The following is a 57,671-nucleotide window of genomic DNA, read 5'->3' as shown; positions in this document are numbered from 1 at the left end:
CTTACCATATTATTTAATCTCCTTAATTTAGAGTATAATAGAAAAAATAGATGATAGTCCTGCGTTATCAGCTTTAGATCTAATAATAGATTTTATATCTATTCCAATACGTGATAATTTTTCTTCAAGAAAATCTCCAAATGGATCATTACCAAGCTTAGTAATTATTTGAGATTTTCCGCCTAACTTTTTAACACAAGAAGCAACATTAAATAGTAAATTTTTGCGATAGTCCACTTAGATTTTGTGCTGTTTCTGCTTGACTTTGGGACGATTTTGCCACTTCATCAACAGCTAAAGTAATTTCATTTATGCTAACTAATATCTCTTCTGAACTAGCCGCAGATTCTGCTGCTGTATCTGATAAACTTCCTAACGCGGAATTTATTTGATTTATTACTTCCTTCATTTGTTCTGATGAATTATATATATCACTTGCTATATTATTAACAAACTCAGCATCTTCTTCATACTGAACTCCAGTATTTTTAAGTAATTCATAGCTTGGCTTAACACTATTTTCGAGATAGGATAGAACCTCTTGTCCACTATTAGATAGATTATTAAATGCATCTTGTATTTTATATACCATTCCTTGAATACTAGCCACTGCTCCTGATGACTGTTCTGCAAGAGTTCTTACCTCTTCAGCAACTACTGCAAATCCTTTTCCCATTTCCCCTGCTCTTGCAGCTTCTATTGCTGCATTTAATGCAAGTAAATTTGTTTGTTCTGCTATATCACCTATAGAATCCGCCATAATTTTAACCTCTTGAACAACTTTGCTATCCTCTATAGCTTTTAAAATGTTCATCCGATTTTCTTCATAGATTTTATTACCTTGTTCAATATTTTGTATTGCTTTTTCTTTTATTTCTACGGCTCTTTTTTTAATTTCTGTTGCAGATTTAAAACTTTTATTTGCTTTGTTACTTAACCCATTTGTTGCACTTACTATTCCCTCTGCTGATGCACTTACTTCTTCAGTTGCAGCACTTAAGTCCTGCATACCTTTAGCTATTTGCTCAGTAGAATCGCTAACATTTTTCATTGTAGAAAAGACTTCCTCTATTGTTGCTGATAGGCCTCTGCTAGTAGTATTAACTTCACTAGAACTATTAACAATTTCAGATATCAGTACTTTAATGTTTTCTTTTGCTTTATTTAATGCTATTGCAACGTCTCCTATTTCATCCTTAAATCTAATATCTACTTTTTGAGTTAAATCTCCATTACCTATTGCTTTAGAAAAAATTACAATCTTTTTCAATTGTCTCGAAATTGCTAATGACATTAAAATTCCGAACACTATAGCAACAATAAATACAAAAATAGTAATTAATATAACTGTGGTTCTGGAGTCAATGTATCTTATAGTATTATTTTCAGATGTCCAAGCTGCCTCATCCGTATTCATATTAATTATTAAATCAAGCGAATTAAAAAGAGTCTGTCTTGTTTTAGAACTTATAATGATTCCTCCTATTGCAGATTTATAGTCTCCTTTTGCAACAAAATTACATATTATATTTCCAACATCAGAATATTCTTTTGCATATGTTTCAATTGACTCAAATGTGCCTTTCTGACTTTCTTTAAGTAACTCGTCTTTATAAATGTCTAAAAGTTCTGTGTTCTTTTTAAATAAGTCCTGTACCTCATTAGATGTATCCTTAATTTCACCTATTCCTATTCCGTCCTTATAACATAGTGTAATTAAATCTGCACTAATCACTGAATAATTTTGCTTTAGCTCACTCAATATTTCTATAGATTTAAAGTTATATTCGTACATTAACTTAGCATTAGTATTTAATTTATCCATATTGTATATTCCTATATACCCAATAACTCCTGTAAATGCTGCAATGCAAATAAATGAAAAAATTAATTTGGATGCAATTTTAAAATTATTAAGTAATTTAATCATAAGTTTCACCTACATTCCATGATATTTAACAAATTTTATCACCTTATTAAACTCTACATTGAAACCGAATTTCAACTTTCGTGTTTCAAAATATTAATGTTTTTTATCAGAAACTCTTCATTCATTTAAAAGTGCCTAAATTACGAAATCTAATTTAGTCACTTTATTAATACATCTGAATATAATTTTTAATGTAGAACAATACTATGTTTTTCAATATTTATTTCAGCTTCTCCCTTGGCATAAAACGAAATATCTGTTGCATCTAGAGCAGTGTAAAAAGTTGATGTCATTACTTGTTCACCATCATTCACAAAAATTTCTGCAGAATACTTATCAATAATTAGTCTTAACTTAACCTTTCCATTTTGATTCCTTACATTCATTTCTCTCTTATGCAGCGCATCACTAAGTCTTGCTGAATAACTTCTATCAAATGAAACTAGATTTTTTATTGGATCAAAGGTAATTAATGTTTCATATTCCTTATTTTTAGCAATCTTAATTATAAATTCTTCGCAAGCTGCACCATTAATTTCAACGGACATATCTAATTCTCTTCCTGATATACCTTCCAATTGCACCTCATCCTTAACTGATACATTTTCATATTTCACAGTATTCTTATAGTAATTCTTAATTTCTCTAATTGGATTTTGAATTAATTGTCCATCCTTTATTGTCAGTTCTCTAGGAATGCTCATCATTCCACACCATTTAATGTCCTTTGGAACAATATTATTTTCCCAAGATTGCATCCATCCAATCATAATTCTTCTTCCATCTTCTGTTTCAAGGGTTTGAGGCGCATAGAAATCTAAGCCAAAATCTATAGTTCCATAATCTTCCCTATTAAATTTATGATTTTCCTTATTATATTTACCAATTAAATACACTGTATTGTGTCCATTATGAAATTTTAGCTCTTGTGCCTTTACTTCCATTGGTGAAATTATCATAATATCAGTTCCATCAACATTAAAGAAATCTGGACATTCCCACATGCGGCCTATTTTATTTTCACATCTATCAAGAATAGTAACAAATGTCCATCCTCTTAAATCCTTTGATTTATATAAAAGAATTTGTCCACTTCCATCAGCATGTCTGCTGCCGACTACAACATAAAAGTCATCTCCTTCTTTCCATATCTTAGGATCTCTGAAATCTTCTAGGTTGCTGCCTTCTGGTAAAGAAAAACTAGTAATAACAGGATTACTATCTAATTTTTCATAATTTATGCCATCTCCTATAGCAATACATTGAGTTTGTCTAATTAAATGAGAGCCATCTTCTTGAACTTCATCTAATACTCCAGTATACATAAGTATGTGCTTTCCATCTGACTCTACGGCACTTCCTGAAAAACATCCTCCCATATCATATACTTGATCTGGTGCAAGAGCTGCCGGCAGTTGCTCCCACTTTATAAAATCTTTTGTTTTACTATGGCCCCAATGCATTGGACCCCATTTAGTATCATATGGATGATATTGATAGAAAAGATGGTATTCCCCTGCAAATTTTGAAAATCCATTTGGATCATTAATCCAACCTATTGGTGAAGATAAATGAAATGAAGGTTTCTGTCCTTCTGGAATAGTTTTTATAGATTCTTCTTCAAAAACTCTTGCTTTGTCTAAAACTTCACTATTATTTCTCACTATATTATTCATAATCATTTCCTTTCAATTATCATAGATATTACATAAGCGACCCTAAAGTCGCTTATATAAGTATTATTTTGCAAAGTATGCATCTAAATATTTTTGTTTAATATCTAATATTTTTTGTAGTCCAAGTTTGTCCATTTCTTGTAAATAAGAATCCCATTCAGCATCAATACCACCATTTAAAATCCATTCAGCTTTTTTACGTTCTGTATATGCTTTTACTGCTGTTTCATATTGTGTAAGTGTATCAATATCTTCTTGTGACATAAATACAACTGGGTAGATATTTTCTGCCTTCATATCTTTTACATAAGTATTACGAATTATATCTAATCTTTCTTGTGCATCATCTGGAGATGTTGTATATTTTCCATAATAACTATTAAGAATTGCTAATGGTCCTCCAACAAATTGGTTTGCACGAACTTCCCATGGAGATGCTTTGCCTAAAGGTAAATGTTTTAAAGTTTTATCTGCTGTTAATTCAAATATATTGGCATTTTTCTCATCACCATATGTTCCCCAGTTATCTTGTACTGATTGAACAGGATCGTATAACTTATCAATCCATTTTGCTGTTAATTCTAAGTTCTTATTTCCTGATGTTATAACACATCTTCCCACATCAACACCCATTGCATTTTGTCTAGTAGCATTAACAATTCCAGTAGGACCTGCAAGTGCTGGAAGTGGAATAAAATCATTTTTATTTACTGATACATTCGAACTATCCCATGTAAAAATCATACCATAACGACCACTCTTACCTTTTGCTACAAAAGTGTCCCATTTTTGAGTAAATGCTTCTGGATCTATGAGACCTTCTGCTTGAAGCTTATTAAGGTATTTAATACCTTCTTTATATCCATCTTGAACAGTTGAATAAACTACTTTCTTATCACTATTTACTAGATAATGATCTCCATTATCCCCCAATCCAAATGCCCCAAGTATAAATCCCGGATCTTCATTTACACCATTAATTATAAATGACATTGGAATTACATCTGTTTTTCCTTCAGGGTGTTTATCCCTAAATGCTTTTAAAACTGTAACTAATTCATCAGTTGTTTTTGGTACTTGAAGACCTAATTCATCAAGCCATTTTTTATTGATCCATGGAATATCTCCAATTGCTTGAATAGCTTCTTTTCCGCTTCCTAATTCTTCTATCCATGGGAATGAGTAAATGTGCCCATCTGGTGCAGTAATCATTTTCTTATACTCTGGTTTTTCTGCTAGAACTTTTTTAAAATTCGGCATATATTTGTCTATTAAATCTTCAACAGGAACTATAACACCTTGTTTTGAATAACGAAGTAAATCATTATTATTCATCCCAGCGTTAAATACTACATCTGGAAGTGTATCTTTTTTTGATAATGCTAAATTCTTCTTATCAGCAAATTGTTCATCTGGATAACATGTCCAATCAATGTGAACATTTGTTTCTTTCTCTAATCTTTGAAAAATAACTCTTTCATTTGGATCTTGAGTAGAAATTGATGGTGCACTTGTAAGCATTTTTAAAGATGCTGTTTCTTTTAATGGAAATGAAACATCTTTTATTGCACTTGTTTCCCCTTTGTTACTTGTTCCACCGCTACATGCTGTAAATGATAATACTGTTAACATAGCTAATGAAATGCTAACTAATTTTTTGATTTTACTTGTTCTCATATTATTTTCCCCTTCCTTAACATATATTTATTATTTAACCTTTTACTGACCCTGCCATTATTCCTTTATCAAAATACTTTTGGAAAAATGGATACATGATAAGTAAAGGTAAACTGGAAACAACAATAGTAGAGTATTTTAATAATTGTGCAATTTTAGCCATTGCTGCAGAACTTTGAATATCTGCAATCATACCTGCCTTTGGTGTATTTTGAATTAAAATTGATCTAATTACTAATTGTAAAGGCTGTAATTGAGCATCATCCAAATAAATCATGGCATCAAAGTAACTATTCCACTGTGCTACAAATTGATATAAAAGTAACACTGCAATAATTGGTTTACATATTGGAAGCATAATTTTAAAGAAATGTGTAATATCACTTGCACCATCTATAGCAGATGCTTCCCTTAACTCTTTCGGTAAACTTTGGAAGTAAGTTCTTGCGAGTATAATATTCCATACGTTAATTGCACCTGGAAGTAGAATTGCCCACACTGTATTAATCATTTTTAAATTATCTATTAAAAGATATGTTGGCATTAACCCTCCACCAAAAAACATAGTAATAACATATAAAGTAGTAATAAACTTTTTTCCCACAAAATCTGGTCTAGATAATGGGTATGCAGCTAAAATTGTAGCCCCAACTGAAATTAATGCAAATCCAGTAGAATAGAATATAGAATTTAAGAAACCTCTTAAAATCATATCGTCTTTAAATACCCTTGTATATCCTTCTGTTGACCACTTACTAAAATCAAATGTTATACCTTGATTACTTAATGTAGTTGGATCCATAAAAGAAGCAATAACTACATATATAAGCGGTATAATAATCGCTAATACGAAAAGAACCATTCCTAAGTAACCACTTATTGTAATAAATTTATCAGAAAATGATAATCGTTTGAATTTCTTCATTTTCGTATCCATCTTATATTCCTTCCCCTTCATTTAATTTTTTAACAATTGAATTCACAACTATTAATAAAACTATATTAATAACTGAATTAAACAAACCTACAGCTGTTGAAAAACTATAATCTCCATTAAGAAGACCCATTTTATAAACATAAGTTGGTAAAATTTCTGATGCTGGTAAGTTCAAATCCGTTTGTAGCGCTAATGCTTTTTCAAAACCTACGCTCATAATATTTCCTGCTGATAAAATAAATTGAATAACCATAATTGGTTTAATAGCAGGCAAATCAACATTCAAAATCTGTTGAAAAATATTTGCTCCATCTATAACAGCTGCTTCTGTTAATTCTTGACTTGCATTTGAAAGTGCTGCTGTATAAATAATTGAAGCCCAACCTGCTCCCTGCCAAACTCCACTAGCTACATATATAGTACGAAATGCACCAGGCATAGTCATGAAGTTTGTTGCAGTACCAAAAATATGATTAACTGGCCCAATTGGTGACAAGAAAATAATAATCATACCAGAAATTACAATTACAGAAATAAAATTTGGAGCATACATAATTAATTGAATCTTTTTCCTTATCCCCTCACTCTTTATTCTTGCTAAAAGTAAAGCAAGAATAATTGGAACAGGGAACCCCCACAATAATCCATATAAACTTACCTTTAAAGTATTCATTAATAAATTCATGAAATCTGGCGAAGCTAAAAATCTTTCAAAATGTTTTAATCCTACCCACTGACTATTAAAAACTCCTAAAATAGCACTATAATCTTCAAAGGCAATTAGCACTCCTCCCATAGGAATATACTTGAAAATAATTAATAATAAGAGCGGCGGCAACGTGAAGAAAAGATATAATTGATAGTTCTTTTTAATATACTTTAAATTACTATGCATTTTTGACTTTTTTTTATTGGTTTCTGACTCATTTGCATTCGGCAAAATACTTTTTGTCATATTCAAATTTATCTTCTCCTTTCATTTAATTCTAGAAATAGGATAATTATTGTTTCACGTTACATTTTCACGTTACATTTGCATCTTACTTTTACATTCCCCATCTTTTTTACATTTGCACACTTTTTAATGACTTTCAGATTTTTGTAAACCTTATCTCTTATTTCTAAGTACATAATATCAAACCTTTTATTCTTTTGTCAACATATACTATTACATTTTTTTATTTTTTATTTTATAAATGCACATTTTAATTTTACATTTGCACACTTTGATATTTATTATACTTCTTTGCTTAGTCATCTTCCATTTCATCTTTTTCAATTTTATTTTACATTTGTCACTTTATTTGTTATACTACTGTCAATATATTATTTAAATATTAGTATGGAATTTTATATAATAGAGAAGGGAGCATTCAATAATGCTAAATAAGAAAATAACAGTTCAAGATATAGCCGATGAATTAGGCATTTCAAGAAATACTGTTTCTAAAGCCTTAAATAATACGGGTACCCTTGCAGATGCTACAAAATCTAAAATTATTAAAAAAGCAATGGAAATGGGTTATAAACAATTTGCTTATGTAAACAATGCATCATCCATTTCTTCTAATATATCTGTAAATAAAGAAATAGCACTATTCACGCGTAGTATGCCAAATAGTTCTCATTTTGGATCTCATCTTTTATCAGGTTTTGAAGAAAAAATTAGTACTCTAGGTTATAGATTGTCTATGTATATGGTTCGTGATAATGAAGTGAATTCTTCTAGCTTACCGTTCAACTTCAATCCCGAATCAGTTGACGGCATAATATGCATAGAAATGTTTGATAAAAAGTACAGTAAACTCATATGTGAATTAGAAATCCCAACACTTTTCATTGATTCGCCTAGTAATCATGATAATATGCCAGTAAATGCTGATATTCTTTTAATGGAGAATTATTACAGCATTTATAATATTACTAAAACATTAATTAACAATAATAAGACTAATATTGGTTTTATCGGGGATATATACCATTGTGAAAGCTTTTATGAGCGTTGGAAGGGGTATTGCTCTGCTTTATTGGATTCTAACATTCCTGTTGATATTAATAATTCTATTCTTGAAAATGACAAAGAACCTTATGGTGATTCTGAATGGCTTGGAAACAGGATAATGCAAATTCAAATTCTGCCCCAAGCTTTCATATGCGCAAATGATTTTATTGCTATTAATGTCATTAAAGCCTTAAAATATAAAAATATATCGGTACCTGATGACATTCTAATATGTGGTTTTGACAATTCTATTGAATCAAAAATAATCGAACCTCATCTCACCACAGTCAGCATTCCAAGTTACGAGATGGGTGATATTGCTGCAAATTTGTTACTTTCTAGAATAGATAATCCATCTACTCCATATAGAACTATGCATGTACGAACTTCAGTTAAATTTCGAGAATCTACTGGAAATATATTAACTTAAAAAAAGCAATCTTCAAATATATTGATTATTTGAAGATCGCTCTTTGATTAATATATATTATGAATTAATAAATTATGGACTGTTATTCTTGTACTGGTTTCTTTAATATACCTAGTATTATAGCACCAACTACAGATCCAGCAATTATAGCTGCAAGATATGCTAATGGATTAGATACAATTGCGATAACAAATATTCCACCATGAGGTGCTCTTAATGCACATCCAAATGCCATTGATAATGCTCCTGCTACTGCTGAACCAATTATGCAAGAAGGTAATACTCTTATTGGATCTGCTGCTGCAAAAGGTATTGCACCTTCTGATATGAATGAAAGTCCCATTACGTAGTTTACAATTCCCGCTTGTCTGTCCTTTTCAGTAAATTTATTTCTGAAGAATGTTGTACATAATGCAATTACAAGTGGTGGAACCATACCACCAGCCATAACAGCTGCCATTATATCAAAGTTTCCACTAGCAAGTGATGCTGTACCAAAAAGATACGCTGCCTTATTAACAGGACCACCCATATCAACTGACATCATTCCACCTACAATAATTCCCAAAAGAATTTTACTTGTTCCACCCATTGAACTAAGCGCACTACTAATACCTGTATTTATAGCTCCCATAGCTGGGTTTATGAATAGAATTATAACACCTATTAAGAATATTCCCAGTAAAGGATATAATAATACTGGTTTTATACCTTCTAAGCTGTTAGGTAAATTTGCAAATAATTTCTTAAGTCCAAGAACTAGATATCCTGCAACGAAACCTGCAAGTAATGCACCTAAGAAACCTGAACTTACTGCCGGAAGTTTTGAATCAAACGCATTAGCAAAAGTAACACCTGAACTAGCTAGCGCTCCACCAACGAAACCTACAGCAAGACCTGGTCTATCTGCAATACTCATTGCAATAAATCCAGCAAGTACTGGTAACATAAACCCAAATGCACTACCACCAATTTTCATTAAAACTGCTGCAAGTGGTGTACCAGAACCGAAACCACTAGGATTAGCAGGATTAAATGTATCAAAAAGGAATGCTAAAGCTATAAGGATTCCTCCACCAATAACAAATGGTAACATATGTGATACACCATTCATAAGGTGTTTATAAATTTTGCGACCTACTGATTCGTCTGCAACATTTGAATCGCCGTCACCTGTATTTCCAGTATGATGATAAATAGGTGCATTTCCACTAGTAGCTTCTTCTATTAATTTTGATGCTTTATGAATTCCGTCTGCAACCTTAGTTTTAATTAGTCTCTTTCCATCAAATCTAGCCATATCAACATTTTTATCAGCTGCTATGATTATACATTCAGCATTAGCAATTTCTTCTTTAGTTAAAACGTTTCTAGCTCCTCCAGAACCATTTGTTTCAACCTTTATTGAAATTCCCATATCTTTACCTTTATTTTCAAGGCTTTCTGCAGCCATGTATGTGTGTGCAATTCCAGTTGGGCAAGCAGTAACTGCTAAAACTTTATAACCATTAGAATTAGTTTTAACTTCTTCCTTTACCTCATCCGGGAATTTTTCCATTTCTTTTTTATTTATTAATTTTAAAAATTCATCTTTATCAGAACAGTTGATTAAGCTTGTTCTAAAGCTTTCATCCATTAATATAGTAGATAATCTTGCTAATACTTCTAAATGTAAATTATCATTATTATCTGGTACAGCGATCATGAAGAAAAGATGTGCAGGTTGACCATCTAACGAATCATAGTCAACACCAGTTTTGCTGATTGCTGCTGCAAGAGATGCTTTTTTTACTGCACTTGTTTTTCCATGTGGAATTGCTATTCCATCTCCAATTCCTGTTGTGCTTAATTCTTCTCTAGCCAATATTGCCTTTTTATATTCTTCTTTATTATTTAAGTTCCCTGTCTTATCCATTAAGTCAACTAATTCATTAATACATTGTTCTTTTGTGCTCGGATTAAAATTTAAGTTAATACCTTGTTTGTGTAATAAATCTACAATCTTCATTTTTGATCCTCCCTAAAACTTAGAATATATTATGACCTCGTATAATTTAATTAAATTGTTTTAATAATTCATATACTTCTTTTTCTGTTGCAAGTTCTTCTGAGAAAGCACTTGCACTACCAGTAGCAATTCCCATTTTAAATGCTTCATCTATGTCGTTACTTTTTAGATATCCACATAAGAAACCTGCTACCATTGAGTCTCCAGCTCCAACTGAATTTTTTAGAACTCCTTTTGGAACTTCTCTCTTTATTGCTTCACCATTTTCAGGCAATAAAATAGCTCCATCCCCTGCCATTGAAATAAGAACATTTTTCGCTCCCATCTCTTGAAGTTTTTTACCATATTTAATTATTTCTTCATCGCTTTTCAACTCAACATTAAACATTTCCGCAAGTTCATGATGATTTGGTTTTATTAAAAATGGCTTATATTTTAATACTTTTAATAGTAAATCTTTTGTTGCATCAACAATGAATTCTACACCTTTATCTAATAAACTAATTATAATGTTTTCATAGATATCATCTGGCACACTGTTTGGTATGCTTCCTGATAATATCAAGTAATCACCTTTAGTTAAACCAGAAAGCTTTTCATATAGTATTTTTAAATCTTCGCTTGTAATTTCAGGACCAGAACCATTAATTTCTGTTTCCCCATCACTTTTAAGCTTTACATTGATTCTAGAAAAACCATTATTTAATTTTATAAAATCGCAACTTACTCCATAACCTCTAATTTGTCTTAATATTTCATCTCCAGTAAACCCTGCAACATATCCAAGCGCTGTATTTTCAACTCCTAAGTTTTTAAGAACTATAGATACATTTATTCCTTTACCGCCAGCATAAATTTGTTCTTCTTGATTTCTATTTAAAGAATCAACTTTAAAAGAATCAACTTTGACGATATAATCCAACGAAGGATTAAGCGTTATTGTATTAATCATTTTTTAACACCTCTACTACATTGTTTTCATAATTAACATTATTTTAAATCAGTAACTGATACCTATATCTTTTGTTTCTTTAAGAATGATATTAAGCCTCTCTCTTGAAACATTATCGCTATTCCTGTGATTTAATAATAACTTATATTTCAACAAATTTCAATCATTTTCTTTCATAAAAAATCAAAAAAAATCATCTTTTTTTGCAATTACCGTTATTAACGGATTATTTATGCTCCATTTTATTGTTTTTTGATTTATTTTGATTGTTTTTTTGATTCATTTAGTTTTTGTAATAATGCTCCTAATATTCCTCATTTCTTTATCGAATACTCGTAAATACAAATTTTTTAATAATTCACTTCAGTGGTTACAACGACTCATATTAAAAAATGAATAAAAAAGCTATACTAGTTACCACACCAGTACAGCTCTTAATTATCCACATATTTATATTTTCCATTGAAATTCCTCTAAACTATAGTTATTCTTTATAAAAAGGAAAAAATTCTTCTGTTAAATCCTGTGGAGAAAACGACATGAATACAAAATCTAGATCCTTAATTCCATTCACATAACTAGGAATATCATCTTTATAATATCTAGGATCAACTAAATAAACATCTGAGCAAACAGTTGATAAAAATGCCGCGAGTGGTACAGCCAATGAATCTTTAATAAACAGTACTTTAGGACCATTAGGATTATCTTTGTTTTGTACATGTACTATTCCTCTATTTCCAAAAAGATACGCCGAATATTTATCAGCTTCTAACGAGTAAACTCCTTTTTCTGTCCTAAATGGCGATACAGTTAATAATGCTTCCTCAAATCTTCCTTCTAATTTAGCTTCTTGATCTCCTGTTTTTGAATAGTATGAAAAAGCTGTTTTGAATTTAGGGTATATTAGTGTAAAATCATCTGCTCCATCATAATAAACTCCCGTTTTTCTTCCCATAGATCCAATATATGAATCCTTATATTGAATAAAATTATAATTTTCTTTATTAGTATAAAATCCATTAGAATCTAAATTCATATTATAATCTTTGTTCAGTATATTAACCAATTGGCCAAATTCCCAAAATACAGTTTCTATTTTCCAATGATGATCTGTCTTAAAAAATAAATCATCTAGTGGAATTCCACTTTCAGTTAAATTTTGTCGTAAATCAATGTTGTCTACATCTTTTTTGCTAAGCAAGTCCAAAAAGTTATCTGCAGTTTCATTAGCATAATTATATGGGATTCCTGTAGATAATTCCGAATAACCTCTAATATATTTATCCGGTGTCATCAAATATATAAATTTTGTATTTTTATTAACTAACCCTTCTTTAAAAGCTTGTGTTCTTGTCACAATTTCATACACTGGATTAGGTTGATATGCTATAAATGTGTAATGCATAAATCCATTTTTATCTTTTATAACTTCAAAATTATTTTCTTCATTTTTATCCATTACTTTTTGTAAGTATCCATATCCATCTATAAATCTATATCTCCCATAAACATTTTCATTTGCTGTACTTTCAACTAACTTAGATACTTGATCTAAGTTTGATAAGTTTATATCTTTATCTTTAAATACTTCTTTAAATTTAGTGTACATGGAGTATCCATTGAAAATAGAAAATAGAAATAGAAATCCTATGAATATTATTGAAGTAATTATTTTTTTCCTAAATATGTTCTCCATTGATTCATATTCCTCCTTTCTTCTAAAAATTAAAATATATAAAAGGATTATATGTTCCTTTTATGATATAAGTAATGCATATAAAAAATAATAAAATCATAACAAATGGATATATAACTTCAAGTACTTTATGTCCTGGTGCACTATCTACAATAAACTTATTTGTTTTCTTTGCAATCGGAGTACTAAATATAATAGCTGCTATAAAGAAAATTAAGTTTTCTTTGATAAACATGAACGTGTAATCACTCCAAAAACCATTACTCTTAGCTCCAAACATGCACCCTATGTAATTTCCAGCTTCTATTAAATCTTTTGATCTAAATAAAACCCATCCCAAATTAATAATAAACAATGCATAAATATGTCTTACTTTATTATTGATTTCCAATTTTTCAAACGAAAAAACTTTTTCAATCGTAATAAATACAAAATTTAATAATCCCCATATAATAAAAGTCCACTCAGCTCCATGCCAAATACCAGTTAAAAGCCATACAACTAGTAAATTCCTTATAACCTTATCTTTATTTGATACTCTTGATCCACCAAGAGGAAAGTAAACATAGTCTCTGAACCATGAACTTAAAGATATATGCCACCGTCTCCAAAACTCTGTAATAGATTTAGATATATATGGATAATTAAAATTCTCATTAGTCTTAAATCCAAACATTAGACCCAAACCAATCGCCATATCTGAATATCCAGAAAAATCGAAAAATATTTGAAGTGTATATGCTATTGATCCAAGCCAAGCAAGACTTATAGGTATGGCAATATTAGAATTCATTTGAAATATCCTATCTACAATTACAGCCATACTACTCGATATTAAAACTTTTTTACTTAAACCAATTATAAATCTGCAACATCCTACTGAAAATTTTCTTAAAGTCTCTTTTCTATTTAATATTTGCTCGCTAATTTCTGTGTAACGTGATATTGGTCCAGAAAGAACTTGAGGAAAAAATGCTATATAAAGTCCTACATAGCAAGGATTTTTTTCAGCAACACATTTTCCTCTATAAACATCAATAACATAAGAAATAGCTTTAAAAGTAAAAAATGAAATACCTATTGGAAGTGCTAACTTAGGAACTACTAATTGATAACTTTGCATTTCGTTAATATTTCGAATTACAAACCCTAAGTACTTAAACACAAAAAGCAGCGATAAGTTAATTGTACACATAATTATTATAATTATTTTAGAAACTTTCTCATTTCTTCTGTATCTTTCAATTCCCAACGCAAAAATATAGTTTATTAATATAGAACTAATTAGTAAAAGTACAACTTTTGATTCTCCCCATGCATAGAAAAACAAACTGAAGATAAGTAATATTATATTTTGTAATTTCCTAGAAAAAATTGTTCCATAGTACATTAATAAAACTATAGGTAGAAAATAGAATAAAAATATTACGCTTGAAAAAAGCAATATCTTCCCCCCTTACTATTGTTCTTATTTTTATATAATTTTAAATCTTTAATAACATATAAATTTTAATTTCATACATATAATCTTTATTTGTTTGGCAGAAGTGCATCTAGCATTTCCTTATCCCACTTACCGGTATTTGAATCATATATTCCAAACCATGAACACAATTCCCAATATCCAAAACTAAAACCGTAATTTTGAGCTTCTTTTCTAACGGCCTCTGTCCAACGCTTTCGATCTTCAGCAGGTGCATTTTGATTAGCTCCAAATTCACCTAAAAATATATTAACATCGTTTTTCTCAGACCATTTTTTTGCAATATCAAAACGTGATTTTAAATAATCTATTTCCTCTTTAGACCCATTCCACTTAATATCCTTTAGATTCTCAAATCCTGGATGATATTGATTCCCTTGAAAAGTAAAGTTATTTGGTTCATAATAATGAAACGATACTGCTATATTTTCATCCTTTGGAATCGAAAGTGCCTCTAACCTATATACAGAATAATAATTATCTGGTCCGACAATAATCATTCTATTTTTATCATTCTTACGAATTTCTGCTACCCCATCTTTTATGAATCCATTCCAAATATCGCCTTTTAAATTATCTTTAGGTTCATTCAATAATTCAAAAACAAGTTCTGGGGGATAATCTTTATACCTTTCGCTTAGTTGCCTCCAAATACTAATAAAACAGTCTTTATATTTTTCTGGATCCTGCATTACCTCCTCAAAATGATGAAAATCTAATATCACAATTAAATTATCTTTAAGTGCATAATTCACATATGAATCTAACTGTTTCATAAAATCCTCTTCAAGGACATAATTAGGTGAATTCTTTGCATAATCTGAAAATCTTACGGGTACTCTTACACTATCAAATCCAGCTTTTTTTATATCATCAAAATATTCTAGCTTCATTTGAACACCCCATGAAATACCTTTAGGTGCTTCAAGCGTATTTCCAATATTCATACAAGACTTAAATTCCAAATTTTTTCGACTTTTAGAATCACATTCAAATAAAATCCCTGATGTAATTATGATACACACCATAAATAAACATATTATTATATATCTAGCCTTTATAATTGATTCCTCCTTTTTTCACTAATTAAAGAAAAATCTTCACACCAGTCAATTTATTATTCTATTCTAAGAAGTTTTATTATTCTTCTCTCTTTTCCACCACCAATATAATGTGGCAAATGCTGCGCATATAATGCAAGCTATAATTCTTACTGAATTCAAAAATTTCTCACTTAATATAAATTTATCATTGTTTGATAAAATGTTTGATATCTCCTCCGGTCTAGGGATACTCTTACTAGTACCATCTACTTCCCTAGCACTTAATGTCCAGGATTTAATTAATTGAACATCCATTATTTCTATTAATCTATTATCTAAAACAGCACTTATTCTTATATTTTGAGCCTCTACATCTGGCTTCACTGATAAACGTCCATTCTCATTTATTGATACCCCATCTATACTATCTAATAGTTGAAACTTTACATTTTTATTAGTTTCGTTAGTTCTATATTCTGAGATCGATTCTCCTACAACTGGTATCTCTACAATATTGTCACCTTTAATCGATATATCCGAATTTAAATAATATTCAATACTTGATTCTTTATTTATTAGTTGAAAGTTACTTAGACTAAATCTACCTTTATCATTCTCCGGCATTGTAGCAATAATTCCCCACGAAGTGATTTGAGTTATTCCGTTAAAAGCGCTTTCACTATTCGCTCCTTTCTCTTTAAAGCTATTAAACGGCATATATATTCTTCCCTTAAAACCTTGTGGTAATTCTATTGTCCCAAAAGAAGGTTGCATTTTCTCCAACATTTCTGAAGTTTCCCTCTTAACTACAATGTTACTATTATCTGATGGGGATAAAACTTTTCCATCATATCTTTTTACATCCATATTTATCCTTATTGTATTATCACTTTCATTTGATATATAAAAACTCATCGCCTCATAATTAGACCAGTCTCTATATTGGTTTTCATATAAATATGCGGTATAATACCCCTTACCTAATCCCATGGTATTCATATCAACATTTAACTGATATTCACTAGCTTTACCTATTTCTATTTCTATATGTCCTGCATCCATTATTTTTTGAATATTCACTGGATTAAAATTCTCATAATCTGAATCTGATATTCCATATACACTCATAGAATTCATAAAACATACTAATGTAATACAAATAGTTGTTATTATTTTTCTTCGTAACTTTTCAAATATCATTATATCCCCCTATTGACGCAAACATAACCTTTAAATATATTCATAACTTACTATTTACTATATATATAACATTTCATCAAATTCATCTAAATATTTCAATTTGATCTGTTCCACGCTTTCTTGTTTCTGCCTTAGCAAATCATGTTTACACTCAACTTGCCAACTTGACAACTTACTTTTAAAAACCTCATCTTCTGCTATAGTTTCATATTCTTGTATTTTATATAATTGTAATGACGTATCTATTTTTTGTTTTTTCTTTTTAAATGATTCATTATAATTTATTTGTTTATCTAATATAAATCTAATAGTTATTTCATCTTCAATTTTTACAGTTATTACTTTATTATTTTTTAATTTTAGATCTGTTTTTATAACCGCATATTCATAGTTAAAGTCATTAATTATAATTTCTCCGCATTCCTCAGATTTTAACTTCTTGTTTAATTTTATACGTGGAAGTTTTCTGTTTAGTAAATTCGATTTCTTTCCCCTACTCAATATATTAATTCTAATGTCATCAAAAATACTGTTATTTTTTTCAATATATTTAGGTAATGTAGGCTCTCTATCATAAATTAATGATAATAATTTTTTAAGGTTAGAATCATCTATTTCACTAATTTTAAGTGCATATTTCCAACTCTCTCTAATTTCACTTACTTGAACAATTTGTCCTTTAAATTTAGACACATACCTTTCTGTAGATAGCGCTATATCTAAACTTCTATCGTAAGGTATATATATTGGTTCATCTAAAACAATTCCGATACCACCTTCGGAAATATCAATAGTTTTACAATTAATTGTCTTATTACCATAAGAAATATTACAATCAATTTCTACAGAAACTCTCTCTGATTTCCTATAAGCGTTTCTCCCTAACATGAAAAATATTGACATTATAATATTGTATAGATTTACTATAAGCCAAAACAATAAAACACTATATGCAGGAGAACCCGTCTCAAATGTCATTTTAATACAATTTATAATCCCAATTACAGAAAGCACCGCAAAAAAAGAATGAGGTATAATCTTTTTTATCTGATAATTTCTATCATCTTCAGCCTTTCCATCTTTTCTTGTCACCGCAAACTTTCTTTGAGATATTCCCAAAGTCTCAAGAATAACAACAGGAAGAAGTGATGGAAATAAAATAGTTTCATATATATTAGTCCATTTAGTACTTCTTATGTTATTTGATAATTTCTTAAGAGTTGCATCACTAAATAAATACATTGGCAACCAAAAAATAAGAACCTGTATCAGATTACATTTTAGGACAACTACTCCAAATACAGAAAACATAATTGGGGCCATTATATATGCCAATCTTTTTAAGCAAGAGTACCAATAAGAAATAGCGGAGATATAACTAAGTTTTTGCTCTATATTAAGGCCTTTTCTAAAAAGAATGTTTAGTTTTCTACCTGTCTGTATACACCCTCTGCTCCATCTTTCCCTTTGCTTGATTAAACTTTTTAAATCTGATGGTGAAAGCCCTGAGGCATGGATCTCATTAATTGCATAACACTTATATCCTTTGCTTTGAATTAGTAATCCTGTAGCGAAATCTTCAGTTATTACTTTCGTGTAAAATCCACCGATTTCTTCTAATGCTTTTCTCAAAATCATTGTATTAGAACCACCATATATAACTGAATTAGTCTTATTTCTTGAAACTTGTACATCACGGTAAAAATAATCTTGTTCATTAGGAATTCTCCCTTCGGAGAACAAACGGTATTGAAATAAATCTGGATTATAAAAACTCTGCGGAGTTTGAACAAATCCTATTTTTTCTTCAGTTAAGAAATAAGGAACACATGTTGTTAAAAAATCATGCATTGGAATCATATCTGCATCAAAAGTTACAATTAATGGCGAATTTGTTTTTGCTAATGCATTATTTAAGTTTCCTGCTTTAGCATCTATATGTTCAGTTCTAGTTATATAGTCAATCCCCATTGAATCTGCAAGTTCTTTCATTTCTGCCCTATTAGAATCGTCACAGATAAATATATGTACTTTACTTTTGTCTGGATAATCCATGTTAATACATCCATTAACTGTTTTATATAATAATTCTACTGGTTCATTATATGTTGCTATAAATATATCCACATCTGGAAATAAGATATCATCTACATTGGGCTTAACAGGATATTCTATATTTGACATACTATAATAATGTATAGCTGCCTCTATCATACCTACTATTTCAACCAGTAGTAAGTAAATCCCACATGTAATCGCCACAATTCCGTACCCAAAAGGTATTGTAAAGAATATTCTCCATACAAGATAAATAACAGAGGATACTATTGTTCCTATAATTAAAAATTTATTTCTTAAAACTTTCAAATTCATAACAATCACCTCTTTCGACTTTTTTCTCCAATTAATACTGTTGTTATTCTAATTTTATTGTTCTAATATAATGATATCAGTTTATTTGTATTAAAAATATATTGAGTATTTGGGTTTAATTCTTGAATAAGGAAATAAAATAGAGGAGCATATTATAAATTCAATTGGATTTTTAGCCTTTGACGAGGGCTTTGTCTTTTCAGAAATAGTGTCATCATTTATTTTTTTAACCTTACCAGATGAGGATCCTCAATGTAAGTAACATTTTCTATGCGTGGTGAATATGCTAATATATGGTGCTCCGGCATATAATTAGTATGTAATTGAGAGGTAATTGCAATGATAAAGCTTGCTTTGATAGGCTGTGGAAAATGGGGAAAAAATTATCTGAAAACTGTAAATGCTATAGATGGTTGTGAATTGAAGTGGGCCTGCGACCTAGACTATGAAAAGCTAAATCAGGCAGCTGCTGTTTACCCTCAGACTAGGTTCACCGAAAATAAAGCAGATATATTAAATGACAGTGAGGTACAGGGAGTTATCATAGCCACAACACCTGAAAGTCATTACATGCTGGCGAAGGAAGCAATAAGCAAAGGCAAAGCTGTTCTCGTAGAAAAGCCTGTGACAATTAACAGGAAAGATAGTCATGATCTAATTGAATTGGCTACTGCTCAAAATACCGTATTGATGGCCGGCCATACATTGATTTACCACCCTGCTGTCAAAAGGATAAAGGGGCTTCTAGAAGAAAAACATATTATCGATGATCTCTGTTACTTGAACATGTCCAGAACCAGTTCCACCTCTCAGGCCCCCAATGTAGATGTTCTTTATGATCTGGCAGTTCATGATATTTATCTTTCCCGCCACCTCATAGGGATGGACCCTATCTGGGTAATTGCCCATGGTGAAAGATATATTCAAAGTACTTATAACAATGTTATCAATATACTGTTGGGGTTCCCCAATGGTAAAATAGCTTCTATATTTGCTAGCTTCATTAATACTGAAAAAACCAGAAAGATAACACTGGTTGCATCGAAAACAAAATTGGTATTTGACGATACACAAACTGCTGATAGAAAAATCAAAATCTTCAATAAGGTCGAGCAGGAACATTTTTTGGCAATGGAAGATAATTCGGAACCTCTGACACAGGAGTGTATTCATTTTATGGAATGCATTAGAGAACATAATGAGCCTCTTAGCGGCAAAGAAAATATAGAATTTGTAGCAAAAATAATCGATTGCATTTCAAAATCTCTCGCAAAAGGCGGAGAGAAAATCAACATCTTTTGATGGAGATGGTAAGCACTATAATCAGAAAGGTGTGGTGAAATTATATTGTATGTAAAGATCTATTCAAAAGAATTTGAGAATGAATGGGAGGAATTTGTGAGTTCCTCAGTTAACGGCACTTTTATGCAGGAGAGAAGATTCCTAAGTTATCATCCTTCAGACAGGTTTTCAGATCATTCCCTGATATTTATGGAGGATAAGAGAATCATTGCTGTTCTTCCTGCTGCCGTTATAGAGCAAGAGGATAAACGCATCCTAGTTTCCCATCCTGGCGCTTCCCATGGAGGGCTCATAGTAAAGTCCAGTCTAGGCACTAAAAAATGTCTGGAGCTTGTAAGTGCCCTTATTGAATATTGTGCCACTGCTGGTTTTGACTATATACGGCTAAAACCTGTTCCGAAGGTTTACCATAAGGAGCTTTCAGACCAACTTGACTTTTCTTTAAGGTTTTCTGGGTTTAGGCTTGAGTATACAGAGCTGGCCACAGTCCTTGAGCTAAAAAAAGATGAGGGATCTTTTACAAAGAAGGTAATGAGTGACACAGCTTTTCGAAACTATCAGAAGGCATTGAAAAGTGGGTTGTCAGTGGTGGAGGATGCCGATATAAATGATTTTTGGCCTATTTTGGAACATAAACTTAAACTTAATCATAATGCAAAGCCTGCACATACATTAGATGAAATCAAACATCTAAAAACCCTTTATCCAGACATGATAAAACTCTTTGCAGCATATGAAGGAGTAACTCCTGTCGCAGGTGTTTTGGCATTTTTACTGAACGATAGAGTTATAAACTGTTTTTATATTGCCCACCACGATGGTTTTCAGCATAAGCGGCCCTTAAACCTTATTTTCGGTCATATGATGGAATGGGGACTAAAAAACGGCTTTTCTTATTTAGATTTTGGTATTTCCACTGAGGCAAAAGGAAGTATAGTTAATACAGGGTTGTTCCATTTCAAAGAAGGCTATGGAGGGCATGGACTACTTCGGGAATGCTATTTGTATGAAATAAACAATAGGCAATAATTTAAAGGAGTGAAGTAATGAAATTAGCAGGTCATCAACCAAATTATATTCCCTGGCCAGGATATTTTGTTAAGATGGCACAGTGTGATATTTTTTTTATTTTAGATACTGCTCAGTTTCAAACAGGCAGTTCATTGGATAATAGGAATCTTATCAAAACTTCCCAAGGGACTCAGATACTAACAGTGCCGGTAAAACGCAAAGGCATGGGCTTGCAGCGGTTTAATGAAGTTACTGTCATACCGGGCTTTAAAAGGAATCATCTTATGGCACTCAAAGTAAACTACGCAAAGGCACCTCATTTCAAAGAAGTTTTCCCAATGATGGAGCAGGTATTGCAAGATACTGGATATCTTATAGATACCAACATAGCTTTTATCAAACTGGTACATGACCTGCTTGGACTTAAAACAAAGCTTGTGTTTTTATCAGATTTACCTCAATTTTCTGACCTTCGAAAAAATGAGCTGATAGTTGCAATCTGCCGCCACTTTTCTGCTGATAGCTACCTGTCCGGTATTGGAGGAAAAGCATATAATAAGCCAGATATTTTTGAAAAACAAGGATTTAAATTGGAGTATTTGGATTATGAGCCTATAGCATATCCCCAGCTTTGGGGCAATTTTATACCCAACTTGTCAATAGTTGATATGTTATTTAATTGTGGGACAGCAGGCACACGCAAGCTTTTATTGAAAGAGGTGTAAGTATGAAAAAAATACTGTTTTTTGCACATAGTTCTAAATATACTCTTGGTCTACCCCAGGGCTTTAGAGAATTAAACTGCCCTGTTTTTATCCTGAGGGATTTAAGTAGAAGCTCTATAACAGACGCAGTTGACAACTTTAGGCCTGATATTATGATAACAACGGGATGGGCTTACCGCAGATATAGCCGTAAGCATATAGACGAGCTTACGAAAAGAGCTTCTAAATATAAGGTGAAACATGTCTATTGGGCAACTGAAGATCCAAGATGGACAGAAAAGTGTTCCTTCAGGTGTATTGAAACCTTTAAACCTAATGCAGTTATGACCATACATCCTGGTAGTGTAAATAAATACAGGGAGCTTGGACTTCCTGCCGGGCTTCTGGATTTTGGCTGCAATCCCGAATTCAATAAAAGTGAACCTCCAAGCAGTAAATATGATTATGATGTAGTTTTAATCGGAAATGGTGGAAGAGAGTGGAAGTCATATCGGAAGGATAGCGTTCAGATATTACTTAAGCCTTTGGTAGAAAGAGGATATAACATTGCTATTTGGGGTAAGCGCTGGGACAGTTTTAATGAGGAGCTAATGGGTTTTAAGATCCCAAAGCACATGCTTAAAGGTGAACTACCTTATGAGGAAACAAATAAAGTATATAATTCAGCTAGAATTATATTAGGTTTGCAAAATGACCATGACATGTTAACATCTCGAACTTTTGAAGTACTAGGTTCGGGAGGTTTTTTGCTTACGGTACCAACACCATATGTCACCAAGTTGTTTATAAATAATGTTCATCTATCATGTGCCTCTTCCCCAGAAGACACAGTTGACCTGGTAAATTATTTTCTTAAAAATACCGCAGCACGGCAAGAAATAGCGCGCAACGGTCAGCTGGAGGTTTATTTAAAGCATAGTTATAAGGAACGGGCCAGACAAATTCTTGATTTCTGCAGTTTAGTTGAAAGGAATTGAAATTGAAATGGATAATCAGACAACTATTAAACAAAGGGTTTCTTTAATGGGTACTAGCATTGCTGGCGAAACTGATGCAAAGGTAACTTTTTATCCAGCCCCGCCAAGTACTGGTATAATATTTATCCGTAATGACCTGCCAGGCTGCCCTAAAGTAAAATGCTCATTAGAAAAAGCAAAGGTTGAATACAGATGGACTTCTCTTGTTGATGGAGATGTTCGCATCGAACACACGGAGCATGCCTTGGCAGCCTTATCAGGATTAGGCTTAGACAACGTATTTATTGAGCTAGAACAGGCCAGCCTGCCCGTAACGGAGGATTACAGCAGTAAAATGTTCAAAGCGGCACTCCTAGGCGCTGGGATAATGGAACAAACTGCCAAGAAGGAAACTATAAAAATACTTAAGCCAATTATTGTATATAAACATGAAAGCTTAGAGGATATTCAATATGAAAAGTTCCTGCTAGCTCTTCCCTACGATGGATTTAAACTAACCTATATGCTTGACTATCCCAATCTGCCGCAATTTTCTCAAGTAGCTGAAATGGACATAACTCCAGAAACCTTTGCTAAAGAGCTGGCAGATGCCCGTTCTTATATAATTGAGTCAGAGCTTGAAGATGTTGTAAACCTAACTGGGAAAGTCAGCTCAAATGTATTGGTAGTCAAATCCGTGGATGAGTACAGGTCGTGGAAATGGCCCAATGAACCTGCTAGGCATAAAGTCCTTGACCTTCTCGGGGACCTTGGGCTACTTGGGAAAAAGGTACTTGGACATGTAATAGGCTTCAGATCCGGTCACCGGTTAAATCTCGAGCTGTGTAAAAAAATTTATGAGGAGTGTAATGATGATAGCTTTAGCTAAACCCATGCTTGATATAGAGGAAAAAACACTTGTGAATGAAATCAATAGTACTCTCAGAGTATTGGTTACAGGTGCAGGTTCCGTATACGGGCAGGGTATTATCAGGTCACTGCAAGAATCGGTGCTTCCTGTTGAAACAATAGCAATTGACTCTAATCCATATTCCTTAGGTTTATTCTTTGCTCACAAAAGCTATATCGCTCCACAGGTGGCAGATGAAGAAAGCTATTATATGTTTATTAAAAATCTTTGTATAAATCATCAGATTAAAGCCATATTTATCGGCTCTACAGCGGAGCTGCCCTTTTATTCAAGAAATAGAGAATCCCTTGAAAGATCTACAGGCGCAAAGGTGTTTGTTAATTCTCCTGAAGTCATAGAGCTTTGCACCGATAAGTGGCTCACCATGTGCCATCTATCAAACTCCGGTTTTCAAATTCCTGCAAGTATCAGGTATCCTGAAGATGCTGGTATGCTCTCCTCATTTATTGAAAGTACTGGTTTTCCCTTGATAGTCAAGCCGCGTTTTGGACGTGGCTCAGTAGGTGTTGTTCTAGTTAAGGATAAGCAGCAGCTCCTTGAAAATATAAAGGATAAGAAAAGCCTAATAATACAGGAATACCTTACAGATGAGGATCAAGAGTTTACCGTGGGAATTTGCATAAATCAAAAAGGAAAGGTCATTTCAAAAATCGCTTTAAGGCGGTATTTGCTGGAAGGAGTTTCTATTGCTGCAGTTTCTGATGATTATCACCACATTGCAGATTATTGTGCCATGGTTGCAAGTACACTTGGAGCCTATGGGGCTATAAATATTCAATTGCGCCTTAAAGATTCCATGCCAGTAATTTTCGAAATAAATCCTAGATTCAGCAGTTCTACAGGCATGCGGTTACTATTTGGAATAAATGAGCCAGAAAGCTTAATACGCTCAGAGGTGCTTTGCCAGGAGGTAATACCCGGCAGCCCAGCAACTGGCCTTGTATTGAGACAATACATGGATTATTACTTCCCACTAGATAAGCTTAACTCGCTTTCTACATCCACACTTCACTAGATATAAATATTTACGTGAAAATTATTGAAGATGCTGTTGCAAAATGAGTATTTAAAAATTTACATGAATAAAAACCATGCATTTGATGAGAGTTAATTTCTCATTTATGCATGGTTTTAGCTTTATAATAGGATATTTATGCATTTTGCAACAGGCCCTTTATGGTTTCTATTTATAGAATCGAGCAGCAGTATCCTTTGCAGTAAAGGCTCAAATATATATCTGAATAATTTGTTCATCTCCTGCTCATATTAATCAAGTTGCTTTTCTGTTTTTGACAAAAATATCTGAAGTGCTTCACTTATATCAATATTCATACGATCAGCTAAAACAATCAACCACCATATACATTCAGCAAGCTTATGTTCAAGTTCAGAAATTGTATCTCCACCCTTTGGCCAGCGTTCTTGCTGAGACATAGTTAAGCGTCCAACCAAACCAGCATCTGTTAGAAAAGCTAATGCATCTTCTTCTACTGTCCATTCCTTTCCATGATACTGTTTTTCTAATTTGTGATAGAGTTTTCTTATTTTAATAGAGCTTTCAACCACTTCACTAAAATTCATATCTTTCATCTTATTCATCTTCTTCCTATAAAAATTTGTGTTTAACCCATTTTTATTCTAGCATTTTGAATTTGACAACAGTGTGTCATATTCAAATGCAATTGATAAAATAAAAAAGAATGATCTACTAGGGTGTATAGACCATTCTAAATACTGGTTAATATTTATTTAATAGGGGATAAATAATTTTTAACTACTTTATATTTATATACTATCGCAGATTTGTGACAATAATATGACAAAAAATAATTTATATTTTTACAAAGCAAGAAAATTTCTTTAGTTCACTATTTCTCTAATATAAATTTTTCAACAGATTTCTTTAATCTATTAGCTAAAACAACTTGATTTTCCATGGAACCTTTCGCTTCATTCATAATTAAATTTATTTCAGATAAACTATGATTAATTTCAACTGTTGAATCTGAAGTTTTTCCTGATATATAAGCAACTTCATCAATGACTTTGCTAATTTCTCCAATTGAGTTATTCATTGATTTAGCAGATGAAGTGACTTCTATAGATATATCATTTATAAGCTTAGCATCATTTTGATATTGCTCACCCGTTTGAAGTAATAATTCATAATCTGCCTTAACATTGTTATCAATATAATTTAAAATATCTTGAGAACTCATTGCAAGATTGTCAAAAACTTCTCTTACTTGGACAATGAGATTGTTCACATTTGAAATAGCTTCTGTGGATTGCTCAGCTAGTTTTTTTACTTCTTCAGCTACTACCGCAAACCCCTTACCTTGTTCACCTGCTCTTGAAGCTTCAATAGACGCATTTAATGCAAGGAGATTTGTTTGAGATGAGATACCTTTTATGGTATCAGACATTATCCTAATTTCTTCAACTATTTTACCTGCTTCAATAGCTCTAAGAATTTTTTCTTGTTTTTCACTATAAGTTATATTTGCTTTTTCAAGTGAACTAGAAACTTTTATTTTCATTTCCGCTGCCCTTGTTTCCATTTCAGTTGATGAAGTTAAACTATCTTTTACTTTAGTTAAGAGTAATTCTTTTGTCTTTACTATCTCTTCTATGGATAAATTTGCTTTTTGAGTAGTATCTATTAAACTAAACGCTTCATCAGAAAGTGTAGATGAAGTTGAATTAATAGTATTTATGCTTGACCTAGAGCTTTTTGTACCTTCTAATAATTCATAGCTTGAAGTATTAATATTTTGAGAAATATTAGTTATATCTGATACTAATATTTTTATATTTGATACAGCTTTATTTAAACTCTCTCCCAACTTGCTTATATCATCATGTCCTTTAAAATTAATCTCCCCGGACAAATCTCCATTGCCTAATTTTTGTGTGAAACTCAATACTTTTTTAAGTCTTTTTAAAACCAATTTATCATAAATATAAACTATGATAAAAACTGATATTATTATACTTATAGCAGCAGATACAAAAACACCAACAGCACCATCTAAAAAGAAAGTAGCCACACCCACTCCCTGTAGTGCATCTCTTCCTCTTGCTATAGCTAAATTTACACCTTGTCCTATATAGGAGCTGACGCATTGCACAATTACAATAGCAATTATTAATTTAAATTTAATAGAATCCAAAGTAGCATTTAAAATTTTTTCTTTCATGTTCATAAAAATTCCTCCTCAAAAGTAGAATTATATCGTCAATTTTTTTACAATTTGATTGAAACCAAAAACATTTTTAACAAAATTTGGAGTTTCTTCCATGGTGTTTCTTTTTATAAAAAATACGAGTAAAGCTTGAGTTTACTCGTATTAACTTCTTTTCATAAATCTTCAGTTCTAAATTGTACCAGTTTAGTATTTATAGTATCAGTTTATTTACTAAAAGTACTTTTGTCAATATGCAAATTAACACATTATCCATGTTTCCTAAGCTTAAATATAACTAATATTTTTTAATTGAAAGTTTCTAATTAATCACTTTAGCTTTTGCCTGCTTCTCTTCAATTTTAGTATTAACCAAAGAATACATAACTGGCACTATTATAAATGTAAGGAAAGTAGCCGATGCAAGTCCAAATATTATAGTTACAGACATTGGACCAAATAATGTACTATTGGATAGCGCAAGTGGCACAAGCCCTGTAATAGTTGCTACTGAACTTAATATTATAGGTCTGAATCTTAAACTTACAGCATGTATACAAGCTTCATCTATGGAAAGACCTTCATGTCTGCCTTCAATTATATATTCTACAAGTAAAATGGCATTTCTTATTACTACTCCAATCAAGCTTATTATTCCCATAACAGCAGTTAAGGATAGCGGCATGTTACACATTAGCAGCCCTATTATTACTCCTATTAATGATAGAGGCAGTGAATATATTATTACAAGAGGTTGTATAAACGACTTAAATTGAACAAATAAAATTAAATAAATTATTAATATTGTAAGCACGCCTGCAATACCTAAGCTTGTAAAGTTTGTTTCTATTTGCTTTTGTTCTCCATCATAAAGAACATTTACACCATTTAGATCCATTTTACCTATTTCCTGCTTCAATTCATTTTCTATATCACTTGAGTTAGAACCTGATTTTAAATCACTAAATACTGTTACAGTCTTTTCCTTTTTATAATGCTTTATTTGATCCAATTGAGAATTAAGTTTTATATCTGCAACTTGAGATAGTAAAATCTTATTACTTGTAATACTTGATTTTACTTGTAAGTTTTTCAAATCTTCTACTGAGCTAATATTGCTTTTAACTAATATATCGTATTCGCTTCCGCTTTTTCTATAAACAGACCCTGCATATCCTTTTAAGGCAATGTTTATCTGTTTTAAGATGTCAGACTTTAACAAACCATATTGAGATGCTTTATCACTATCTATATTCACTTCATATTCATATGTCTTTTTAGCTGCATCATCTCTTACATTTGTAGTACCTTGCATATTTTTTAATTTCTCTTGTATTTGTTCCGACGCAGCATAAATATTATCTAAATCATCTCCTGTAAGTCTTAATCTAATCAGTGATCCTATTGGTTCTGCTTGTTCTAAAAGTTTTACTGTTGCAGTTCCACCAGATATTTTATTATCCAACTGAGTTTGTATATATTCTACAAACTTTTCTCTTGTTTTAAATGTTTTAGTTTTATCTAAATCTACTTTAACCATAATTCGTGCAGTATCTTTTGATGGTGCAACTGTAGGGAGTGTAATGTAAAAACTAGGCATCCCGCCTCCTATCGCTGAAGTATAACCTGTAACTTCTTCTTGGGGTTTTAAAACATCTTCTACTCCTTTTACTAATTCACCAGTATTTTCTATGTCTTCAAATTTTTCATTAGAAACATCTATATAAATAACATTCTTATCTACATAAGGGAAAAATTGCGACCCTAGTAAATTCATTAATCCCATTGAAACTGCAAATATAAGTAAAGAGGCAGCAATCACTTTTATTTTATGCTGAAGCCCATAATTCAAAAGTTTATGAAAGAACTTTTGAATTTTATTTTCCTTCGCAGCTACTTTACTTTTCTTAAAAAATAAGGATGACATAGCAGGAGTTATAAATAATGCTGATATATATGAACAAGTTATACAAATCATTACTACTTGTGGCAGTGTTCGTATAAATTCTCCCACAGCTCCCGGTATATTTAAAAGAGGGGCAAAAGCGCCAACTATAATTAACGTGGAGGTAAATACAGGCACAAATAACTTTTTAATTCCTCTAAACGCTGCTTCATCTCCAGACAATCCATCATCAATTCCAACTTGTACAACATCACCTATTACAATTGCATCATCTACCAATATTCCGAGTGCTATAATGAGAGCTGTAGTTGACATTTGATGAACTTTTATTCCTAAAACCTCCATAGCAATAAATGATAGAGCAATAGATATTGGAATTACTGAAGATACTACTAGTGCATTCCTAATTCCCATCCCTATAAGAACAGTTATAACAACTAGAATTACACCTTCTTCAAGATTTTTCATAAAGAAGGAAACCGATTCATCTACGTCTTTAGGTTGAAAAGTAACCTCATCTATCTTTAAATCTTGTGGCAATTGATTCTTTACCTCATCTAATTTTTTTCTTACATCATCTCCAATTAAAACTATGTTTTTATTATCTTGAAAATACCCTGCAAGGAGCACTGCCTTTTCTCCGTTATCCGTAAACTTATAAGCTGAATCGTCATCATAATCCATCTTCACAGTAGCTATATCCTTAAGCTTCAAAGTTTGTCCACTCTCCGCTGAAACTCCTACAATTGTATTTTCTATATCCTTAATGGATGTGAAGCTTCCAGGTGTTTGCACTTTAATTTTCCCAGTTTTAAGCTCCAAATCTCCAGATGGAATTTCTACATTTTGCGCCTTTAATACTCCACATACTTCCTCAAGAGAAATAGAGTATTTATTTATTTTACTTAAATCCACCTCTACTTTTACTTGTTTATCCTGTTTTCCTTTTATATCAAATCTTGAAATACCACTGACATTACCTAATTGCTTCTTAATATCATCAGCATAATTTCCTAGTTGTTCATAAGAATAATTTTCACCAGATACGCTTAAAATTATACCTGCTGTTTCAGTAAGCTTTGTATCTATCGTACTTTCTTCACAGCCATCTGGAAGCTCTGATTTTAAATCTTTGACCTTATCTCTTAATGCTCGCCAGGCTTTATCTTTATCAGCATCACTATTTAAATAAACAATGACAATAGATGCACTATTTTGTGAGAAAGATTCAGCATAATCATATCCATCTATTTCTTCTACCTTATCTTCTATTTTTTTTGTTACTAAACTTTCTACATCTTTAGGAGAAGCTCCTGGATAAATAGTTGTAATCATTGCTGCTGGTGATGAAACATCTGGACTTTCTTGTTTAGGAATATAATGATAACATCCTAGACCAGCGACGATAGCAATTAACACTAAAAACAATACTATCTTTTTATTTTTTATAGCAGCATTTATCAATCCCATAATTTCTCCTCCTTTAGTTTACTGAAACTTGATATCCAGCTTTTATATTTTTCATACCTTCATTAACAAGATTATCTCCACTTTTTAAGCCTTCCACACACACTTGATTTTCGTTAGTCTGCCCTAAAGTTATATTTTTCTTAACAGCACGTCCGTCTTCTACAACATAAACATAATCTTGTCCATCATTTAAAATAGTCGTAATAGGAATCCAAATTCCACCCTTTTCTCCTTCATTAATATAAACTTTTACAGATTGGCCTATATAAAATTTACTATTATCTATCGGAGTTAAAAGTTTAATTTCTGCACTATATGTCCCTGACTTGCTATCAGCCATTTGAACTATATTCATAACTTCTCCCTCTACTTTAGCATCATCAATTTTAACTTGTGCTTTTGTTTCAAGCTGTATCTTCTTTACATCTTCATCAGATAATCCTACTGTAACCACCTGATTTTCACTTCTAATTAATACAACTGGATATCCTGCTGGCTGCATTTCTCCTTCTTTACAAATAACATCTACTACATAGCCATCTACATCTGCTGTAAGAGAACCATCTTCAAACAAATCAACTTTCGAATTATAATCAGCCTTTGCAGCATTAAGCTGCCCAAGTGCTGCTTTCTTATCTTCACTCCTAGTTCCATTTTGAACCTGATTTAAAGTTTCCTTTGCAGCGTTAAATTCACTTTCACTTCCATCTAATTTAATTTTAATATCATTAAGCTGCTGCTTAGTAACTGCATGCATTTCATATAAAGTAAGGTTTTTATTATATAAATCCTTGCAGTAATTATAATTATCCTCAGCATTTTTTGCTGCAATTTGTGCTTTATTTATATCCTCTGCCTCCGCTCCATTTACTGCTTTTTCATACTGTGCTGAAGCAGCTTCCATTTGTGCTTTTGAGCCCTCCATTGCAAACTTTAAATCTGTTTTATCTAAATCAACAAGCTTATCTCCTTTTTTAACCTGCTGTCCTTTTGAAACATATATTTTAGCTACTTTTGCTGAGCTTTTAAAAGAAAGCTTTCTAACTTCACTCCCTCCTGTCAAGCCTTCATATTCCAAGGAAACTGGATAACTTTTATCTTGAAGTTCTACAGTTTTTACTGGATAAGTTTTTGTTTCTGCTTTTGAGTTACTTTCATCGCTACAGCTGCCTAATATAAAAATATTAAGAAATACTAAACATCCTGCTAATATTTTCTTATTCATATGTCCTCCTATTACTTATGAAGTTCTATCCTTCACCTAATTCATACTTTTGATTTCTTTACAAACTTAGTTGTTACTTAATATCCAAGGTTTTTGTATGCTATCTTTTAAATTGTTATAAGTATAAACAAGTTTTCTTATTCCAGTGTCTAAATCTTCACTTTCTAAAACCTGCTTATCATAATCATTTTCAAGCATTAATCCCATATATACTTGTGCTTTCCCAAAACTTAATTTAGTATTTGTTGAATTAACCTGCTCTTTCAAAGCATCTATTTTATTTTCTAAATCAAGAAGCGTTGAATAGCCTTCTTTTAATCCATTTTTAAGGTTCCTCTTTGATTCCTCTAGTTTAACTTTTGCTTCGCTCACATTATAATCTCCACCAATATATTCTCCATATGCATTTAGCTTAGCTAAATATTCCATCTGCTTTTGTTGATATTCTATTAGTTTTAAAGCATAGGAACCTGAATCAAATTCATATGTTCCATCCTCTTTAGCTGTTATGCTTAAAGCTTTATCTGGAAGCTTCTCCGTATCCTTTTTCATAATGTCTTTTATTCCATCATCTTTTAAATCTTTCATGTAATCTTTAGTAAGTTTTAATATTTCAGTATCATATTTTAAATATTTATCTATTTTGTCATCTATATACTCATCCATAGAACCACTTATTTTAAATTTTTCATATTTCATGCTATCGTCAAGTTTATAAGTATTTTTTATATCCAAATCTGTAAGCACTTTAAAATATTCTTTGTTATCATTTAACAAATTCTCCTTTGCCTTTATGTCATTTTCTAATGATTTTAATTCAATTTCTGCATCTTTAACTTCAGTAGGCGTTGCCATTTCCAATGATAATTTCCCTTTAATAAAATCAAAATCTTTTTTCTTAAGTTCTAAATATCTTTTTGATTTATTTATATCAATTTCTTTTAAAATCATATCGTTATATTTGTTAGTTATATCATTAGCAATTTGGTCTTCCATGAATTCTTTTGACTCTTTTGTTTGTTTTTCTTGAAGTTCAAGCTTATCATAAGGAAAATCATATACTTTCTGACCAATAGATTTATAATAATCATTGTTTTTTTCTTGAAGATCAATTTTATCTTGGTACATTTTAATCTCTTTTGATTTCAATTTTAGTTTGTCACTATTGCTTATAGCAGCTTCAATTGCTTTATCTAATGTAAGAATTTTTCTTACTTCAGTAATTTGTAGATTTTGAGTCTTAGTTGAAATATCCACTATTTTCTCATTTACTAGAGTTGTTTGAACCTTAGTTAACTTTTCCTTATCTTCTACTGCAAATGCTGGTAGAGCGCTGCTATTAATAATGCTTAGAACAATTCCAATTATTAATACTTTTTTTATTTTTTTACTCATTTACATCCACCTCTATATTATTAATTCTAAAACTCATTTTATTCTACAGTTGTATATTATCTTTACAACTGTATATTTATAATTTATACTGTTGCTATATAGTAATCAAGAAACAATATTTTTAATTTATACACTTAATCTACAATTTGGAATAAATGTAGATTATTAGTTTGGAGGAAAAAATATGAGTAATAATACAACTACAGAAACCCTTGATCTAAGAATAAGAAGAACTTATAAGTTACTATCTGATTCTTTAATATCATTACTTACAGAAAAAAGCTTTGAAGATATTAGAATTTCAGATATCTGTGATAAAGCTATGATACATAGAACTACCTTTTATAAACATTTTGAAGACAAATACCAATTGCTTGATTTTTTATTAAGACAATTAATAAAAGATTTTGAGGAAAAAAGTATGCAATATTCTGATACAGAAGACTCAAAGAAGTATTATACAAATTTATTTAAACTTCTTCTTGAACATATGTGTGAAAATAAGAAAATGTATTGCGTGGGATTATTAAAAAATGGTTCTGCAATGAAAACGCTTCAAAAAATAGTACTTGAATGCGTAAAAGCAAAACTTAAAAATGATGAGGCTAGTGGAATTAAATTTATTGTCCCTATAGATATCATTGCGGACTTCTATTCCCCTGCTTTAGTTTATTCTGCCGGTGAATGGCTTGAAGAAGGTATGCCTATATCAATTGACCAAATGGTTGAATATTGCAATACTATAGTTGGTGCATTACATATAAGTGATAGAAGAAAATAGTTACAATAGCTAGGTAAATTATTACTGCTTTCTTATTTAGCTTTTCAACAGTAAATTATTTAAGATCTTCAACTATATAGATAAAATTTATGATAAACCTCAACAAAAAAAGACTCCAAGGTTAGTTAAGCCTCGGAGTCCTTTTTGCTTAAATTTAATTTTCTAATCAAATTTAATTATTTATTTTTATAATTTACCTTCATAATCTTCAATCATGTGTTTAACCATAAAGCCACCAACACTTCCATTTTGTCTAGAAGAAAGGTTGCCCTTATCTACATGTTCATAATCACCTAATCCAATTTCTGATGCAACCTCAGTTTTTAATCTGCTTAAACCTTGTTTTGCTTCTGGTACTAAAGTTCTGTTTCTTCCACTTTTATTTGAAGCCATTTCTATCTCCTCCTTTAGCAATTAATTTATTGGACACTATTATATTAACCATCATTACAAAAAATAATCTATTTAATTAATAACAAAAATAGCATTGAAAAGTTCTATTAGATAACTTTATATATTTTGTAATTAAAACTCGTTTCTTAAAAAATAAAGAAATTTCTATTTTAGATAAAAACAGATAACAGACCAATGTATCAATTGATCTGTTATTTTCATAGGCTCCTATTAAATTTAAAAGGTACACATAATCCTAAATTTTCTACTAAAAAATCATTCAGTAACCTCTGCATATATCCTTACTATGTTGCTATGATCACGTTCTACTTTCAATATTTTAATTAAATTATTATCCCAAATATACTCAGCTGCCTCGTTAAAATCTTCTGCGCTTAAATTTGCTTCATTACTTGATAATGTTATTATGGATTTCTTTCCTGATTTAATTGTTGGTACTGACTTTATTTTTTCTAATACTACATTTACATTATCACCCATACTCTCATTCCTTTCATATAACTATTATATAAAAATCAACTTATTTTATTCTTATAAAAATAACAAAAGCTAATGAGGCATCTCTATATATTTGTACTTGTCTACCAGCTTAATAATATAATTATAGTTCAATAATTGGTTAGAAGTAATTAATTTTTTGTTAATAATTATTCTACAAAAAATAATAGATGCGCTAAGAATTACCTTAATGCATCTATTAAAATTTATTTATTAAAAATTTTTTGTAATTTTTATTATATACTTGCCACCAAGCCAGCCAGCATTTCCATTTTGTTACAATAATAGCTTGTCTTTATTTTGGAGGCATTATAGTAGCAATTCCTTTAAGCACCTCAACTCCATTTTGATTAGTACATATAGTATTTAATTTTATTCTATTCTTTTCTTCAATCTTCTCTATTATTTCAACCTCAGCTTTAATTGTATCTCCTATTTTTACTGGGGCTAAGAATTTCAGTTCTTGTCCAAGATAAATTGAACCTGGGCCAGGCAACTGCATACCTAGCACTGCAGACACTAAACCAGCTGTTAGCATTCCGTGAGCTATTCTACCTTGAAACATTGTTGCCTCAGCTTCAACTTGATTTATGTGTGCTGGATTCAAATCTCCTGTTATACCGGCATATAAGTATACATCGGTTTCTGTAATAGTTTTTTGAAAAGAAGCTTTATCCCCAATATTTAATTCTTTTATAGTCAATCCTTTCATTTGCAATTCCTCCTTTTTAAGCTATACATAATCCTTATCTTCTTTTGCAATTCAAATTAAACAAAGTGAAATATGCTTTGTAATGCAATTAATACAAATACTGTCCCTGTCTTTATACAAGTGATTGCAAATATATCTTTATATGATTGTTTATGAGTTAGGCCTGCAATTCCTAGTAATGTAATAACTGCACCATTATGAGGTAATGTGTCCATTCCACCTGAAGCCATTGCAGCTACACGGTGAAGTAATTGAGGATCTATTCCTACACTATTTGCCCAAGTTAAATATTGTTTACCAAAGGTATCAAGAGCTATACTCATTCCCCCTGATGCAGAACCTGTAACTCCAGCAAGAGTATTAACTGTAACTGCTTCTGAAAGTAATGGGCTTCCATTTGGATTAATATTTGTTAAAGCATGAGCTATAGATTGAAATCCTGGTAAAGTCTTTATAACATTACCAAAACCTACTTCTGATGCTGTATTCATAACTGCTAATAATGATCCAACTGCACCTGCATTAATAGATGTAGCTAAGTTACCTTTCATACGCTTTGGATTAATAGCAACTGCAAGAATAATACCGCATACAAGTGCAATCATAAGTGCCCAGTTATTCATAGAACCGATAACTCCTGCTTCTGGAATTTTGTAAGGTTCCTTAGTTACCCAAGATACTATATCCCATTTTGGAAATACAACTTTTTGTAAAATTAAAGTTATTCCTAGTACAGATATTAGTGGTAATGCTGATATAAATGGATTTGGTAAATTACCGTCTTCAACCATGACAGGTTCTTGCTTATGATTTTCTCCGTAACCTTCTCCATTTGCTTGAGCTTTACGTTTACGCCATTCTAAGTAAGATACTCCACAAACTAAAACGATAATCGCACCCAATGTTCCAAATACTGGAGCTGCATAAAGATCTGTGTTAAAAAACTTCATTGGTATAGAGTTTTGAATTTGAGGTGTTCCAGGAAGTGCATCCATTGTGAATGTAAAAGCACCAACAGCAATAGTTGCAGGAACAAGTCTTTTTGGTATATCTGCTTCTTTAAATATTGAAGCTGCAAATGGATAAACAGCAAATGCTACAACGAAAAGGCTTACTCCACCATATGTTAATATAGCTGCTGCTAAGATTACAGATAACATAGCACGCTTTTTGCCTAACTTCTCTACTATAAATTTCGCAATAGATTTTGCTGCACCAGATTGTTCCATGACCTTACCAAATACAGCACCTAATAAGAAGAATGGAAAGTAAACTTTTACATAGTTACCCAAATTAGGTAGAAATATTTCTGTATAAGTTGGCATTACTGCCATTCCAGAAAATACAGCCGCTGCTATTGCAAATATAGGTGCGAAAACAATAACTGAGAACCCCCTATAGGCCATGAACATTAATAATGCTAAACTTAATAAAATACCTATAACTGCCATATACAAAACCTCCGTTATTTTATTATTTTTCTTTTCTACTACTCTATCAGTCTTTTCATTTATCTAAGTTTGTCCGTTATTTTAATCCCATAATTTTATCTTCAAAAATTCTTTCATCCATTATCTTTAAGTCTTTTGAGATTATTGGATTGAAATCCATTTGATCGAGAATATCCTTTTGTATATCTATACCTGGAGCTATTTCTTCCAAAGTCACTCCATTACTTGATAATCTAAATACTGCCCTTTCAGTTACATATAATACTTGTTGTCCAACATCCCTAGCATAATCTCCGCTAAATGTTATCTGTTCAACATCCTTTATGAATTTTTTTGATTTACCTTCATTTTGAATTATTAACTTGCCATCATTAACACTGATCTTAAGTCCTCCCGCTGTAAAAGTTCCACAGAATATAACCTTCTTTGCATTTTGAGTAATATTTATAAATCCTCCACAACCTGCTATCTTAGGACCAAACTTACTTACGTTTATGTTACCTTCTTCATCACATTGAGCTAGTCCCAAAAACGCTACATCTAATCCTCCACCATCATAAAAATCAAATTGAGATGATTGATCTATTATACTATCTGGATTTATAGCTGCCCCGAAACTTAAACCTCCTGCTGGAATTCCACCAATCGGGCCAGATTCGATAGTTAATTTCATTGTATCACCTATACCTTCTTCATTGGCGACAATTGAAATTCCCTCTGGCATGCCTATTCCTAAATTCGTAACTGCATTTGGTATAAGTTCCATTGCACAGCGCCTTGCAATTATTTTTCTTTCATCCATTGGCAGGCATTTGATAGTATTTGATGGCATTTTTATCTCTCCACAAAAAGCCGGATTAAATGCTTCAGAGAATGTCTGCATATGATCTTCAGCATTTGCTACAACTATTGCATCTACAAGTATTCCAGGAATTTTTACGAGTTTTGGATCTAAAGTTCCTTTTGATACTATCTTTTCAACCTGAATGATAACTTTTCCTCCTGAATTTTTAGCTGCTTGGGCCATTGCTAAACCATCAAGGGTTGCAGCCTCTTTCTGAAGGCTTGCATTTCCATCCTCGTCTGCGTAAGTAGCCCTTAGTATAGCTATATTTATCGGAAAAGCCTTGTAGTATAGATACTCTTTATCATCTATTTCGATTACCTTTACAATATCTTCAATAGTATATTCATTTAATTTTCCACCTTCAACTCTCGGATCCACAAAAGTTTTTAAGCCAACATGAGTTATTGTCCCTGGCTTTCCAGCCGCAATATCTCTATACAGACTAGATATTACTCCTTGTGGAAGATTATAAGCTTTTATCTTATTTTCAATGGCAAGCTTTTGAACCTTAGGTGCTAACCCCCAATGTCCTCCAATTACCTTTGAAAGAAGACCTTCCTGCCCTAAATGATTTAATCCTTTTTCCTTACCATCTCCTTGCCCTGCTGCATAAACAAGCGTTAATTTGTTAGGGCTGCCCTGCTCTAGGTAAATTTCTTTAAGCTTCTTAGAAATCCCCTCAGCATGTCCAGCGCCTATGAATCCTCCAAATGCTACTGTGTCTCCACTTTTTATTAATGAGATTGCATGTTCAACTGACATTATCTTGCTCATATCTTATCCTCCTTTTCACATACTCCATAAAGCAAGAGTTTAATATTTATTGATAAGTTCGTTTATACTTATTTATATAAGCAACATCCATGCCAAAGTTTTAAAGGAGAATTTAACGTAAAATAGGGCTTTATCCGTCTAGAATTAAAGATAAAACATATAATACTCGAAAATTATGTACGTTTTTCCGTACATAATTTTAAGTAAACATTTACATATTGTGCGTGTTTCCGTACAATTATTTTCCATAAAAAAAGTAGTTGTTCGCATTAGCGAACAACTATACTTGTATTTTATACTTTTCTATTTTCTCATATAAACTGGTACGACCTATATCTAAAATTTTTGCAGCTTTTGTTTTATTCCCATTTGAAGCTCTAAGAGCAAGAATAATAGCATTTTTCTCGCTTTCCTCAATAATGTCGTGAAGTCTCTTAGGAATTATCGACGCTTTTTTACCTGTAATTTCTTTCGGTAAATCATCTACATTAATTACTTCACTATCCCCCATAATATTAATTGCGCGCTCTAAAATATTCTCTAACTCTCTTACGTTACCTTTCCATTCATAGGTTTTAAGATATTGTTCAGCTTCTTTTGAGATTCCTTTAACTCTTTTATCTAAGTCCACTGAGAGCTTTTTAATAAGATGATTTGAAATTAGTATAATATCATTTCCACGTTCTCTTAAAGGCGGAATTTCGATTGTTACAACATTAAGCCTATAGTACAAATCCTCACGGAACTTCCCCTCTGAAACTAATCTTTCAAGATTTCTGTTTGTCGCAGCAATTATTCTTATATTAATCTTCTTAGTTGCAACGCCACCAACCTTTTCAACTTCTCTTTCTTGAATAACTCTTAAAAGCTTTACCTGCATATGAAGAGGCATATCTCCAATTTCATCTAGAAATATTGTTCCTTCATTTGCAATTTCAAATTTTCCTATTTTTCCTTCTTTTTTTGCTCCAGTAAAAGCTCCCGCCTCATAACCAAACAACTCTGATTCAAGCAAATCACTTGGAATGGCCGCACAATTAACTTTAACAAATGGTCCTTCATGGCGGTTGCTTTCTGAATGAATAGCATGGGCAAAAATTTCCTTTCCAGTACCGCTTTCCCCTAAAATAAGTACATTTGAACTGGTATGTGCTGCCTTTTGCACTATTGCCTTAGCTAAAAGAATAGTATCACTTTCTCCTATTATATTTTCAAGAGAATAGCTAGCTGTATTTAATTCCTTAAGCTTTGATTTATAATTAGCCAATTCCTTTTCTATTACGCTAATCTTTTTGTAAAGACTGTTTAATTCTTTTACATTTCTAAATAGAACTTTTCCCACTACCCCAATAATTTCTCCATTCTTTATTATTGGTATTCTCGATGCTATCATATAATTTCCTTTAATCCTATGAAGCTGGGCTACTTCTTCTTTACCTGTTTCAAGCACTATTGGCATTCTTGTATTCTCTATAACTTCACTAACATGCTTGCCTATTGCATCTTCTCTTTTTATTCCTAAAAAATCTGTATATGCATTACTCATCATAGTTATTATACCCGCCTTATCAATAATAACCATTCCATCATAGGCAGTCTCTATTACTGTATTTAATATTTCAGTACTATTTCTCTCTTCATCAAGTTTATGAAGAAGTTGATTATAATTTGTAACATTACTAAAAATTAAGATTGATCCTTTTAAATCACTTGATTCACATAACGGTATAATACTCAATATCAAATTCAACTCACCAACTACTATTGTTCTCTTGATTTCTTCTCTTTTAGTTGATAAAAAGTATGCTATTTCTGAATTTAGTATTAATTTATTAATATCTTCTCCCAAGCTGTTTTCACAATCTATATCAAAAAGAATGCTGGCAGCCTCATTAATAAAAAATATGTTGTTACTATTGTCTACAGCTATTATTGCATTAAACATATTATCCAATATAACTTTGAATTTTTCTAAATAGTTTGCTAGTAATGGCTCTTTCCCCATATAATAACCTCTCTCATAAGTCATATTTTTAACTTTAGTTTACTAAAAATTCTATATAAATTCAAAAAAGCTTTTTAAGGCTCCAAGTTCTTTAAGATTTCAATATCTATATCTTCCTCATAATTTACTCCATTTATCTCAAAACCATTTAACTGCATAAATTCTTCTTTATATCCTTCGTAATCGGATAATGTTTTAAAATTATCTGGAGTAATTTTCTCCCACAAATCATTCACTTCACTTTGTATATCTTCCCTAAGCTCCCAATCATCCATTCTAAGTCTTCCTGCTTCATCAAATTCAGCTGGATTTATTGAGTATACTTTTTCATTAAACATTCTTTGAGTCTGCATTATACAATTTTCGTGCAAACCTTTTTCTTTCATTACCTTATATAGTATTGCTGCGTAAAGAGAAAAGCTTGGTATAAATGCACTTGCCTTTGTAACCAGTGCTTTATTCACTGAAACAAAAGCTTTCCCATTAATCTTATTTTTCCATTCCTTATCTATTTCTAAAGCAGAATTTTCAAGGTGACGTTTAGCCCCACCTATAGTTCCTTCCTTATAGATTTTGTATGTTCTTGGTGACCCAATATATGAATAAGCAATTGTTATAGCTTTATCTGAAAGACAGTCATTTTGAAGGAGTAATTCGCACCAATCCTTCCAATCTTCCCCTCCCATAACCTTCTTCGTCGCTTCAATTTCTTCTTCCGTTGCTAAATTAATTTTTGTCGTAATTAACTCATCTTTTTCTATATCAATTGTTGGCCCTGAAAATGCCTCTGAAGTAGTTTTTAATGTTGAGTCATATATTTTTCCTGTCTTCGGATCTTTTCTTCTTGGAGCCGCCAAACTATAAATAAGCAAATCAATTTTTCCAAACTCTTTCTTTATATAATCTATAACATTTGCTTTAACTTCATAAGAAAATGCATCTCCAATAAAATTCTTTGCAATAAGACCTTCCTTTTCTGCAAATTCCTTAAAAAATATGTTATTATACCATCCAGCGGTGCCTGTTCTTCTATCTGTAAAACCAGTTTCAAATGAAACTCCTATTGTATCTGCCTTTGCTCCACCAAAAGCTAATGAAATTCTTGTTGCGAGTCCAAATCCTGATGATGCTCCAATAATCAATGCTTTTTTAGGCCCATTAAATTGTTTAGCCTTTTTACAATATTCTATTTGATTTAGTACTTCTTTTCTACATCCATATGGATGAGCTGTCTTAGCCATTCCTTTAATTAATTCAGGTTTAAATCTCATGGTATACCCTCCAATAAACTTGGTTACTATTTCCTTTTATTATATCAATTTCACATATAAAATAAACAATTATTTATCTTATATATTTAATATGTTAATTTCACTTTTGTACAAAGTTTATTGCTAGCATAATAATCTCTGCTATCATATAATACCGTATTAATAATGTTTTATGAGAAGGAATTAAATGAGCAAACTAAATCCAGAAAAACTTTCAGTTGAATATAGAAAAGGGGTTACTTCTACAGAACCTATTATACCAAGACGCTACACATTAACTCACAATGATATGACTGCAGAACTTTTTTTAACAATTGGATTAAGATATGCTAATGATAAAATTACTGCCATGAGAGATGAAGTACTAGGCGAATGGGTTAAGCCAAAGGATAAATACATTTTTTATGTGTATCTATATGTAGATGGACAATTTGGCTCAGAAGTAGCAGCTATACGAGATTATATTTTTAGACGAGAACTTCCATTAGCTCTAGAATCTATACGGTATGGAGATAGGGACTTTTTTAATGCACATCCTGAATTAAAGGATGCTCAAATAATTGTTTACTTTTCATCTACAGATTCACGCTACAATAAAATAGAGAATTGGGGGACTTTTCAAGACTACGATATTACTGCCTCTCAAGAGCGTTCTGAATCAAATTCTTTCCGTGAAAGCTTATATTTACTAGACATGAAAATTGGGGATGTAACTGGTGATGGTATATCTGATAAGGTATTCCTATACGGCAATAAACAAAAAGGCTCCTCAGAACTCTTTGCTGATAATATCACTATTATAATTGAAGATGGTCTTACTAAACAAATAGAGACTATTGTTCCTACAGTCAATTCAGGATACAATGCAAGCCTATTTCTTGGAGATTTTACAAAAGATAAGGTAGACGATATTAAATTAAGTATTGATTCAGGTGGAAGTGGTGGCTATGGATACTTCTATATTTATTCGTTTAGGAATAATAACCTAAAAGAAATCTTCAACTCTGAGAGATATAATAATATATATAACTATAAAGTAGCTTATTCTAATGACTACAGAGTTCATGTCGGAAATGTTATGCTGGATAAACTATATATATTAGATGTCAGCTACAAAGGGTATGATTATGTTTCTCAATATTACTATGAAAATGGTAAACTAAAGAAGCCAGTTCAAGGAGAAGTACTTGCCTTAAGTACATTAGTTCCAATTATAAACAATGAAAGAATTAATTCCTTTGATTTACTTGCTTTTCAACGTATTATTGGTACCACTAACAGCGATACACTTGGTTACATTGAAAATCTGCTTACCTGGACTGGCGAAAGATTTGTTTCTTCAAGAATGTTTACATCAATACCTGGTACAAATTTAATTTCTCTTTATTAATGCTTCCTATAATCTTCTAAAATATTATTAAATCAGGCCCTCAAATGTTATTCTTAACATTTGAGGGCCTGAAATAATTGGCTAGGATGACAGGATTCGAACCTGCGAATAATGGAGTCAGAATCCATTGCCTTACCGCTTGGCGACATCCCAATGTGGGGTGAACGATGGGACTCGAACCCACGACAACCAGTGCCACAAACTGGCGCTCTACCAACTGAACTACGTTCACCATAATAATATATTTAATAATATAAATTCACTTTCCAAATTTAAAAAGTAAATATTACTAAAATATATGTTATTAAATTCATTTGCCTGTTTATTATAAAATACATATTTTTATTTGTCAATAATATACATACTTTCTTTTTATAGATAGATAACGTATAAGTTAGGCTCATGTGATAAATTACCTAAATAAGTAACATATTGTGTTTCATTGGAGTTATTATTATTAATCTTTTTTATTATAATTTCTTTAATTATTTTATAATTTTAAATTCATAACCTTGCTTTTTTAAATATTCTATTATTCCCGGTAAAGCTTTTGCTGTTTCTTCTTTTCCATAAGTATCATGCATTAATATTAATGCCTTTTCTCTATTGCCTATAGTTTTTATAGCCTCCTAAGTCAACTTACTATTACATAAATAATAAGTTGACTTACTAATAAAAACATTTCACATATTTTAAATTCTATTATTTTTATAATTGATGCTTAAACTGACTATTATAGAGTTCAGTATAAATTCCACCCTTATTTACAAGTTCATCATGATTTCCTCTTTCAACAATTTTACCATTCTTCATTACAAGTATTATATCTGCATCCCTTATAGTTGAAAGTCTATGGGCTATAACAAAACTTGTACGTCCCTTCATCATTGAAAGGAAAGCACTTTGTATTTTTAATTCTGTTCTTGTATCTACACTACTTGTTGCCTCATCTAATATAAGCATTGGTGGATCTATAAGCATTACTCTTGCTATAGTTAAAAGTTGTTTCTGACCTTCTGAAAGGTTTCCTCCAGATTCAGTTATAAGCGTATCATAGCCATCTGGAAGTCTCTTTATAAAGCTATGAATAAATGCTGCCTTTGCTGCATTTTGAATTTCTTCTAATGTAGCATTTGGTTTACCATAAGCTATGTTTTCCCTTATAGTCCCCTCAAAAAGCCATGTATCTTGAAGTACCATACCAAATTGACTTCTAAGATTATCTCTCTTAAGATTATTTATTTCCCCGCCATCTATAGTAATCTTACCTTTATCTAAATCATAGAATCTCATAAGCAGGTTAACCATAGTAGTTTTTCCAGCACCTGTAGGCCCTACAATAGCCACTGTACTTCCTTGCCTTATATCCACACTGAAATCTTCTATAAGTTTCACTTTTTTATCGTAAGAAAAAGACACATTTTCAAACTTAACATTTCCTTCACATCCAGTTATATTTTCAGTGTCCTTATCATCAGCTTTTTCTGGCTCTTCATCTATAACAGAAAATATTCTTTCACAAGATGCTAGAGCTGCTTGAAGCTGAGTAGCAACACTTGTAATATTGTTTATTGGTTGTGAAAATTGAGTTGAATAAGTTAAAAAACTCGAAATCACACCAACACTTAATCCACTTAAAACTGAAAGTATACCCCCAACCAAACCAACTAAAATATATGTAATATTATTAACAAGTCTTGTTGCTGGATTTGTAAGTGATGAATAAAACTGAGCAAGCTGTCCACATTTATAAAGTCTTCCGTTAATTTCTCCAAAGCTTTCCTCAGCTTTTGTTTCATATCCAAAAAGTCTTACTACCTTTTGATTTCCTATGATTTCTTCTATATATCCATTTAATTCTCCTAAAGTCTTTTGTTGCTCTTTAAACATTTTATTAGATCTTTTTGTAATAAAAGAAGCAATAAGGAAACAAAAGGGTGTCATTACTACTATTACAGCTGTTAATTTAAAACTTAAGCTTACCATTAAAATAAGTGAACTTAATATTGTAATTATACCTGGATAAAATTGTGTTATACCTTGAAATAATCCATCTGAAATATTATCCATATCATTTGTAAGTCTACTTATAATATCTCCATGAGGATGTCTATCAAAATATTTTAGAGGAAGATTACTTATCTTACTTAACGCTTCATTTCTAAGATCCCTTACTGTGTTATAAGCTACAATATTGGCAACTATGGTAAATAGCCATGTAAATAAGGCACTTATTACATAAATTATTCCAAGTATTATAATTGTTTTTATTAAACCGTCAAAATCAACTTTGCCCTCAGCAATTATTTTATCAATAGCTTTTCCGACTATTAATGGCATAAAAGCAATAAGTATATTACTTATAAGTGCAAATATTAATGATGCAAACATATAACCTTTATATTTTGAAACATAACCTATTAATCTAGAAAATGTACTTTTTTTCATTTACATAGCCTCCTTTGTAATTTGAGAACTACATATTTCTTTATAAACCTCTGATTCTTTAAGCAATTCTTCATGTGTTCCAACTCCTGCGAGCTTTCCATCATCTAAGACGATTATTAAATCCGCATCTTTTATAGTGCTTATTCTTTGAGTAACCATCATTACAGTTGTACCTTCTGAATTTTCCTTAAGAGCTTCTCTAAGAGCTGCATCTGTAGCATAATCAAGGGCACTTAAACTATCATCCATAATTAATATTTCTGGATTTTTCACTAAAGCTCTTGCTATAGTGAGTCTTTGTTTTTGGCCTCCAGAAAAATTAACTCCTCCTTGAGAAATATATGTATCATATTTCTCAGGCATTTTTTCCACGAAATCAGCTGCCATTCCTATTTTAGCTGCTTTCTTAACTTCATCCATAGTCGCATTTTGAGATCCCCATCTTATATTTTCTGCTACAGTACCAGAGAATAAAACAGCCTTTTGAGGAACTAAGCCTATGTTATCATCAAGTTCTTTTTTATTTAAATCTTTAACATTAATTCCATTTATTAATATACTTCCTTTAGTTGTATCATATAATCTAGGAATTAAATTAACTAAGGTAGTTTTTCCTGAACCTGTACCACCTATTATTCCAACCATTTGTCCTCTTTTTATTTCAAAAGATATATTTGTAATAGCATCTTCCTTAGAATCCTTGTAAGAAAAAGATACATTATCAAATTTAAGTATTGGCATATTTTTATCATTATTTTTACTAAAAGTGCTATTTCCACTATACTTAATGCTTGCCTCTGTATTAAGTACTTCATTTACACGAGCTGCACTAGCTGCTGCTTTAGTAAAGGTAACTATAAGATTAGCTAGTACTATAAGAGCTGATAAAACCATATTTATATAGTTAATATAAGCAATAACCTTTCCTGTTGTCATTGCACCTTCATTTACTCTTATTCCACCAAACCAAATTACTGCCATAAGTGCAAAATTCATTATTATACTTGTAACTGGATTCATAAGTGCAGATATTTTTCCTACGTGAATTGCAGTGCTTGCAAGTTCTTCATTTGATTCTTTAAATCTCACCTTTTCCCCTTCTACTCTGGCAAATGCTCTTATAACTCTAACTCCAGATAGATTTTCTCTTAATATAAGTGCTAATTTATCAAGTTTTTTCTGAACCACTTTATAGAGAGGAAGTGATTTACTCATAATGAGATATATAGCAAAGGCAAAAAACGGTATTGATAAATACATTATTAAAGATAATTTAAGATCAAGATACATAGCCATTACAATTCCACCAATGCAAAGAAATGGAACTCTTATAGCTAGTCTTATAAGCATTGCAAGACCAAGTTGAAGTTGATTTACATCATTTGTTACACGATTAATAAGAGATGGTGTTCCAAAATCATCAATCTCATTATAGGAGAAAGTTCCTATCTTTTTAAACATCTCATTTCTAAGAGTTGTACCAAATCCCTGTGAAGCAATTGACGCAAAATATTGACAGGTAAAAGATGACACAACTCCAAGAATTGCCATTAAAAGCATTATTAATCCTACCTCAAAGATGTATTTAACATCTCCTGTTCCTATACCTTTATCTGTTATGAGAATCATTATTGTAGGTATAGATATTTCAAAAATAGCCTCAAGCAATTTAAATATAGGTCCGAGTATAACTTGTTTTTTATAAGGCTTTGCGAATCTAAATAAATTATTCAAAGTTTATCCTCCATTCTTTAGTGTATTGTTGAATATTTTTCTAATTTCCTTTATTATTATATCAAAAATGAATACATATAAAAAATACATGATATATATGAGTGTCATATATATTTTATATATGAGAAGGTGAAAAAATGGATATTAAACAATTAAAATATTTTTATGTAATTGCAGAAGAGGGCCAAATAACAAGTGCTGCTAAAAGACTTCACATCGCTCAGCCTCCTTTAAGTTATCAACTAAAAAGCCTCGAAGATGAGTTAGGTGTAAAACTTTTTGAAAGGGGAAGCCGCAATGTTACACTAACAGATGCAGGACATATACTTTATAAACGTGCGCAGCAGATATTATCTTTAACAAAATCTACAGTTGACGAATTAACAGATTTCAAAGATGGAGCTTATGGAACTCTATCCATCGGTACTGTATCTTCATCTGGCGCATCACTTTTAGACAGCAGACTAAGTATATTTCACAACAAATACCCATTTATAAATTTTGAAATTTATGAAGGAAACACATATGAACTATTAAAATCACTAACTAAAGGTATAATTGAAATTGCCATTGTTAGAACTCCATTCAACAATTCTGAAATAAACTCAATTTTATTACCAAAAGAACCTATGGTTGCAGCAATGGTAAAAGACTTAAGTTGGACTGATAATAAAATTATTGATATTACAGAATTAAAAAATAAGCCACTAATATTTTATAGAAGATTTGAAAGACTCATCCTTAAAGCATGTTCAGATTCTAATTTTGAGCCGACTGTGTTCTGCAAAAACGATGATGCAAGGACGTCCTTGCTTTGGGCAAACGCTGGACTTGGAATAGCTATTGTTCCAAAATCTTCAATAAAATTAATAGGCTCTTCAAATATAATTTTTAAAGAAATTGATAATGAAGATTTATCAACCCAAATAGCTATAATATGGTCTAAAAAAGGTTATCTTTCATCTGCTGGGAAAAATTTTTTATCCCTTTTCTAAGTTATATAAACTCTTCGTATAAGCTTGTAGCTATTCTACATGCAGTCATGTTTGTGTTAGATTCACTTTCCAATGAATTTTAATTGGTGATTCTAAGACCAAAAGTATGCTACCCATTTCTAGTTCAGATTCATTTAAAAGTAAATATAATTTGCTCATCCTTAATACTTAGTTATTTCATTTCCTATTAGTTAATAATTATTATTGACTAATAAATTAAATTACTATATAATAATTTTAAAGATAAAGTTCTCACTTCTTTTAATTTATGGTAAATATATTTTTAGAATATGATCTTTATTTATAATGAGAAATAAAAATACCGAGAGATGTTATTCTAAATTTCGTAGGTGTTAATATTATATATAGAATGTTAAAAACATTGGTGAAAAGGATGTGTGATTATGAGTTCAAAAGAAATTTTTGAAGAGAGAAGATCTATAAACTTTTTTGATACTGAAAAAAGTTTGGATGATAATTTATTGAAAGATATTATAAACCTTGCTGCACTCGCACCTTCAGCTTTTAATCTTCAACCTTGGGAGATAGTCGCTGTTAAATCAAAAGAGGCGAAGGAAAAATTGTATAGGCTATCAAGTAATCAACCAAAAGTACTTGAAGCACCAGTAACATTAATCATTGCTGGAGATAAGAATGGTTATGATAAAACTAATCCTATATGGGATATTTTTCTTAAGAATTTCAACGGTGATGAAGAAAAGTTAGCTAACGTTCAAGGTTATGCGTATAGTTTATATGGTACATCTGATGAAAGAAAAATAAAATTTGCTGAAAGCAATGCAGCTCTATTGGCTATGTCAATTATGTATGCAGCCAAATCCTTTGGAGTGGACTCTCATCCTATGAGCGGGATCGACTTTGAAGGGATTAAAAAGGAATTCGAACTTGATGATAATAAGACAGTAGTAATGACAATTGCCCTTGGTTATTTAGACGAAACAAAAACTCTTTATCCAAGAGCATATAGAAAAAATTATGAAGAAATAGTTAAAGAAGTATAGTTAATTTTAGGAGGTATTAAGATGACTGAGTTAAAACAAGTTTATAAATGTGAAGTTTGCGGTAATATTGTAGAGGTTGTGCATGGTGCTGGTGGTACATTAGTGTGTTGCAATCAACCAATGAAGCTTAAAGTAGAAAATACAACTGAAGCTGCAACAGAAAAACATATTCCTGTAATCGAGAAAGTTGATGGTGGTGTTTTAGTTAAGGTTGGTTCAGTTGAACATCCTATGCTTGATAATCACTATATAGAATGGATAGAAGTACACACTGAAAACAATGTGTATAGAAAATTCTTAAAACCGGGCGAAAAGCCAGAAGCTTTCTTTAAATTGGATGAAGAAGTTCTTTTTGCACGAGAATACTGTAACTTACATGGATTGTGGACAGAAAAGGACTCTTAAATATTATGATTATATAGCTTTAATTTGAAATCTTTTTGATTTATAGCTTATAGATATTTATACAACCAAAACTCCCCTTTATATATAATAAAACCATGAATATAGGAATCCCCTCCTTATATTCATGGTTTTTTATTACAAATCATAAAAAACTTAGTTCAAAACGCCTTGTATTAACAAATGAAATTTTTCTTCTAACCATATATATTAAGAGCTCAAACCTTATGAATTAGACGAACCACTTGCTCCAGAAAGCAACCAAGGCTTTTGTAACTCTGATTTTAATGTATTATATCCATCAACCGCAGTTCTTAATTGGACATCTAAGTCTAAACTATTAACTACTAAAGTATCATAATCAGATTTAGTCATTAAACCTAAATCATATTTAAGTTTTGCATTACTTAATTGTTTATTTGTTAGATCAATATTTTGCTTAATATAATTGATGTTATCTTCTGTTGCAAGAAGATTTGTGTATAATGTTTTTAATGTATCTTTTAATTGTTTTTTAGTCTCATTTAAATTTGTTTCAGCTGTATAAACACCTAATTTAGCATTTAAGTATGATAGACGTCTTGATAAAGCATTTGTATAAGCACTTGCATCTGATTCATATTGATTATAATCTTTCACATACTTTTCATATTTTTCAAGAGTATCAACTGTAGCATCTAAAACAGGTTTATTAGCCCCATCTGACGTTCTTTTTGCATCATTTACATACTCTTCAGATACTTCATTGTCTTTATCATTGAAATAATCCTTATTAAGCTTAGTTAATTTTTCATTATATTTTAACTCAGTATCAATTATATTATCTAAATATTCATCTACAGAACCATCTATTTTAAATGACTCATATTTAATATCTTGCTGTAAACTATATTGTGTTACATCTTTACCAGTTAATACTTTAAAACTATATTCTGCATCTTTTAAAGCATTTTGGCTCGCTTTTAGCGAGTTTTGAAGACTTACAACCTGAAGCTCAGTACTTTGCAAATCAATTGCTGTTGTGAGTCCTAAGCTTTGCTTTAATTTCGCATCATTCAGCTGCTTAGTTTTTACATCTATACCTTTTATGGACTTATCTATTTTCATTTGACTTGTAACCATATTATTATAAGCAGTAGTAGTTTTTTGTATTAATGAATCTTCATCAAAATCTCTTTGTTGTTTAAGTTGATCTAATGTGGTATCACGAGTATCACTATTAAGATCCTCTTTATCACCTGATACTCCTGTAGCATCATCAATATTTTCATTAATATCATTAAATTTATCTTGATAAGTTATTTTTTTGTCATCAAGCTTTAATTTATCACTGTTACTAATAGCTGAATTTATTGCATCCTGCAATGTAAGAATTGGTTTTCCATTTACTTGTGCTACTGTACTAACATTAGCATTTGTATTTTGAGCTGTATCTGCCGCAAATGCTGGTACAATACTTCCACTAATAACACTTACTCCAATTGCTAAAGCAACTAACTTATTTATATTATTTCTCATGGATAATCTCCCTTTCACTAAATCTTATAATTTACTAATTCTTTTTAATTTTTTCAGTATTTAAAGGGACTATCTAAAAGTATATTTTAGAATAGCCTCTTTAAAATATTAAACTTTCTATAAACTTGTATTTACTTCTTCATTAACCTTTAATGGTTTCTTTTTAGTAACTTTTTTAAACTTATTTTTAAAATCATCTAATATTGTATAAGCTATCGGTACAACTACTAAGGTTAAAATTGTTGCAGTAATTAATCCTCCTATTATAGCCTGTGACATTGGTGCACTCATTTCTGAACCTGAACTTGTAGAAACAGCTGAAGGTATCATACCAAATATCATAGCTAAAGTAGTCATGACAATTGGACGAAGTCTTACAAGCCCTGCTTCTATTAAAGCTTCATTTCTTGGCATGCCTTCTTTAATTCTTTCTTTCGCCGCATCAATAAGCAGTATTCCATTCTTGGAGACCAGACCCATAAGCATTATTATACCTATTAATGCAGTCATAGTTATTTCATTTCCAAATACAAATAATCCAAGCATTGCTCCAATTACAGCAAGCGGAAGTGAGAACATTATTGCTGCTGGATCAATAAAGCTTTCAAATTGTGCTGCCATAACTAAATATAAGAAAAGTATTGATAGCACTATTGATTGTAGTAAACTTACCATACTCTTTTGCATCATCTGATTCATCCCACCAAGAGATAGAGAAACCCCATCTGGTAGTTCACTTTTTATCTTTTCAAGATATTTATTTTGGAAAGTTCCCGTAGATGTACCTGTTACGTTACAAGAAATTTCAATTTGTGCTTGTCTATTATATCTGTGTAATTCCGCTGAAGTTGTTCCAATAACTTTCTTAGTTACTTGTGTTAATGGGATTTGACTATTATTCGTACCTGATACATAAATTCCATCAAGGTCGTTAAGATTTTTACGCTGAGTATCTTCTAAGGACAATTTAACGTCATATCTATTGGTTCCACCATCGTATTTTGTTACAGTTGAACCATTAAATAAGATTGCTAAAGTACTCGCGACATCTGAACTGTTAACACCTAAATCTGCAGCTTTATCACGATCTACATCCATTTTTACTATTGGTGACCCAGACTTATCATTACTGCTTACATCTCTTGCATTAGGATCCTTAGACATATCTGCCTTTATTTTCTCTGCAAATTCTTGAAGCTTTACTCGATCATCTCCAACAAGATTGTAAGATACATCTTTAGATGATCCTCCACCGCCTCCCATTGATGCAGCTGATACGGTAACTTGAGTTCCTGGAATTCCATTTAGATCTTCTCTAAGCTTTTCAGCTATCTGTCTTGAACTCTCTTTACGCTCTTTTTTATCCACCAACTCAATCTTAATTGATGTTCTACTTTTACTAACTGTAGAGTATAAAAATTTCACTTCTGGATACTTATTTTTAATGATTTCTTCAAGTTTTTCATTTTTTTGTTTCGCAGTATCTAAAGTTATTCCTGAATCAAAATTAGCACTAACTGTCACCTGACTATTATCAGTTGAAGGCATCATAGCAAAACCTAATGTAGTTGCGAGTCCAATACTACTTACAAACATAAGAGCACAAATAACTAAAATCACTACTCTATGATGAAGAGACTTCTCCAAAAGGTGAGAATATTTTTCAGCTAAAGTATCAAATTTTTCATTAAACAACTTAAAAAACTTACCAACAAATGTTTTACTTTCTTTCTTCTCTGCCTTGAGCATTTTAGATGACATCATAGGCACAAGAGTGAAAGATACAAACAATGAAACTGCCATACTAAAAACAATAGTAAGGGAAAATTCAATAAAGTATTTTCCAAGTATTCCTTCTATCATTGCCATCGGTAGGAATACCGCAATAACAGCTGAAGTTGTTGCAATTACTGCAAACCCAATTTCAGAAGTTGCATCTCTAGCAGCTTCCAATGGACCTTTTCCCATATGCAGATGTCTTACAATATTTTCAATAACAACTATGGCATCATCAATTAAGAGCCCGACGGCCAGCGATAACCCCATCAAGGACATTGTATTTAATGAAAAATCCATCAATTTCAAACAAATGAAAGTGGTGATAATTGAAATTGGAAGAGATAATGCACTTATAAGAGTACTTTCCCATTCATATAAGAACAAGAATACTATAATAACTGCTAGTACACATCCTTCTATAATAGTTTCCATAACCCCATCAACTGTTCTTTGAATTGATTCTGAGTTATCACTAACAATATCAACATGTACGCCTTCTGGCAAGGAGCCTTTAATTTCATTTAGTATTGCCTTAACATTTTTTGCTACTTCAACAGTGTTAGCACCTGATTGCTTCACTATATTTATACCAATTGATTGGTTTCCTTGATAAAAAGCAAGACTTGTTTTATCTTCAAATGTATCTTCAACTTTTGCGACATCTTTTAATCTGATTTCTGTTCCATTTTTCTTTGTTATTAGAATATTCTTAAAGTCTTCTACTTTTTGTATCTTACTATTTGTTGTAATAGAAATTTCATTATCTCCATTTGTAACTTTTCCGCTTGATTGGTCAATATTATCAGTTTTAATACTGCCAATCACTTGACTTGCAGTAAGACCATATGATACTAACTTATCATTATCCAAATTTATATGAATTTCCCTTGTATCTTGACCTGATATATCCACTGATCCAATCCCTGAAACTGTGTATAGCTTTGGTTTAATAGTATTATCTACAATATCCGACAACTCTTTATTATCCTCTAATCCATAAATAGCTATAGATAAAATAGACGATGCTGACATATCAAATTTAGAAATAACCGGATCATTTGCATCAGTAGGTAATTCACCTCTAATACTTGAAACTTTATCTCTAACTTCTTGTGCTGCAACTTCGGAATTTTTACTTAACTCAAATCCTACAGTAGTTTGTGAAACCCCATTTGTTACAGTTGAAGTTACTGTATCCACTCCTGAAATTTTCTGAACTGCTTCTTCAACTTTCTTTGTTACTTTTGTTTCAAGTTCTTGTGGCGTTGCACCTGGATATGTAACCACGACTGAAACATAAGGTATATCTGCATTTGGCATATCATTAAGTACTAATTTCTCATAATTTACATAACCTAAAATAGTGAGGGCAATCATTATAACTGTAATAAATACGGGTCTTTTTATACTAATATTTGCTATATTCATTTATAATCCCTCCTATCTTAAGAAACAATATCTATTTCATCACCATCTTGTAATGAACCTGTATTAGAGCATATTATCTGATCTCCACTCTGTATACCAGATGTTATTTCCACATTATTTTCATCAGTTTCTCCTATGACAACTTTTTGCTTTTTAGCTTTTCCATTATCATTAATAAAAACTGAATAATTACCTTCACTTCCAACTAAAGCATTTATAGGTACTGTAATCATTTGAGTCTTTTCACCACTAATAAGTTGTACCTTACCAAAAATACCTGGATATAATGTTTTATCACTATTATCAATCTTTATTTTGCAATTAAAAACTCTAGCAGATGTGTCTGCTGAAAGATCTATATTTTGTATGATTCCATCATACTTTGTATCACTTCCGTCAACAGTAAGTGTAGCAGCTTGTCCTATCTTCACACTGTTTATCTTATCTTCTTGTATTTGAACTTTTGCATATACTGCTGATATATTGTTTACAGTTGCAAGAGCTGTACCTGGAGATGCCATCTGCCCTATACTTACACTTTTTCCTGTAATCACCCCACTTATAGGTGCTTTAATCACAGTATTATTTAAGTTATCTTGTAAATTTGATAAGCTTACTTTTTGAGCTTCTATATTTGCCTTTGCTGTTTCAATACTTACATTACCTGCCTCATAATCAGCTTGGGCACTATTTAATGATTTCTCTGCTGCCAGAAAATCAACTTGGGATATAACCTCTTTCTCATAAAGAGCTTTCTGCCTATCATAGTTACGCTGTACATCATCTAAATTAAGCTTAAGCTTTTTTAAAGAAACTTCTGCAGAACTTAATTGTTGTTCAGTTACCTTTATTTGACTTTCTGATACTTTTATATTATTTCTTATATCTTGATCATCTAATGTAATTAAGGCATCTCCTGCATTTACATATTGCCCATTTTCCAAAGATATACTAACAACCTTTGCTGATAACTTACTAGCTACAATTCCTTGCTCACTGGCTTCTAATGTAGCTTTATATGTATCCCCAGAATTTTTGTCAACTAACTTAGCCTCTTGAGCCTCAACTGCTACTTTACTTGCTGTAACTGCTGTTGGAATATTTTTTTTAGCTGCTGTAAACTTTCTAACTCCTACAACAGCGCCTATTACAGCTATAACAATAACTGCATATATAACTATCTTTTTTACATTTTTCATTTTCTATCCTCCCATTTTGTAACGGTGATTATCACGATTTTAGCTCTGTAATAAATCCAAAATTTATTATAATTTTTGGCATTATTGATTACTTTTATATTTTAAACCTTTATACACTACTTTTACCACTCCTATTTCTATTTAATTAGAAGTTTAACATTGAATTATTAACTCAATTTAAACTTTTCGCCTTATTTATAAATTTAGTTATAAAAATATAATAATTCTTATGATAAAAATATTTTTTTATAACTAATTTATTAACTTTAAAAAATATTTTACGCATAGTATAATAAGGACAGTTAAGGAGGTTAGCTGAATGTTTCATATTTTAATTGTTGAGGACGATAAAGAATTATGCGAATTATTTTCTACCGTTTTAGTAAAAAACGGTTACAAAGCAACGTGTGCAAGAGATGGTATTGAGGCCCTTGATATTTTAGATAGAGAATATATTGATCTAATTATTTCTGATATTATGATGCCTAATATGGATGGTTTTGAATTAACTAAAACTATTCGAGAGACTCAATTTAATATTCCAATCTTAATAATTACAGCTAGGGAAAGCTTTCAAGATAAACAACGTGGATTTATGCTTGGAACTGATGATTATATGGTTAAACCCATAGATGTTAACGAAATGATACTAAGAGTTGGTGCCTTACTTAGAAGGGCTAAAAGTATTAATGAAAGAAAACAGTGTGTTGGTGAAACCATACTTGAATATGATTCTCTGTCTGTTTACCAAAATGGCGAAACAATATTACTTCCCCAAAAAGAATTTCTAATTCTATATAAGCTTATTTCTTATCCTGGGCGTATCTTTACAAGACAACAGCTTATGGACGAGTTTTGGGGCCTTGACACTGAAACAGACATTAGAACAGTAGATGTACATATTAATCGCTTGCGAGATCGTTTTAAGAATAATAATGACTTTGAAATATTAACTGTGAGAGGCCTTGGATATAAGGTGGTGAAAAAACATGAATCGTAAACACTCTTTAAAACTAGGATTAGTTTTTTCAGTCATAATTTTTTTAATCATTCTTGCTTCGGGGGTGATTTCTGCTCTCTTAGCTATTTCTCTACATATGAAAGTTTTCTCTCCTCCTAATAATATACTATACCCAATTCTTAATTTATATGCTGTTAGTGTTATTGTTGGAACAACTATTTCAGCTGTGGTAGGGAAGAGAATATTGTCTCCCCTTGTAAAGTTCAGTGGGGCATTAATGGAAGTTGGTAAGGGTAACTTTAATATTCAATTAGATGAAAATAAATATCATATAGACGAGCTTAAAGAAATGTCTCAAAACTTTAATGTAATGGTAAGAGAACTAAATAATATCGAGACTTTCCGAAGTGACTTCATTGCAAATGTATCTCACGAATTTAAAACCCCTCTTGCATCTATAGAAGGATATACAATGTTGCTGCAGAGCGATAATTTAACAGATCAAGAAAAAAATGAATACACTAAG

At 31.2% G+C, this 57,671-nt stretch carries 44 protein-coding genes, 2 tRNA genes and 2 pseudogenes (2 of these 48 cut by a window edge); 14 read left to right on the top strand and 34 right to left on the bottom strand.

All coding sequences use genetic code 11. The features are described from left to right. From CLCHR_RS01625 to CLCHR_RS01595, 7 genes are all read right to left on the bottom strand, one after another. Positions 1-8: the 5' portion of a phosphotransferase family protein gene (locus tag CLCHR_RS01625; protein ID WP_079437915.1), read on the bottom strand. Its footprint begins 976 nt before the window's first position; only the first 8 of its 984 coding nucleotides appear in the window; its start codon is at positions 6-8; its stop codon lies off the left edge, out of view. Between the two features lie 19 nt (positions 9-27). Continuing rightward, complete coding sequence (locus CLCHR_RS01620; protein WP_079437914.1) at positions 28-237, bottom strand: PfkB family carbohydrate kinase; 210 nt, start codon at positions 235-237, stop codon at positions 28-30. After that, positions 209-1,930: a HAMP domain-containing methyl-accepting chemotaxis protein gene (locus tag CLCHR_RS01615; protein ID WP_079437913.1), complete on the bottom strand. Its 1,722-nt coding sequence runs from the start codon at positions 1,928-1,930 to the stop codon at positions 209-211. Before CLCHR_RS01615 ends, CLCHR_RS01620 begins: the two co-directional genes overlap by 29 nt. A gap of 188 nt (positions 1,931-2,118) precedes the next feature. Continuing rightward, entirely contained in the window at positions 2,119-3,606 is a 1,488-nt protein-coding gene (locus tag CLCHR_RS01610; protein WP_079437912.1) for a glycoside hydrolase family 32 protein, read from the bottom strand. A 63-nt stretch (positions 3,607-3,669) separates the two neighbouring features. Further along, positions 3,670-5,283 (bottom strand): extracellular solute-binding protein, encoded by a 1,614-nt coding sequence (locus tag CLCHR_RS01605; protein WP_079437911.1) that lies wholly within the window; start codon positions 5,281-5,283, stop codon positions 3,670-3,672. A gap of 34 nt (positions 5,284-5,317) precedes the next feature. Beyond that, positions 5,318-6,220, bottom strand: coding sequence for a carbohydrate ABC transporter permease (locus CLCHR_RS01600; protein ID WP_079437910.1), 903 nt, complete (start codon positions 6,218-6,220; stop codon positions 5,318-5,320). Position 6,221: 1 nt separating this feature from the next. Further along, complete coding sequence (locus CLCHR_RS01595) at positions 6,222-7,175, bottom strand: ABC transporter permease (RefSeq protein WP_341456868.1); 954 nt, start codon at positions 7,173-7,175, stop codon at positions 6,222-6,224. A 424-nt stretch (positions 7,176-7,599) separates the two neighbouring features. Between CLCHR_RS01595 and CLCHR_RS01590 the strand changes: the two genes are divergently transcribed. Further along, positions 7,600-8,652 carry a LacI family DNA-binding transcriptional regulator gene (locus CLCHR_RS01590; RefSeq protein ID WP_079437909.1) on the top strand — a complete coding sequence of 351 codons (1,053 nt, stop codon included), beginning with the start codon at positions 7,600-7,602 and terminating at the stop codon, positions 8,650-8,652. A gap of 82 nt (positions 8,653-8,734) precedes the next feature. On the opposite strand, the gene CLCHR_RS01585 is transcribed toward CLCHR_RS01590, so the two are convergent. The 7 genes from CLCHR_RS01585 to CLCHR_RS01555 all read right to left on the bottom strand — a co-directional run bounded on the left by CLCHR_RS01585 (position 8,735) and on the right by CLCHR_RS01555 (position 19,410). Next, a complete protein-coding gene (locus CLCHR_RS01585; protein WP_079437908.1) occupies positions 8,735-10,660 on the bottom strand; it encodes a PTS fructose transporter subunit IIABC in 1,926 nt (641 codons plus the stop codon). 46 nt (positions 10,661-10,706) lie between these two features. Then, complete coding sequence (gene pfkB / locus CLCHR_RS01580) at positions 10,707-11,612, bottom strand: 1-phosphofructokinase (RefSeq protein ID WP_079437907.1); 906 nt, start codon at positions 11,610-11,612, stop codon at positions 10,707-10,709. 484 nt (positions 11,613-12,096) lie between these two features. Continuing rightward, positions 12,097-13,311: an alginate O-acetyltransferase AlgX-related protein gene (locus tag CLCHR_RS01575; protein WP_079437906.1), complete on the bottom strand. Its 1,215-nt coding sequence runs from the start codon at positions 13,309-13,311 to the stop codon at positions 12,097-12,099. 22 nt (positions 13,312-13,333) lie between these two features. Next, positions 13,334-14,755 carry an MBOAT family O-acyltransferase gene (locus tag CLCHR_RS01570; RefSeq protein WP_079437905.1) on the bottom strand — a complete coding sequence of 474 codons (1,422 nt, stop codon included), beginning with the start codon at positions 14,753-14,755 and terminating at the stop codon, positions 13,334-13,336. Positions 14,756-14,841: 86 nt separating this feature from the next. After that, on the bottom strand, positions 14,842-15,741 hold the full coding sequence (locus tag CLCHR_RS01565) for a glycoside hydrolase family 5 protein (RefSeq protein WP_242965973.1): 900 nt from the start codon (positions 15,739-15,741) through the stop codon (positions 14,842-14,844). Positions 15,742-15,921: 180 nt separating this feature from the next. Beyond that, on the bottom strand, positions 15,922-17,037 hold the full coding sequence (locus CLCHR_RS01560) for a hypothetical protein (protein WP_079437903.1): 1,116 nt from the start codon (positions 17,035-17,037) through the stop codon (positions 15,922-15,924). Between the two features lie 57 nt (positions 17,038-17,094). After that, the gene (locus CLCHR_RS01555) at positions 17,095-19,410 is read right to left on the bottom strand and encodes a glycosyltransferase (protein WP_079437902.1); all 2,316 of its coding nucleotides are present in this window, start codon (positions 19,408-19,410) and stop codon (positions 17,095-17,097) included. Between the two features lie 339 nt (positions 19,411-19,749). Here CLCHR_RS01555 and CLCHR_RS01550 point away from each other — a divergent pair, with 339 nt between their 5' ends. The 6 genes from CLCHR_RS01550 to CLCHR_RS01525 are packed head-to-tail and all read left to right on the top strand — an operon-like array spanning position 19,750 to position 25,350. Beyond that, on the top strand, positions 19,750-20,712 hold the full coding sequence (locus tag CLCHR_RS01550) for a Gfo/Idh/MocA family protein (RefSeq protein WP_079437901.1): 963 nt from the start codon (positions 19,750-19,752) through the stop codon (positions 20,710-20,712). A 45-nt stretch (positions 20,713-20,757) separates the two neighbouring features. After that, entirely contained in the window at positions 20,758-21,741 is a 984-nt protein-coding gene (locus CLCHR_RS01545) for a GNAT family N-acetyltransferase (RefSeq protein ID WP_079437900.1), read from the top strand. Between the two features lie 17 nt (positions 21,742-21,758). Then, the gene (locus tag CLCHR_RS01540) at positions 21,759-22,448 is read left to right on the top strand and encodes a WbqC family protein (protein WP_079437899.1); all 690 of its coding nucleotides are present in this window, start codon (positions 21,759-21,761) and stop codon (positions 22,446-22,448) included. 2 nt (positions 22,449-22,450) lie between these two features. Next, a complete protein-coding gene (locus CLCHR_RS01535) occupies positions 22,451-23,425 on the top strand; it encodes a CgeB family protein (protein ID WP_079437898.1) in 975 nt (324 codons plus the stop codon). Next, on the top strand, positions 23,412-24,293 hold the full coding sequence (locus CLCHR_RS01530) for a UDP-3-O-acyl-N-acetylglucosamine deacetylase (RefSeq protein WP_139376194.1): 882 nt from the start codon (positions 23,412-23,414) through the stop codon (positions 24,291-24,293). The genes CLCHR_RS01535 and CLCHR_RS01530 overlap by 14 nt, the downstream gene beginning before the upstream one ends. Continuing rightward, on the top strand, positions 24,274-25,350 hold the full coding sequence (locus tag CLCHR_RS01525) for an ATP-grasp domain-containing protein (protein ID WP_169896727.1): 1,077 nt from the start codon (positions 24,274-24,276) through the stop codon (positions 25,348-25,350). Before CLCHR_RS01530 ends, CLCHR_RS01525 begins: the two co-directional genes overlap by 20 nt. 251 nt (positions 25,351-25,601) lie before the next feature. Here CLCHR_RS01525 and CLCHR_RS01520 read toward each other — a convergent pair whose 3' ends face one another. From CLCHR_RS01520 to CLCHR_RS01500, 5 genes are all read right to left on the bottom strand, one after another. Continuing rightward, a complete protein-coding gene (locus CLCHR_RS01520; RefSeq protein ID WP_242965972.1) occupies positions 25,602-25,934 on the bottom strand; it encodes a nucleoside triphosphate pyrophosphohydrolase family protein in 333 nt (110 codons plus the stop codon). Between the two features lie 269 nt (positions 25,935-26,203). After that, positions 26,204-27,541 carry a methyl-accepting chemotaxis protein gene (locus CLCHR_RS01515; protein WP_079437894.1) on the bottom strand — a complete coding sequence of 446 codons (1,338 nt, stop codon included), beginning with the start codon at positions 27,539-27,541 and terminating at the stop codon, positions 26,204-26,206. 301 nt (positions 27,542-27,842) lie between these two features. Beyond that, on the bottom strand, positions 27,843-30,896 hold the full coding sequence (locus CLCHR_RS01510; RefSeq protein ID WP_079437893.1) for an efflux RND transporter permease subunit: 3,054 nt from the start codon (positions 30,894-30,896) through the stop codon (positions 27,843-27,845). A gap of 13 nt (positions 30,897-30,909) precedes the next feature. Next, positions 30,910-32,121 (bottom strand): efflux RND transporter periplasmic adaptor subunit, encoded by a 1,212-nt coding sequence (locus CLCHR_RS01505; protein WP_079437892.1) that lies wholly within the window; start codon positions 32,119-32,121, stop codon positions 30,910-30,912. A 66-nt stretch (positions 32,122-32,187) separates the two neighbouring features. Next, positions 32,188-33,516 carry a TolC family protein gene (locus CLCHR_RS01500; protein WP_079437891.1) on the bottom strand — a complete coding sequence of 443 codons (1,329 nt, stop codon included), beginning with the start codon at positions 33,514-33,516 and terminating at the stop codon, positions 32,188-32,190. A 184-nt stretch (positions 33,517-33,700) separates the two neighbouring features. Between CLCHR_RS01500 and CLCHR_RS01495 the strand changes: the two genes are divergently transcribed. Then, entirely contained in the window at positions 33,701-34,297 is a 597-nt protein-coding gene (locus CLCHR_RS01495) for a TetR/AcrR family transcriptional regulator C-terminal domain-containing protein (RefSeq protein ID WP_079437890.1), read from the top strand. Positions 34,298-34,483: 186 nt separating this feature from the next. Here the strand turns inward: CLCHR_RS01495 and CLCHR_RS01490 are convergent, their stop codons facing one another. From CLCHR_RS01490 to fabV, 7 genes are all read right to left on the bottom strand, one after another. Further along, the gene (locus CLCHR_RS01490) at positions 34,484-34,690 is read right to left on the bottom strand and encodes an alpha/beta-type small acid-soluble spore protein (RefSeq protein ID WP_079437889.1); all 207 of its coding nucleotides are present in this window, start codon (positions 34,688-34,690) and stop codon (positions 34,484-34,486) included. Between the two features lie 276 nt (positions 34,691-34,966). Further along, the gene (locus CLCHR_RS01485; RefSeq protein WP_079437888.1) at positions 34,967-35,191 is read right to left on the bottom strand and encodes a hypothetical protein; all 225 of its coding nucleotides are present in this window, start codon (positions 35,189-35,191) and stop codon (positions 34,967-34,969) included. Positions 35,192-35,504: 313 nt separating this feature from the next. Continuing rightward, a complete protein-coding gene (locus CLCHR_RS01480) occupies positions 35,505-35,921 on the bottom strand; it encodes a MaoC family dehydratase (protein ID WP_079437887.1) in 417 nt (138 codons plus the stop codon). 56 nt (positions 35,922-35,977) lie between these two features. Then, positions 35,978-37,372, bottom strand: coding sequence for a GntP family permease (locus CLCHR_RS01475; protein ID WP_079437886.1), 1,395 nt, complete (start codon positions 37,370-37,372; stop codon positions 35,978-35,980). Positions 37,373-37,448: 76 nt separating this feature from the next. Continuing rightward, positions 37,449-38,993 carry an acyl CoA:acetate/3-ketoacid CoA transferase gene (locus CLCHR_RS01470; RefSeq protein ID WP_079437885.1) on the bottom strand — a complete coding sequence of 515 codons (1,545 nt, stop codon included), beginning with the start codon at positions 38,991-38,993 and terminating at the stop codon, positions 37,449-37,451. 280 nt (positions 38,994-39,273) lie between these two features. Then, on the bottom strand, positions 39,274-40,998 hold the full coding sequence (locus CLCHR_RS01465) for a sigma 54-interacting transcriptional regulator (protein ID WP_079437884.1): 1,725 nt from the start codon (positions 40,996-40,998) through the stop codon (positions 39,274-39,276). A gap of 74 nt (positions 40,999-41,072) precedes the next feature. Beyond that, a complete protein-coding gene (fabV, locus tag CLCHR_RS01460) occupies positions 41,073-42,269 on the bottom strand; it encodes an enoyl-ACP reductase FabV (RefSeq protein WP_079437883.1) in 1,197 nt (398 codons plus the stop codon). A gap of 187 nt (positions 42,270-42,456) precedes the next feature. Between fabV and CLCHR_RS25115 the strand changes: the two are divergent. Beyond that, positions 42,457-42,903, top strand: a pseudogene (locus CLCHR_RS25115) (staygreen family protein); the annotation flags it as partial. A gap of 834 nt (positions 42,904-43,737) precedes the next feature. Here the strand turns inward: CLCHR_RS25115 and CLCHR_RS01450 are convergent. The 5 genes and pseudogenes from CLCHR_RS01450 to CLCHR_RS01435 all read right to left on the bottom strand — a co-directional run bounded on the left by CLCHR_RS01450 (position 43,738) and on the right by CLCHR_RS01435 (position 47,841). After that, positions 43,738-43,812, bottom strand: a tRNA-Gln gene (locus tag CLCHR_RS01450). A 3-nt stretch (positions 43,813-43,815) separates the two neighbouring features. Beyond that, positions 43,816-43,891: transfer RNA gene (locus tag CLCHR_RS01445), tRNA-His, on the bottom strand. Between the two features lie 253 nt (positions 43,892-44,144). Further along, a pseudogene (locus tag CLCHR_RS24345) lies at positions 44,145-44,288 on the bottom strand (polysaccharide deacetylase family protein); the annotation flags it as partial. A 79-nt stretch (positions 44,289-44,367) separates the two neighbouring features. Next, a complete protein-coding gene (locus CLCHR_RS01440; protein ID WP_079437881.1) occupies positions 44,368-46,107 on the bottom strand; it encodes an ABC transporter ATP-binding protein in 1,740 nt (579 codons plus the stop codon). Continuing rightward, the gene (locus tag CLCHR_RS01435; RefSeq protein WP_079437880.1) at positions 46,108-47,841 is read right to left on the bottom strand and encodes an ABC transporter ATP-binding protein; all 1,734 of its coding nucleotides are present in this window, start codon (positions 47,839-47,841) and stop codon (positions 46,108-46,110) included. It abuts the gene before it with no gap. A gap of 137 nt (positions 47,842-47,978) precedes the next feature. On the opposite strand from CLCHR_RS01435, the gene CLCHR_RS01430 reads away from it, so the two are divergent. From CLCHR_RS01430 to CLCHR_RS01420, 3 genes are all read left to right on the top strand, one after another. Continuing rightward, complete coding sequence (locus tag CLCHR_RS01430; protein ID WP_079437879.1) at positions 47,979-48,836, top strand: LysR family transcriptional regulator; 858 nt, start codon at positions 47,979-47,981, stop codon at positions 48,834-48,836. Positions 48,837-49,240: 404 nt separating this feature from the next. Then, on the top strand, positions 49,241-49,858 hold the full coding sequence (locus CLCHR_RS01425; protein WP_079437878.1) for a nitroreductase family protein: 618 nt from the start codon (positions 49,241-49,243) through the stop codon (positions 49,856-49,858). A gap of 21 nt (positions 49,859-49,879) precedes the next feature. Next, the gene (locus CLCHR_RS01420; RefSeq protein WP_079437877.1) at positions 49,880-50,263 is read left to right on the top strand and encodes a desulfoferrodoxin; all 384 of its coding nucleotides are present in this window, start codon (positions 49,880-49,882) and stop codon (positions 50,261-50,263) included. A gap of 222 nt (positions 50,264-50,485) precedes the next feature. On the opposite strand, the gene CLCHR_RS01415 is transcribed toward CLCHR_RS01420, so the two are convergent. The 3 genes from CLCHR_RS01415 to CLCHR_RS01405 all read right to left on the bottom strand — a co-directional run bounded on the left by CLCHR_RS01415 (position 50,486) and on the right by CLCHR_RS01405 (position 56,184). Further along, positions 50,486-51,778, bottom strand: coding sequence for a TolC family protein (locus CLCHR_RS01415; RefSeq protein WP_079437876.1), 1,293 nt, complete (start codon positions 51,776-51,778; stop codon positions 50,486-50,488). Between the two features lie 117 nt (positions 51,779-51,895). Beyond that, on the bottom strand, positions 51,896-54,985 hold the full coding sequence (locus CLCHR_RS01410; protein WP_079437875.1) for an efflux RND transporter permease subunit: 3,090 nt from the start codon (positions 54,983-54,985) through the stop codon (positions 51,896-51,898). A 17-nt stretch (positions 54,986-55,002) separates the two neighbouring features. Then, positions 55,003-56,184 carry an efflux RND transporter periplasmic adaptor subunit gene (locus CLCHR_RS01405; protein WP_079437874.1) on the bottom strand — a complete coding sequence of 394 codons (1,182 nt, stop codon included), beginning with the start codon at positions 56,182-56,184 and terminating at the stop codon, positions 55,003-55,005. A 319-nt stretch (positions 56,185-56,503) separates the two neighbouring features. Here CLCHR_RS01405 and CLCHR_RS01400 point away from each other — a divergent pair, with 319 nt between their 5' ends. Both CLCHR_RS01400 and CLCHR_RS01395 read left to right on the top strand, forming a co-directional pair. Beyond that, positions 56,504-57,184: a response regulator transcription factor gene (locus tag CLCHR_RS01400; RefSeq protein WP_079437873.1), complete on the top strand. Its 681-nt coding sequence runs from the start codon at positions 56,504-56,506 to the stop codon at positions 57,182-57,184. Next, on the top strand, positions 57,174-57,671 hold the 5' portion of the coding sequence (locus CLCHR_RS01395) for a sensor histidine kinase (protein ID WP_079437872.1). The gene runs 534 nt beyond the window's last position; the window shows 498 of its 1,032 coding nt (coding positions 1-498); the start codon lies at positions 57,174-57,176; its stop codon lies beyond the right edge, outside the window. Before CLCHR_RS01400 ends, CLCHR_RS01395 begins: the two co-directional genes overlap by 11 nt.

The organism is Clostridium chromiireducens, assembly GCF_002029255.1.
Lineage (GTDB): Bacteria > Bacillota > Clostridia > Clostridiales > Clostridiaceae > Clostridium > Clostridium chromiireducens.
This window is presented reverse-complemented; position numbering and strand designations above follow the sequence as displayed.

Bases quoted from the DNA above. Each gene is read 5' to 3' on its own strand.
- CLCHR_RS01400 (WP_079437873.1), top strand. From the start codon at position 56,504: ATGTTTCATATTTTAATTGTTGAGGACGATAAAGAATTATGCGAATTA.
- CLCHR_RS01495 (WP_079437890.1), top strand. From the start codon at position 33,701: ATGAGTAATAATACAACTACAGAAACCCTTGATCTAAGAATAAGAAGA.
- CLCHR_RS01490 (WP_079437889.1), bottom strand. From the start codon at position 34,690: ATGGCTTCAAATAAAAGTGGAAGAAACAGAACTTTAGTACCAGAAGCA.
- CLCHR_RS01520 (WP_242965972.1), bottom strand. From the start codon at position 25,934: ATGAATAAGATGAAAGATATGAATTTTAGTGAAGTGGTTGAAAGCTCT.
- CLCHR_RS01555 (WP_079437902.1), bottom strand. From the start codon at position 19,410: ATGAATTTGAAAGTTTTAAGAAATAAATTTTTAATTATAGGAACAATA.
- CLCHR_RS01565 (WP_242965973.1), bottom strand. From the start codon at position 15,741: ATGAATATTGGAAATACGCTTGAAGCACCTAAAGGTATTTCATGGGGT.
- CLCHR_RS01410 (WP_079437875.1), bottom strand. From the start codon at position 54,985: ATGAATATAGCAAATATTAGTATAAAAAGACCCGTATTTATTACAGTT.
- CLCHR_RS01535 (WP_079437898.1), top strand. From the start codon at position 22,451: ATGAAAAAAATACTGTTTTTTGCACATAGTTCTAAATATACTCTTGGT.
- CLCHR_RS01465 (WP_079437884.1), bottom strand. From the start codon at position 40,998: ATGGGGAAAGAGCCATTACTAGCAAACTATTTAGAAAAATTCAAAGTT.
- CLCHR_RS01605 (WP_079437911.1), bottom strand. From the start codon at position 5,283: ATGAGAACAAGTAAAATCAAAAAATTAGTTAGCATTTCATTAGCTATG.
- CLCHR_RS01405 (WP_079437874.1), bottom strand. From the start codon at position 56,184: ATGAAAAATGTAAAAAAGATAGTTATATATGCAGTTATTGTTATAGCT.
- CLCHR_RS01470 (WP_079437885.1), bottom strand. From the start codon at position 38,993: ATGAGCAAGATAATGTCAGTTGAACATGCAATCTCATTAATAAAAAGT.
- CLCHR_RS01575 (WP_079437906.1), bottom strand. From the start codon at position 13,311: ATGGAGAACATATTTAGGAAAAAAATAATTACTTCAATAATATTCATA.
- CLCHR_RS01585 (WP_079437908.1), bottom strand. From the start codon at position 10,660: ATGAAGATTGTAGATTTATTACACAAACAAGGTATTAACTTAAATTTT.
- CLCHR_RS01415 (WP_079437876.1), bottom strand. From the start codon at position 51,778: ATGAGAAATAATATAAATAAGTTAGTTGCTTTAGCAATTGGAGTAAGT.
- CLCHR_RS01505 (WP_079437892.1), bottom strand. From the start codon at position 32,121: ATGAATAAGAAAATATTAGCAGGATGTTTAGTATTTCTTAATATTTTT.
- CLCHR_RS01590 (WP_079437909.1), top strand. From the start codon at position 7,600: ATGCTAAATAAGAAAATAACAGTTCAAGATATAGCCGATGAATTAGGC.
- fabV (WP_079437883.1), bottom strand. From the start codon at position 42,269: ATGAGATTTAAACCTGAATTAATTAAAGGAATGGCTAAGACAGCTCAT.
- CLCHR_RS01430 (WP_079437879.1), top strand. From the start codon at position 47,979: ATGGATATTAAACAATTAAAATATTTTTATGTAATTGCAGAAGAGGGC.
- CLCHR_RS01485 (WP_079437888.1), bottom strand. From the start codon at position 35,191: ATGGGTGATAATGTAAATGTAGTATTAGAAAAAATAAAGTCAGTACCA.
- CLCHR_RS01540 (WP_079437899.1), top strand. From the start codon at position 21,759: ATGAAATTAGCAGGTCATCAACCAAATTATATTCCCTGGCCAGGATAT.
- CLCHR_RS01525 (WP_169896727.1), top strand. From the start codon at position 24,274: ATGATGATAGCTTTAGCTAAACCCATGCTTGATATAGAGGAAAAAACA.
- CLCHR_RS01550 (WP_079437901.1), top strand. From the start codon at position 19,750: ATGATAAAGCTTGCTTTGATAGGCTGTGGAAAATGGGGAAAAAATTAT.
- CLCHR_RS01610 (WP_079437912.1), bottom strand. From the start codon at position 3,606: ATGAATAATATAGTGAGAAATAATAGTGAAGTTTTAGACAAAGCAAGA.
- CLCHR_RS01595 (WP_341456868.1), bottom strand. From the start codon at position 7,175: ATGACAAAAAGTATTTTGCCGAATGCAAATGAGTCAGAAACCAATAAA.
- CLCHR_RS01480 (WP_079437887.1), bottom strand. From the start codon at position 35,921: ATGAAAGGATTGACTATAAAAGAATTAAATATTGGGGATAAAGCTTCT.
- CLCHR_RS01440 (WP_079437881.1), bottom strand. From the start codon at position 46,107: ATGAAAAAAAGTACATTTTCTAGATTAATAGGTTATGTTTCAAAATAT.
- CLCHR_RS01500 (WP_079437891.1), bottom strand. From the start codon at position 33,516: ATGAGTAAAAAAATAAAAAAAGTATTAATAATTGGAATTGTTCTAAGC.
- pfkB (WP_079437907.1), bottom strand. From the start codon at position 11,612: ATGATTAATACAATAACGCTTAATCCTTCGTTGGATTATATCGTCAAA.
- CLCHR_RS01420 (WP_079437877.1), top strand. From the start codon at position 49,880: ATGACTGAGTTAAAACAAGTTTATAAATGTGAAGTTTGCGGTAATATT.
- CLCHR_RS01615 (WP_079437913.1), bottom strand. From the start codon at position 1,930: ATGATTAAATTACTTAATAATTTTAAAATTGCATCCAAATTAATTTTT.
- CLCHR_RS01600 (WP_079437910.1), bottom strand. From the start codon at position 6,220: ATGGATACGAAAATGAAGAAATTCAAACGATTATCATTTTCTGATAAA.
- CLCHR_RS01425 (WP_079437878.1), top strand. From the start codon at position 49,241: ATGAGTTCAAAAGAAATTTTTGAAGAGAGAAGATCTATAAACTTTTTT.
- CLCHR_RS01515 (WP_079437894.1), bottom strand. From the start codon at position 27,541: ATGAACATGAAAGAAAAAATTTTAAATGCTACTTTGGATTCTATTAAA.
- CLCHR_RS01560 (WP_079437903.1), bottom strand. From the start codon at position 17,037: ATGATATTTGAAAAGTTACGAAGAAAAATAATAACAACTATTTGTATT.
- CLCHR_RS01475 (WP_079437886.1), bottom strand. From the start codon at position 37,372: ATGGCAGTTATAGGTATTTTATTAAGTTTAGCATTATTAATGTTCATG.
- CLCHR_RS01510 (WP_079437893.1), bottom strand. From the start codon at position 30,896: ATGGGATTGATAAATGCTGCTATAAAAAATAAAAAGATAGTATTGTTT.